The organism is Paraliobacillus salinarum, assembly GCF_014083865.1.
Lineage (GTDB): Bacteria > Bacillota > Bacilli > Bacillales > Amphibacillaceae > Paraliobacillus > Paraliobacillus salinarum.
The window spans coordinates 1-54,871 of sequence record NZ_JACEFA010000016.1 but is presented as its reverse complement, the minus strand read 5'-3'; the positions used below and the strand labels follow the sequence as shown (position 1 = coordinate 54,871).

The window sequence follows — 54,871 nt, the reverse complement described above, 5'->3', positions numbered from 1 at the left end:
CAAGATGAGACTTCCCATCTTTTAGAGTAAGATCCCTCAGAGACGATGAGGTAGATAGGTTCGAGGTGGAAGCGTGGTGACACGTGCAGCTGACGAATACTAATCGATCGAGGACTTAACTATATTTAAAAATATGAATACTTGTCTGTCTTATCTAGTTTTGAAGGTGCATTTCTTAAGTGAGATGGATGTTCGACTAAGACCGTCACGTCCTGTGACAACGTCGAACTGACCCACATCATGTGGGCCCTAGTTTTGAAGGTACATCCTTCAAAACAAATGTCTAGTGACAATAGCGAAGAGGTCACACCTGTTCCCATGCCGAACACAGTAGTTAAGCTCTTCAGCGCCGATGGTAGTTGGGGCCTTGCCCCTGTGAGAGTAGGACGTCGCTAGGCAATTATAGTAGGTATTTAAATACCTACATTATCGCGGGGTGGAGCAGTCTGGTAGCTCGTCGGGCTCATAACCCGAAGGTCGTAGGTTCAAATCCTGCCCCCGCAACCAAAATGGTCCGGTAGTTCAGTTGGTTAGAATGCCTGCCTGTCACGCAGGAGGTCGCGGGTTCGAGTCCCGTCCGGACCGCCACTTTTTAATATAATATACGTTACATAAAAGCCTTAGGATATTCCTAAGGCTTTATTTAATGTTTGGAAATACTATATACTTAATACCTGTAGAAGATATTGGGCTTCATATTAAATGTAAATGGGTTAAAAAGTTATATTAAATGAACATTTGCTCAAATAAATCTTGTACTTATACCTGTTAAACATTTTTGAAAAAGACGTTTTTTTTGCTATGATAGAATGAGAATAAACAAATGGGGATTATAATAATGGATGAATTTAAATTTATAAATTCAATAAAACAAAAACACTATAAGCAATCATCAATGAAAAAGGGAATTGGTGATGATGCTGCAGTATTTCGTCAACCATACTTAGACACAGTTACTGCTGTCGATACATTTGTTGAAAATATACATTTTTCAAGAGAAACCATGTCACCCTTTCATGTAGGTTATCGTTTGTTAGCAGCAAATATAAGTGATATGGCTGCAATGGGAGCATTACCGGCCTATTATATGATTTCCATCGTTGTGCCAGCTCATTGGTCAGAAGAAGAATTACAAGACATATATAAAGGAATGCAGAAGATAGCTTCATCCTACAACATGGATCTTATTGGTGGCGATACCGTTTCAGGTAAAGAGTTAGTTATTTCCGTAACGATTATTGGCTTCGTTGAACAAAATAAAGCAAGATATCGTAGTGCAATGCAAGAAAACGATATTTTGTTTGTGACTGGTACATTAGGTGATGCAAGTGCAGGCTTAAAGCTATTATTAGATCAAAATAAAGAAATAACAAAAGATAATGACTATTTAATTAATCGACATCGTATGCCCGCACCTCGTGTAGCTTTTGCGCGTGAGTTACAATCATTAAACCGTGTTGCATTAAATGATGTGAGTGATGGGATATCTAGTGAAGCAAATGAGTTAGCAGAAGCTTCAAATTTAACCGTTTATATTGATTTTGATCAATTGCCGATGCATAAAGCATTACAACAGTTCCATCCAGAGCATAGAGAAGAATTTATGTTAGCTGGTGGAGAAGATTTTGAACTAATCGGATCCGTATCCATAGATGATTGGGAGAAAGTAAAAGAAGCAGCAGAGAAAACAGATACAAAAGTAAAACAAATTGGTTATGTTACATCTAAACGAGCTACAAATGGTACGGTATTTCTAACTAAAGATAAAAAGGTCGTTCGATTATATAAAAATGGCTATACGCATAGGAGTTAAAATATGATGAAGCAATTTGAAATTATAACACATACAACAGAAGAAACCATGAGAATAGCTGAGAAGTTGGCCGTTTTACTACATCCTGGTGATGTTATAACATTACAAGGTGATTTAGGTGCTGGGAAAACGACATTTACAAAAGGCTTGGGTATCGGCTTAGGTGTGACAAGAACCATTAATAGCCCTACATTTACGATCGTTAAAGAATATATGGGTGAACTCCCTCTATATCATATGGATGTCTATCGATTAGAGGAGAGCGAGGAAGACATCGGATTTGATGAATATTTTAACGGAGATGGCATTAGTGTAGTAGAATGGCCACAATTTATCACAGCATTTTTACCTGAAAAACGTTTAGATATTTCGTTAAAAACAATTGAAGATGATAAACGACAGATGATCCTAGCTCCAAAGGGACATGATTTTGAGAAGATATGTGAGGAGTTAATACGATGAGTATATTGGCTATTGATACGTCTAACGAAACATTAGGTGTAGCAATTTTTGATGAGCATACAAATAGTACATTAATAGAGTATAAAGAAAATGGTAAAGCGAAGCATTCGAAAAGGTTGATGCCTGCGATTGATCATTTGATGAAGACAGTTGGTTTACTCCCACAAGATCTAACTAAAATAGTAGTGGCAAAAGGCCCGGGTTCATATACAGGTGTAAGAATTGGTCTATCGACAGCTAAAATGATGGGGTGGACATTAAATATTCCAGTAATAGGCGTGTCTAGCTTAGAGGCATTAGCTTTTAACGGTTCTAACCAATCATTGAAAATATGTCCATTTTTTGATGCGCGCAGAGGTTTAGTTTATACGGGGTTGTATGAAACAGATCAAACAGGTCAAATGAAATTAGTTAAAGAGGAACAAAATGTCCTTTTTGCTGATTGGTTGAGCCAATTAAAAGAAGAAGCGGAACCGATTATGTTTTTAAGTCCAGATCTTGATATACATAAGGAAATGATTAAAGAAGTGCTTAAGGAGCATGCGATTTTGCCGTTTGAACATTTTCACAAGCCTAGTCCTGCTCTATTAGCAATGATAGGAAAAGATCGTTCCGTAGAAAATATTCATCAACTCACACCTAATTATTTGCGCCTTGTTGAAGCAGAGGCGAATTGGTTAGCGAAGCAAAAGGAACAAAACAATGAGTGAAGTATCCGTACGTAAAATGACAGTCGATGATATTAAACAAGTAAGGATTGTTGAAGAAGCATGCTTTGCTACTCCATGGACTGAGGACATTTATCAAAAAGAGTTAATACAAAATTCTTATGCGCATTATTATGTAATTGAAAAAGGAAAACAAATTGTTGGTTTTTGTGGGATATGGATTGTTGTTGATGAAGCACAAATAACGAACATTGCCATTTTACCTACTTATCGAGGGTGTGGTTATGGCAGTTATTTATTTCAATATGTTATTAATCAGGCAATGTTAGCTGGATCTGTTCGTTTATCTTTAGAAGTGAGAGTTTCAAATTTAGTTGCACAGAAATTATATCGGAAGTTTGGTTTAAAGCCAGCTGGCATAAGAAAAAATTATTACACCGATAATAATGAAGATGCAATGGTAATGTGGGTGAATTTAAATGAGTAAAGATCAATTTATTTTAGCGATAGAAACAAGCTGTGATGAAACTGCAGCGGCGATACTTAAGAATGGTCAAGAAGTAATCGCAAATGTTGTAGCTTCACAAATAGAAAGTCACAAACGGTTTGGTGGAGTGGTGCCAGAAATTGCTTCTCGTCATCATGTAGAACAAATCACGATGGTGTTAGAGGAAACCTTGAAAAAAGCAAATATGGATGTAAGTGAGATGAACGCTATTGCAGTTACGGAAGGGCCTGGACTTGTTGGCGCCTTACTAGTAGGTGTCAATGCTGCTAAAGCACTTGCATATGCAAATCAGATACCATTAGTTGGTGTACATCATATTGCTGGACATATTTATGCTAACCGAATAGAAAAAGAATTTACATTTCCATTATTAGCACTCGTCGTATCAGGTGGGCATACAGAATTAGTCTTGATGCAAGAGCATGGCTCGTTTGAAATCATTGGAGAAACGAGGGATGATGCCGCTGGGGAAGCATATGATAAAGTTGCTAGAACGTTAGGTTTACCATATCCAGGTGGACCAGAAATAGATAAGCTCGCTCAAGTTGGCGAAGAAACGATTGATTTTCCTCGTGCATGGTTAGAGACAGGCTCGTTTGATTTTAGTTTTAGTGGATTAAAATCAGCAGTAATTAATCATTTACACAATAGCAAACAACGTGGTGAAGAGCAGAACAATGCTAATATTGCTGCTAGTTTTCAAGCTAGTGTAGTTGATGTGTTGACCGAAAAAACATATCAAGCAGCAAAAGAATACGGTGTGAAACAAGTTGTGCTTGCTGGTGGAGTAGCAGCAAATAAAGGACTACGTCAAAGATTAACACAAAAATTTAGTGATGCTAATATCTCATTATCTATACCTCCATTATGGTTATGTACAGATAATGCTGCGATGATTGCTGCGGCAGGATCGATTGCTTATGAGCAAGGACATCGTGCAGCATGGGATTTAAACGCCAATCCAAGTTTAGACTTAGAACGTTATGGCAGTCGAGCAAAATAAACAAGCAGTCCCCAGTTGTGTAGAATACTAGGGGACTGTTTATTTATAAAAGATATTTCAAACATATCCACAACCTTCAAGTGGGTTTGTGGATATGTTTGATAAAATGCTTATATAAAAGTATTTATTCTGTGCACGAAAACTGTGGATAACATCGGTTTTCGTTGTGGATACTGTGCATAAGTGGCGAAAAAGTTGTGAATAAAGCATTTGTTATGTGCATAACTTTGCTTGACCAAAACTTAAATACTTATCCACAATTGTGTGTGTTGCTATTAATTTTTTCGCAAAATTATCCTTCTTGCAGTGTTTCCCATTCAGACATGAGCTGCTCAATTTGCTCATTTACTTGATCATTTTCTGTTGTTAGCTCCAATGCCTTTTCATGATCTTGAAATATCTCTGGCTTACAAAGTAACGCTTCATTTGCTTCAATTACTACTTCTAATTCCTCAATTTTACTTTCAATTTCCTGTATCCTACGTTCCATTTTTCGCTGTTCCTGCTTTCGGGCTTTATCTTGATGGAAATTGGACTTCATCACTTGCTTGTCTTCTGTTTCGTTTTCTTGAGCTTGTAACTGCTCTAACTCTAATGTTTCTTGTTTTTTTTCTAAGTAATAATCATAATTCCCAAGAAAAGTCGTTGCGCCTTCAGGTTGCATTTCAAGCACAACGGATGCAATTTCATTAATAAAATACCGATCATGTGAAACAAAAATAATAGTACCAGGGAAGTCGATTAAAGCTGCTTCTAGCACTTCTTTACTATCTAAATCTAAATGGTTTGTCGGTTCATCAAGAATTAATAGATTTGCTTTTTGCATCATTAATTTAGCTAATGCAAGCCTAGCCTTTTCACCGCCACTTAAAGCAGATACATTTTTAAGTACATCGTCTCCAGAAAATAAAAAGTTACCAAGTGTCGTGCGAATATCTTTTTCATCGATCATTGGATAATCGTCCCATAATTCCATTAAAACAGATTTTTTTGTATTCAGTTTCGTTTGCTCTTGGTCATAGTAACCAATATCTACTTTTGACCCGATTTGAATTTCACCCTTGGAAGGATGAAGTTCACCAGTAATTGTTTTTAGTAAAGTCGTTTTCCCAACACCGTTTGGTCCAACTAAAGCAATACGATCACCACGTGAAACTTGGAAGGATAGATCAGCGAAGATGTTATCGTACGAATCATCATAATGAAAAGCTAGGTCATTTATCTTGATTACATCGTTTCCACTGCGTTGGTTAACTGCGAAGCTAAAAGAAGCAGATCCTTCATCTCCTTTTGGCCTATCAATGCGTTCCATTTTCTCTAATTGCTTGCGCCTACTTTGCGCACGTTTAGTTGTAGATGCACGTGCTAAATTACGCTGAACAAAATCTTCCATACGTTTTATTTCTGTTTGTTGCTTATCAAAAGCCTTCATTTCACGTTCATAGTCAGCCGCTTTTTGATCTAAATATTTCGTATAATTACCATAATACTTTTTGGACTGCTGACGAGAAATTTCATAAATGGTATTAACGGTTTTATCAAGAAAATACCTGTCGTGTGACACAATTACGACAGCGCCGTGATAGTTATTTAAATAACCTTCTAACCAAGTTAATGTTTCAATATCTAAATGGTTTGTTGGTTCATCTAGAATTAAAACATCAGGCTTTGAAAGTAATAATTTTCCTAAGGCCAAACGTGTTTTTTGACCACCACTTAATTCATTTATTGATGTAGCTAGATCAAATTCATTAAAATTTAAACCATTCAAAACGGCTTTAATGTCAGCTTCGTATTGATAGCCACCGTTCTTTTTAAAATTCTCTTGTAATTGATCGTAACTATGAAGGAGCTGTTGATAACTTGCATGATCCTCCATTAATGTTGGATCACCCATTTTCTGCTCCATTGCTCTAAGCTTCTCTTCTGTTTTAATTAATTCACTAAAAACAGATAACATTTCATTCCAAATGGTTTCGTTCGTTTCTAACCCTGTATTTTGAGCTAAGTAGCCAAGCGTCACATCTTTAGGCTTATGTATTTCTCCTTCATCATAGGAAAGGACTCCGGCCATAATTTTTAACAATGTTGACTTACCGGCACCATTTCTTCCGACGATGGCAATACGATCGTTTGATTTTATTTCTAATTTTATGTTTGATAGAATCAGTTCTGCACCATAACGTTTTGCTAACTGATTGATTTGCATTAATATCATTGCAGTTCACCCCATTACTACATAGTTTATCGTAATTTTTGATGAACAAGCAAGCAAATGGTTAGGTATATTAAGAAAAAGAGATTATACTATAAATAGTACGTGTAGTTATTCACGACAGAGAGTTGTTTTTTTGTTAAAATATAGATATATATATAGTTCTACTAATGAATAAATCGGGAATCAAACGATAGGGGTAATATGAATAGAAGGGGAATGGAACATGGCAGAACATAGTAAGATACCACAAGCAACAGCTAAAAGGTTGCCACTTTATTACCGTTTTTTAAATAATTTACATTTGCAAGGGAAATCACGAGTATCTTCGAAAGAACTTAGTGAAGCAGTAAAAGTAGATTCAGCTACGATTCGTAGGGATTTCTCTTATTTTGGTGCGTTAGGGAAGAAGGGTTACGGGTATAATGTAGAACATTTACTCGATTTCTTCAGAAAGACGTTAGATCAAGATGAAATAACCAGCGTTGTATTGATTGGCGTTGGTAATTTAGGAACTGCGTTCTTGAATTATAACTTTAAGAAAAACAACAATACTAAAATAGAAATGGCATTTGATACGAGTTCAGAAAAGGTCAATAAAGAAATGGGTGGTATACCTATCTATCACATTGACGACTTAGCTAAGCATCTGGGTGACATAAAAACAGCGATTTTAACTGTTCCAGGTTTAGAAGCACAATCGATAACTGAGAAATTAGTTGAAGCGGGTGTCGGAGGAATTCTAAACTTTACACCAGCTCGACTTACAGTTCCTGAGGATGTACGTGTACATCACATCGATTTAGCAGTTGAGCTACAATCATTAATCTATTTCATGAAACACTATTCTCCAGAAGCAGAAGAATAGAAAGAAGGTAGTGGCATATTAACATGTCACTACCTTTTTCGATATGTTCGTTTTTATGGATTATTATTTTTTCGTTTCACATGTATGTGTAATGCTACAAGACGAATCGCTATGGCGAAGTTGAATGTAGCAAATGTCGCAAGTAAAACAGTGAAAAAGTTCCACAACGTACCTTCTGCTGATTCGATACCAAAGAAAGTAAAGGACGAACCAATAATAAAGTACATAACAGCTAACGCTAAAGGTGAATTCCTCATTCGAAGATTAGCCTCCAAACACGATTAATTGAATTTTCTCATACTGTTCAAGCATGCGATTTAATTCTTCAGGGCTAAGGCTCAGTTGTGCAAGAACTACGACGGCATTCATCGTACAATGCGCAATAATAGGTACAATAATACGCTTGGATTGTACATACACAAACGCAAACACAAACCCAATCGTTAGATAAATTAATGTATTTTTAAAATCGGCATGTACCACAGCAAATATTAGACCAGATGCTAAAGCGCCGACGAAAAAATTAGACCGTTTATAAATCTCGCCAAAGATAATTTTTCGAAATACAATTTCCTCTAAGATTGGTCCGATAACAGCTACAACAAGAATAAAGATTGGTGCAGCACGAGCAATCGCTACAATGTTAGCGGTGTTCTCAGAACCAGGCTCAATACCAAGTACAAAGGTTTGAATCAGATTCATTATTCCTTGCCCTAACATAGCCATGGCAATACCAATAATGGACCAGATTACAACCATACCAGGACTTGCTGCATCAGGGTGCTTGCGTAGATCCTTTTCTGGCTTTAATAGAAACATAATAATCAGTAAAGCAACAACGAAGCTGAATATGGTCCAACTTATGCTGATGGTTGAATAATATGCCTCACTAATATTTGAAGCTTTTATAATAATAGCTACCGGAATAGAAGATAGCTGCATTAATATGTAGGTTAATAATGTGTACACATATCTTTTTCCCAACGATAAACGACTCCTCTTTTTAAAAATTTGTCCAACAAATGTATTTTAACATATTATATGAATAGAATTGAATTAGTACGATTATGACAATTGTGTAGAAAAAGCTAAAAAAGATTTTATTAAAAAATACATCACAATACTTGCAAAATAAAAAGTAATTTATTATTATAATAATTGTGTTAGCACTCTTCATGGTTGAGTGCTAAAATAAAAGAAAATATATTGAATTTAATGAAGGAGGGTTTTTTGATGCTTAAGCCATTAGGTGATCGTGTCATTATTGAACTCGTAGAACAAGAAGAAAAAACTGCAAGCGGAATTGTATTACCGGATTCTGCGAAAGAAAAACCACAAGAAGGAAAAGTTGTTGCAGTAGGTTCTGGTCGCGTGACAGATAACGGGGAAAAAATCGCTCCAGAAGTAGCTGAAGGAAATAAAATAATTTTCTCTAAATTTGCAGGAACAGAAGTAAAATATGATGGAAAAGAATACTTAATTCTTCGTGAAAATGATATTTTAGCTGTTATTGGCTAAATGAAGAATAAAAACAATATACTTAATTACGATTTTAGGAGGGCTTTTTAATATGGCTAAAGAAATTAAGTTTAGTGAAGACGCTCGTCGCGCCATGCTACGTGGTGTGGATACATTAGCAAATGCAGTAAAAGTAACATTAGGACCAAAAGGACGTAATGTTGTCTTAGGTAAAAAATACGGTTCACCACTAATTACAAATGATGGTGTAACGATTGCAAAAGAAATTGAATTAGAAGATGAATTTGAAAACATGGGTGCACAATTAGTATCTGAAGTAGCATCACAAACAAATGATGTTGCTGGTGACGGTACAACAACTGCAACTGTTTTAGCACAAGCGATGATTCAAGAAGGATTGAAAAACGTTGCATCAGGAGCAAATCCTGTAGGCGTTCGCCGTGGAATCGAAAAAGCGGTTGAATTAGCAACAGAAGAATTGCGCAAAATCTCTAAGCCAATTGAAGGAAGAGAATCCATTGCACAGGTTGCTTCTATCTCATCTGGTAACGATGAAGTTGGTCAATTGATCGCTGAAGCAATGGAACGTGTAGGGAATGACGGTGTAATTACAATTGAAGAATCTAAAGGCTTTAACACGGAGCTTGAAGTAGTAGAAGGTATGCAATTTGATCGTGGATATTCTTCTCCATATATGGTTACAGACCAAGATAAAATGGAAGCAGTATTAGAAGATCCATATATCCTTATTACAGATAAGAAAATCAATAATATCCAAGAAGTACTTCCTGTATTAGAGCAAGTAGTACAACAAGGTAAACCACTTCTTTTAATTGCTGAAGATGTAGAAGGCGAAGCGCTAGCTACATTAGTAGTGAACAAACTTCGTGGAACATTTAATGCAGTAGCAGTAAAAGCTCCTGGCTTTGGTGATCGTCGTAAAGCAATGCTTGAAGATATTGCGACATTAACTGGTGCAGAAGTAATTACAGAAGACTTAGGTCTAGATTTGAAAAACACTACAATCGAACAACTAGGTCGCGCGACTAAAGTTGTTGTTACAAAAGAAAATACAACAGTTGTTGAAGGTGCTGGAAATCCAGATCAAATTTCTGCACGTGTTGCACAAATCCGCGCACAAGCAGAAGAAACCACTTCTGAATTCGATAAAGAAAAATTACAAGAGCGCTTAGCAAAACTTTCTGGTGGAGTAGCAGTAGTTAAAGTTGGTGCAGCTACAGAAACAGAATTGAAAGAGCGTAAATTACGTATTGAAGATGCACTAAACTCTACTCGTGCAGCAGTAGAAGAAGGTATTGTATCTGGTGGTGGAACAGCACTACTAAACGTTTACAAGCAAGTTAAAGCACTTGACCTTGAAGGTGATGAAGCAACTGGTGCAAGCATCGTATTACGTGCACTAGAAGAGCCAGTTCGTCAAATCGTTGAAAATGCTGGACTTGAAGGTTCAGTTATTGTTGAAAAACTAAAAGGTGAAGAAATTGGTATTGGATATAACGCAGCTAGTGGTGAGTGGGTAAACATGATTGACGCTGGTATCGTTGACCCAACAAAAGTAACTCGTTCTGCACTTCAAAACGCAGCATCTGTTGCAGCAATGTTCTTGACTACTGAAGCAGTAGTAGCAGACATTCCTGAAGAAGGTGGTGCCCCTGCAATGCCTGACATGGGCGGCATGGGTGGAATGGGCGGCATGATGTAATATCAACAAGATGTTGGTCACATGGATATTGTGACAGGATGTCATGGTTTTAGTTCGTAACCCGCTTGGAACACTTGTTACAACAATGTTTTACAATTAAAATAGAAGTTCATAAAAAATTTAGGATGTTATCGAGAAGATTTTTATATTCTCTGGTAACATCCTTTTTATTTTACTTATGTATAAGTTTTTACAAAGGTCTGATTTGTTGATATGAAAATAAGCAAAGTGAAACTATATTCTTTAGTTTTTATGAACTAAAAGAATAGAAAATTATAAGTCAACGACAATTCACATATAAAATTACATTAGAGTTAAATTAAATATTCTTCATTAAATAGTAGAATTATGATAAGGGTGTGAAATATTTCTGATTTGAAAACGAATAATATTACATCTCCACGATTAAGTGTTAGCGTTTACAATTAAAATATAAAGAGGTGATTCAAGTGTTGAGCTCAAGACAAAAAAAGATCATCAGTTACCTTTTACAAGATAAAAATTTTATAACAATCAAAAAACTTTCTGATTTTTTTCACCTCAGTGAAAGGAGCATTCAATATGACATAGAGAATATTGAATTTTTTGCAGAAAAGCAAGGAGCAAAAGTAATAAGGAATAAGAGATCTGGTGTAAAGCTCATTTCAAGTTCAGTATTGGAAGCACAATTATTTGATGAACAAGAATTAGAAATGGTCTTGTCTCCACAAGAGAGACAAGAAAAAATCTTGATCACTTTGCTTGAAACTTTGAAACCAGTTAGCTCAAATCAACTTTCAAAAATTTTATTTGTCACACGGCGAACTGTTGTTGAGGATATGAAAGAAGTTCAGATATTAGTGGAGAAATATGCTTTATCATTACGATATGTAAAGAACAAAGGTTTTTGTGTTGATGGGGACGAACGAAAAATCAGAGAATTATATGTAGAAGTCCTTATTAAACATTATCAATCACAGACTTTCTTTTCAAAATTAGATATTTTAAAAACTAGTGAAATTGCCTTAATACAACGATCAATCGATCTAGTACTAGAAAATGAAAATTATAGTGTAATGCAAACAGCGAGGGATGGTTTAGTTTTTCACATTGCTATCACTATTCATCGAGTTCGAAATCAATTTCAAATTAGTATGCAAGAGCAAGAACTAGCTAAATTACGCAATAAAAAGGAATTTAATATTGCAAAGCATATTCAAGCAACAGTTGAAAAACATTTTGAACTGAAATTCCCAGAATCAGAAATTGGCTATATAACACTTCACTTGCTGGGAGCAAAACAGCCGGAGTTGGAATTAGAACAAAGGGAAAAGCATTCATTTATAGAGACGTTGAATACTTTCATTAGAAATGTAAGTGGATTCATAGGTGTTGATTTAACATCAGATGAGGTTTTGTTAAGTGGCTTAATAGTTCATCTGAAACCAGCATTATATAGAATGTATTATCAAATGCGAAATGATAATCCTTTGAAAGAAGAAATTGAGCATCGCTATCCAAACATTATTAATGCTGTAAATGCTAATTTGTCCACTTTGGAAGATGAATTTCAAGTAAAGTTTGATGAAAATGAAATTGCATATCTTTCTTTGCATATTGGATCAGCAATGGAACGTAACTTGGAAAAAACTCGTTACAGGCTTAGGGCGGTTATTATGTGTGCGAGTGGGGTAGGGACATCTCAATTATTAAAAAGTAAAATCCAAAACTTTTACCCGGAACTCAGTATTTGTGACACACTACCTGTCTCTGATATAGATGGGGATTACTTTAAACAGCAAAAAATCGATTTAGTAATTACGACATTACCTACTTCAACTCTCCCCATTCCAGTAGTCAAGGTATCTCCTTTTTTAACCAAGGATGATAGAGGCAGGCTAAATAATCAGCTTAATATAGAACGAGAAAAGGCGATAGAATCTGGGTTGTCTAATAGACCTTCAATAAATGAATTGCTTGCATCGGATTGTGTGGAATGGAATGTTGAAGCAACGGATTGGAAGGAAGCTATATATATAGCTGGAGAATTATTGATTAAAAAAGGGATGATAACAAAAGATTATCCAAAAGCAATTGTTAAACAACTCGAAAAAAATGGGCCTTATATGGTAATTGATAAGGGGGTAGTCATGCCGCACGCAAAGCCTTCAGATGGAGTGCAACATACTGGATTCAGTATTATTAAACTGAAGTATCCTATTCCTTTTGGGCATGAGAGATATGACCCTGTTTCATTTATTATTTGTCTCGCAACAACAGATTCATATATTCACTCAAATGCACTTCGTCAACTATCAATGATGCTACAAGATAAAACTAAAATGGAACAAATAAAAGCGGGTAATAAACAAAATTTCTTAAGATTTATAAATCAATTAAGTCAACTATGAGGGCTAATGAGGTGAAAAATAATGCTAAAAGATTTATTAACAACAAAGACTGTCGAGGTGAGAACTGACTGTGATTCATGGCAGGAGGCAGTAGAAAGGGGGGGAGAATTACTAGAAAATATAAATGCCATTAGTCACCATTATACGGAAGCGATGAAACAGTCAATTGTAGAGAATGGTCCATATGTCGTGATAGCTCCACACATAGCTTTATTACATGCAAGACCCGAGGATGGCGTAAATGAAGTTTGTATGAGTCTGCAGATTATAAACACAGGAGTGCATTTTGGTTATGAAAAAAGAGATCCTGTAAAACTAGTTTTTGCTTTTGGTGCTATCGATTCTCAATCACATTTAAAAGCATTACAACAACTAATGGAGTTATTTAACAATGAAAATCTTTTAGAGAAACTGAAAAACTCAGAAACTAATTCTGAAGCAGTAAAACTATTAAATAAATATTTATAAGAAAGGGTTGATAACATGATGGCATTAGAATATATCAAAGAGATTGAAAAAAATATTGAACGAATTAAAGATACGCAAATGGATTCAATTCAAGCTGCCTCTCAACTAATTAAAGAAGCGGTAAAGTCAAAAAAATTATTACACGTATTCGGTTGCGGTCATTCTCAAATGTATGCGGAGGAAGTGTTTTACAGAGCAGGTGGATTGGTCCCTGTTAATGCTATATTAGAACCTGCTTTGTCACTTCGCCCCGAGGCACCTAAAAGTACTTGGTTTGAAAGACTAAGTGGTTATGCAAAAGTTATTTTAGATAATGAAGATACTAAAAAAGGTGATGTGATTGTAATTGCATCTACTTCTGGAAGAAATGCTGTACCAATTGAAATGGCACTAGAAGCGAAGAAAAGAGGTATACACGTTATAGCTTTGACTTCAGGAGAATTTACAAATGATGTAACATCCAGACATGAATCAGGCAAAAAATTGATAGATATAGCAGATGTTGTCTTAGACAATTGTGGAGTAAGTGGAGATGCTGTATTAGAAATTGAAGGGTTTGCTACGAAATTCGGACCAACTTCTTCTGTTATAGGCTTTATGATTTTACAAAGTGTAATAGCACAAGCAATCAGTGACTTAATTCATAATGGGGATGACCCAAGTATATGGGTAAGTTCTAATTTGGATAAAGGTGATGATATCAATAAAGAACATATTAAACAATACAAAGAGAAAATTAAATGTCTATAAATCATAGGAGGTAAAAACCGTGAAAATTTATACAGTATGTGGAATGGGATTTGGCACAAGTTTAATGGTAAAAATGACAATTGATGATATTTTGGCAGATGAAGGAATAAAAGCAAATGTTGAAGCGATTGACATGGGTTCAGCAAAAGGAATAGAAGCAGATTTGTTTATCACTTCAAAAGATATGCTAGGTTCTTTTCCAGAAGTGGACCAACCGGTTATATATTTGGAGAATATGACAGATAAAAATGAGATTAAACAAAAATTAAATAGTTTCTTTAATGAACAAGATAATGATTAAAAAAATAACTTTATAAAGGGTGACTTATATGTTGGAATTCATAATTCAGTTAATCACCAGTCCTGCAATCTTGCTTGGACTGGTAGCGCTGATTGGTCTTTTGGCTCAGAAGAAGGGTTTGCAAGATACCATAAAAGGTACATTTAAGACAATATTAGGTATCTTAATTCTATCTGCTGGGGCAGGAATTATCTCTAGTCATATTGATCCTTTTAGTAAAATGTTTAAACACGCCTTCAATTTAACTGGGGTAGTTCCTATAGATGAAGCTGTAATTGGGGCATTAACAGATAGCATACCTGAGATTGCAAGAAATGGTGCATTAATTTTAGCCTTTGGATTTTTAGTAAACGTTCTCATAGCTAGAATTTCTCCTTTTAAATATATTTTTTTAACGGGACATATGCTGTGGATTATGTCAGGCGCATTAGCTTGGGCATTTTATGACTTGGGGTATTCCTCTACTCAAGCAGTTCTTTGGGGTTCGTTAATTCAAGGGGTCACACTTGTATTATTCCCAGCATTAGCACAACCAATTATGCGGAAAGTTACAGGAAATAATGAAATAGCTTATGGTCATCTTACAACATCGGGAGTTGTACTTTCAGCATATATTGGGAAAATCTTTGGAAATAAAGCAGTTGATGCTGAAAAAACTAAGATGCCTAAAGGACTTGAATTTTTTAAGGATACTGCTATATCTGTATCGACAGTTATGTTAGTGCTATATTTAGTAACAACAATTGCGGCAGGACCAGATTATGTAAAAACACTTAGTAATGAACAAAACTGGCTTGTATTTTCAATACTTGAAGCTTTTGGATTTGCAGCAGGTGTATTAGTGTTACTACAAGGAGTTAGAATGTTTTTAGGTGAAATTATTCCTGCCTTCCGAGGTATTGCAATAAAATTGGTCCCTGGATCAAAACCGGCACTTGATGTTCCTGTTATTTTTGGTTTTGCACCTACAGCTTTGATGATTGGTTTCGTATGCTCTATTATCGGAATGGTAGTAGGAATGTTTGTTTCAAATGTATTTGGAACAGTAATTCCATTACCATCAATCATTGGAGGGTTCTTCACTGGTGGTGCAGCAGGTATCTTTGGGAATGCCTTAGGAGGTCGAAGAGGTGCTATTATTTCTGGCTTTGTATACGGGTTGATCATGACAATACCAGTTGCGTTATTTTACCCGCTATTTAACTTACAAGAGTACGGTATTTCAGGGATAGCATTTCTTGTTCCGGACGGAATAATTGTATTGAGCTTAATCAAATTATTCACCGCATTTGATATAGTCCCTATTGTTGTTATTGCACTAATTGCAATAACCCTATCTTACAATATGTTTAAAAAGAAAAAAAATAGCAACACACATAAAACTCAAGCAAATAATCTAAATCAATAAAGTACTTTACTTGTCCTATCTTCATCTAAAATACTATAAAAGAATGTTTTGTTTAAATGGAGATTCATTATACGTAGAGGGAGGCACAACGATATGCACAAAAAGATTTTGGCTCCTATAATGGTGTTTATCAGTGTTCTAATTATATTTAGTCAAAATGAAGACACAATTGTTTTAGCTAGTGTACTCGAAGATAATAATGTTCCAAATGAGAACCAAAATGTTAATAGTTATTGGGAATTAAAATACGAAGAGGACTTTAGTGATGAACTTGATATTGATAATGAACCTTGGGTACGTGATTCTTATGAAGAAGATAGTCCATGGAGAGTAAATGGTGAGCTGGATGACAATGGAGATTTTTTTCATATTAAAGGTGGTAACAACTTTAAACGACATTTAGATAGCTTTTGGTTAATGAGAAAACGATCTGCCTTAGGGGAAAATGATTGGTTAACCGTAGAATTAGCTGCAAGAGACTATAATAAAGATGGTCATCCTGAGAATCCAGTATCATTTGATAATTTCACTTTTGAAAATGGAAAAACAGGAGCTAAACTTGATGAACCTGACTACAGTGGCGGCGGAATTATTCGTTCTACTGATCCACTTCCACCGGAATATAGAATTGAATATAAATTAAAAACCATAGATTTTGGTGGTATGCGAAACGGTTCTTTTGAATATGATGGAAAAACAAATGGTTACAATCCTAAAGGAGTCAAAACCAATTTCCCATGGAAAGCATCGGGTAGTTTTGAAGGTGTATCTGATCCAAGTAATCCGAATTTTAGTAATGTAAAGAGAGAAAATGGCTTTTATTTTCTATCTATTGTAGATTACGATAACCCAGCACCACATAATAATATTTTTATTCATACACATCGTAAAGTTAATATGGATGCTTACAATGTTAATGGTCTATGGTCTGATGCCTATTCCGTTTGTAATCCAGATAATGGTGCTCTGTATAATTACAATTCAGATTTGAGTACACGAAATGCTATTAATGTTCTATTTATGAACGGGAAAAAGTATAAAGATCATGCGATGCCTTATAATGAATTTTTAATAGAAACTGAATGTGGCTCCTATGAAGGAGATATCGTGTCAGCTGCTGAAATTCAACCTGAATTAATGCCAGAAGAAGATTATACATTTGCCATAGAACGAAATAAAACTGGCTACACAATGGAGATATCAGGTAATTTCCTTCATGCTGGAGAGAAGACACTACGCTACTCTCGTGATTTTATTGAAAACGGTCAACCGATTTATCATTATAATAATACACCAGAACAATATGACGGTCAGTTTGACAAAATATGGAGTGATGGGGAATATACAATTGAACATACATGGCCAAAGGGATCAGCATATCCCGATTACTTTATAATCGGTGATCCTCATTTAACACATTATGAAGGATCAGCAACTATTTCAGACATTAAATTATATGTTCCTGAGAAACTCGATACAAACTATATAAAAACTCGTCTTTGGCAGCTATATGATGCAGGTGAATTTGCCAATGAAAAAGTTTTATCGAAATTAAATGTTCATCTAAATCATGCACACCACTTTGAAACAAAAAATGAACCAGAAAAGATGGTGAAGCACATGAAAAAATTCAGAAAAGTGCTGATCTCTCAAAAAAATAATGATTTTATCACAATAAAAGCCTTTGATATATTAAATGAAGATGCGAATAATATAATAGAATATCATTAGTAACTCATCTTTTAAGTTAGAATGAGTAGTAGGTCTATTAAAATTAGATATAACAAAACCAGGGCATAGATTGAGATAATCTCAGTCTATGCCTTTTAAAATCAAATTTCATCTTGACAAACGATTGAAAGCGCTTTATTATGTGTGTAACCGGTTACATATTACAGGAAGGAGAATTCTGTGCCAACGATAAAGGATGTTGCGAAATTAGCAGAGGTTTCTGTAGCTACAGTTTCACGTGTGATGAATAATAATGGATATGTAAATCAGAATACGCGACAAAGAGTAGAAGAAGCGATCAAGCAATTAAACTATCGGCCGAATGATGTTGCACGTAGCTTGTTTAAGGGGAAATCAAAGATGATTGCGTTGTTTGTCCCTGACATCATGAACCCGTTCTTTCCGCAATTAGCAAGAGCGGTTGAGGATACGGCCAATAAATATGGGTACTTGTTTGTCCTTTGTAATACAGATAACGATAATGAAAAAGAAATTGCATATTTAAATGCTTTGTTACAAAAAACGATCGATGGTATTATTCTTGTTTCGAATACGATTCAAGTAGACCAAATCAATGATATAAATGTTCCTATTATTGCATTAGATAGAAAAATTAATTCAAATATAATATCTGTCACTGTTAATAATCGAGAAGGAGCAAGTCAGGCTGTGCGTTATTTGAAGGAGACAGGCTGTAAGCGAATTGCGCATATCGCAGGTCCGAAAGATGTAAGTAGTGCCAAGCAACGATTAGAAGGTTATCTAGATGAGGTTCAGTCTGAAGAGTGGTTTACGACAGACTATATTCGGTACGGAAACTATACAGTGAAAGAAGCTTATCAAGCGACAGAAGAACTCCTTTCTCAACACCCTGAGATTGATGGAATCTTTGCAGCTAACGACTTGATGGGAGTATCTGTATTAAAGGCAGCTAAAAATTTAGGGTTTGACATACCGAATCAATTATCTGTCATTGGCTATGATGGTATGGAATTAAGTGATATTACGTCCCCTACATTAACTACAATGGCTCAACCAATTTATGATATAGGAAAAAGAGCAGTTGAAATATTGATAGAAAAGATTGAAAATTCAGATAAAGAAGTAGAGTCAGAACAGTATCAAGTTCAATTGAGTGTGAAAGAATCAACACATGAAAGGAGAGAGGTTGATGAATAAGCAACCCCACATCTGTGTTGTTGGAAGTATTAATATGGATCTAGTTACGAAGATAGATCGAATGCCTGATCAAGGAGAAACGGTATTAGGTGGTAAATTCGAGACACACCCTGGTGGAAAGGGGGCGAACCAAGCAGTAGCCGCGGCTAGGCTTGGTTCGAAAGTGACGATGATTGGTGCAGTAGGTAACGATTCATTTGGTGAAAAAATGCTTACACACCTAGAAGAAGAAAAGGTGCTGAAAGAAGCCATTCATGTAGATGCGAATAAGTCTACTGGAATTGCATCAATTATCGTCTCAGAAAATGATAATCGCATCATCGTTTCGTCTGGAGCGAATGAAGCGGTAACTCCCGAATTAGTAGAACATTTAAAAGAAGAAATTTTAGCTAGTGACATGGTTCTCTTACAATTTGAAATACCGATGGAGACGATTGTATATGTAGTGAATTTTGCTTATGACAATCAAATTCCTGTCATTCTAAATCCTGCACCTTATCAAGATATTCCAGAAGAAACTCTAGCTAAAGTAACATATATAACACCAAATGAAATCGAATATGATGCGCTGAAAAGTTTGGATTCATTTGAAGCGATAAAGAACAAAATGATTATTACAAAAGGAAAGCAAGGGATTGAATTTATAGATGAATCTGGTGAAAAAAATCTATGCCAGCCTATGACGTAAAAGTAAAAGACACAACAGGTGCAGGAGATACGTTTAATGGCGCACTTGCAACAGCGCTGGCTAGTAATGAAGCGATTGATCAAGCAATTAATTTTGCTAACGCAGCTGCTGCTTTATCAGTAGAGAAGTTTGGTGCACAGAGCGGTATGCCATCAAAGCAAGAGGTTGATGCGTTTATATCACACCTAAAGCATTAAAAGATATCAAAACATCAAAGGATAGTGAAACTAAGGAGGGAAACTAATGATATCAATACTATGGGGATTATTAGGTTGTGGAATTTTAATTGGGGGAACTTATTTATTTTCGGAAAACAAAAAGGCACTTAATTTTAGAACAATTGCGATTGGTTTTATCCTACAAGTTGTTTTAGGTTTTGTCGTTTTTAAATGGAGTGTTGGCATAACGGTAATTGAAGTAATATCAGATGGCGTTGATGTAGTGATGACAGCTGGTAAAGAGGGCTTATCATTCGTATTTGGTGAATTAGCCAATCCGGATGGTGCAGTAGGTTCTATATTTGTTATTAACGTATTAACCATCATGGTATTTTTAACAGCGTTGATTGCAATTTTATATCATTTCAAGATTATGCAATTTTTTGTACGAGTTGTAGGTGGATTCATTTCTAAGTTTATGAAAACAGGGTATGTTGAATCGACAAACGCAGTAACGAATATGTTCCTCGGTATGACACAATCTGCAATCTCTGTGAAGCCTTATATTAATCAAATTTCACGCTCACAAATATTTGCAATTATGGTAGGTGGATTAGCATCTGTGTCTGGTGCCGTTTTATTTGGATTAGTCGCATTAGGTATTCGAGCGGATTATCTTCTTTCAGCAGCAATTATGTCTGCTCCAGCAGGATTAATGATGGCAAAGCTACTTATTCCTGAAACGGAAAAACTAAGTACCTCAGAATGGCAAAATGTTGATCTATCAAATACGAATGAAGATGGTAGTAAGTCTACGTTCATGGACGCTATTATCGATGGTTCACGTGATGGTGTACATTTGACTGTAAATGCTGCGATGGTATTGATTTCTATTATCGGGTTAGTTGCTTTAGTCGATGCGATCTTAGGTGGAGTTGGTTCATTAGTTGGACTTGATAGTTTGTCATTAACTTCTATCTTTAGCTATGTTTTTGCTCCAGTTGCTTTTATTATTGGTATACCTATGGATGAAGCATTAATGGCTGGTGGATTATTAGGTGAGAAGTTATTCTTAAATGAATTTGTAGCTTTTACTTCTTTATCAGACATGATGGGGAGCTTTTCAGACAAGTCGGCTGCGATCTTATCGTTTGCTTTAGCAGGCTTTGCTAACCTAGGATCTATCGGGATTATTTTGGGAATCATGGTAGGGATCGCTCCGAAAAGAAAGCACGAAATTCAGGCAATGGCATTCAAATCATTAATTATTGCAACAATTGCTAACCTATTAAACGGAGCAATTGTAGGAATGTTCTTCTTTTAAAAAAATTATAGGATAGGATGGGATGAATGATGACAAAAGTAATTTTAGACGTGGACACAGGAATTGATGATGCGCTAGCTATTATTTATGGAATTGAAAGTAAGAAGGTTGATTTAGTAGGTATCACTACGGTGAATGGTAATGTGCCGCTTCATATGGTCAATAAAAACACGCGTAAGGTACTTCAACTGATTGGCAGAACAGATATTCAAGTATATCCAGGTGCAGATCGTCCTTTATTGCGTGAGCCTGAACATGAATATCGCGTCCACGGTACGGATGGAATAGGGAATGCACTTGATGATGTGCATTTAGAAGAAGCGGAAGATAATATGTTCGCTCCAGATTTCATTATTGAACAAGCTAAAAAATATAAAGGTGATCTAACTGTCATTTTGGTTGGTCCTGTTACAAACCTTGCTTTAGCATTAAGAAAAGAACCTAAGATTGCTGAATGGATTAAAGAAGTAATTATTATGGGTGGACTAGTATCAGAAGCAGGAAAAGGGAACAAATTGCCGAATTCCGAGTTTAATATTTTTGCTGATGCAGAATCTGCTGCCATTGTATTTCACTCTGGTCTAGAAGTAACGCTTGTTAGTTTAGATGTGACAATGAAAACCTTTATGAATTTGGAGCATATTGAAAAATTAAAAGGAACAAAATATTATGATTTCGTTTTAAATAGTACAGAAGTATTTAGAGGTTTTAGTCAGAAACGTTATAAGAAAAACGGTTGTGCCTTGCATGATCCTTTAACGGTAGGCTACTTTATTGATCCTTCCTATATTAAAACAGAAAAATATTTTGTTGACGTAGAAACGGTAAGCCCATTAGGGTACGGACAAACGATCTGTGACTTCCGAAACATCTGGGAAAAAGAGCCGAATGTGAATATTTGTGTCGATGTAGACGCTGAACGCTTTGTAAATGATTTCATTGAAACATTAAAACAAGCAAAATAGTGGTAGATAAAGGTTAAGTAGAATGACTTCTGCTTAACCTTTTCTATTATCTAATAAGCAACCCAAAAGTTTAAAGTATAATAAAAAAATTTATAAACAAATTCACTAAGTGGTATAGACAACTATACATTGTTTTGGTAAAATAAAAAATAAGTTGAAAACGCTTATACTTTTGAATGACTTGAATGCGTTTTCGTTATTTCTTTAGCAGGGGGTGGGTTGAGATTAAGTAAAACAAACTTAAATTAATTACCTTGTTTTAATGGTTCTGAGTTGAGAAAATCATTAGTTACTAGAAATTCTAAAACTTGATCAAACGTTCTAATACTGTGCATACTTTTTTAAAAAAAGTCTAAATTAAAAATTGAAATAAAATTCACACCTGAATTTTGCCAACGTTTTCACGAGATTTTATCTAGGAGGGTTACATCATATGTTGAAGGAACTATTGCCGAAAGAAAATTTAGCAAATCATAACAAAGTAGATAGTTGGGAAGAGGCTATCAGGCTTGCTAGTCAGCCCTTATTAAAGCAAGGAGCGATAGAAGAGCAGTACATTACCAATATGATTGATAGTGTAAATGTAAATGGCCCTTATATCGTCTTAAATGATTATTTTGCGTTACCACATGCAAAAGCAGGAGAAGCTGTGAACAAACAAGGGATGGCATTATTAACGCTTGATCACCCTGTTGATTTGAAAGGTAACCCTGTTAAATTATTTTTAGTATTAGCTGCAATAGACTCTACATCTCATTTAAAAGCATTATCAGAAATATCCGAGCTTTTGATGGATGATGAGAAGTATAAAGTTTTTATCAATGGGAATGTAGATGATATTTATAAATTAATAAATGGAGAGGTGAATTAAAATGAAAATTTTAGCTGTTTGTGGTTTTGGTGTTGGGTCATCAATGGTATTGAAGATGAGTATTGATAAGGCTTGTAAAGAACGAAATGTGTCTTGCGAGGTTGAAAACACAGATATAAGCTCGGCGAAAGGTGCAAATGCGGATGCGGTTTTCACAAGTCATGAACTTGCTCAAGAATTAGAAAGCAGTATGAATTGCCCTGTTTTTGCAATAAAGAAATATATGGACAAGGAAGAGGTTGGTAATGCGTTAGATCAACTTCTGCAAAACGGAGGGAAATAGAAATGTTAACTTTTATTACTGAAAATATATTACGTAATCCTCCTGTTTTATTAGGGTTGATTGCGGCATTAGGTTTAATTGTTCAAAGAAAAAATATTGCCGAGGTTATTAAAGGCGCTTTTATTGCGGCTTTCGGTATGCTTATTTTGGATACAGGTGTAGGAATGATTGCTGGAACTATAGCACCGATCAATACTGCATTTCAACAAGCAATAACAGGTGCTGAATCCGTTCCAGATGCTTTGAATGCTGAAACGTTTACATCAAGCTATGGCGGAGATGTCGGCTTAGCTATGTTCATTGGATTAATCTTTCACTTGCTAATTGCTAGATTCACAAAGATTAAGACAATTTTCTTAACTGGTCATATGTTATGGTGGTTTCCGTTTATATTTGTAGCGGCAGGGGTCGAAGCTGGATTAACTGGTGTAAAACTAGTAGTCTTTGGAGCACTATTCTCTGCTTTATATTGGTCAATTATGCCTTGGATTATGAGAAAATATGTATGGGCAGTTACAGAAGACGATTCCTTTTTAATTGGACACCCAACAGGAATATTAAGTATTATTTCTGGTGAGGTTGCTAAAAGAGTTGGGAATAAAGAAAATTCAACAGAGAACTTAAATGTACCAAAAGGTTTGTCATTTTTTAGAGAAATATCAGTTACAGGTGCTATCGTACTATTTACGATGTATATAGTAGTGGCTATTGTAATTCCAGAAATCTTAGTTGAAGGTCAAAGTTCAATATTTTTAGGTATTAATCAAGGTTTAACTTTTGGTGCCGGACTATTAATTATGTTATATGGTGTACGTTTGCTAATTAACCAAATTATCCCTGCTTTCCAAGGGATATCTGAAAAACTAATTCCAGGATCTAAACCAGCATTAGATGTTCCGATTCTATTTAACTATAAGCCAAATGCAGTAATTATCGGCTTTTTGATCGCGATGGTTACTTCGACTATTTTAATCATTATAGCCAACTCGTTTAATGTTTTTGGTATAATAATTATTCCTTTAGTTGTGACAGCATTTTTCGAAATGGGTGGTGCAGCCGTCGTTGGAGAAGGTCAAGGTGGAATGCGAGGAGCCATAATAGGTACAATAGTTTCCTCATTTGTGATGGTTTTACTAGTAGGCGTTGCAGCGGTCGTATACAGTGGAACAATCCAAAACTGGATGTTAATCTTTGGTGGTAATGATTTATCACTATTCGGTGTTATTGCTAAATGGATTGCCGATTTATTCTCGGGAGTGTTTGGATAATGTATCAATACTTTAACGAAATTAGAGAGATATTAGAAGTTGTAGAAAAAAAGGAAAAGAAAAACATTGATAAATCAATTGATATCTTTACTGATGCAATTGAGAACAAGAGATCGTTGTTTGCATTTGGTGCAAGCCATGCAGGTATCCTAACACAAGAACTATATTATCGAGCTGGTGGATTAATTAATATGAATCCAATATTCGGTAAAGAGTTGATGCTTGATACCGAACCAATCACGCATACAAGTAAAATGGAAAGACTTGAAGGCTATGGTACGACTTTAGCTGAGAAGACACCGTTTGAGAAGGATGATGTTTTAATTCTGCATTCGGTTTCTGGACGTAATCCTTCTACAATTGAACTTGCTTTAGCAGCGAAGGAAAGAGGCGTTATAACGATTGGGATAACGAACCTTGAATATTCTAAAAGTGTTACTTCCAGACATTTTTCAGGAAAGAACCTTTATGAGATTGTCGATGTAGTTATTGACAATCACGGGCATATTGGTGATGCAGTATGTGAGGTGATTGGTGTGGAACAACGTGTTTCCCCTTCCTCAACTGTTGTTGGTGCCACTATTGTAAACACAATCGTTTCTGAAGTGGTTAATAGGCTAGTAGAAAAAGGTATAAAATATCCACCTATTTTTTATAGTGCTAATTTAGATGGTGGAGACGATTTGAATCAAAAATTATATGAGCAATACAAAGACACGATCCACTATAAATTTTAGAAAAACAGTACGGATTAAATAATTTAATGATACAATGAAAAACTATGTCCTAGAGGTATGCTATATGCTCTAGGACATAGTTTTTTATAATCATGTGTGCAATACAAGTAAAACAGCTAATTGCTGCTCGTGTAACAAAAGCATATGTTAAGATTCTTCCTGCTTTTCGAAGACTAAATCATGTGTTGTTATTTGACCATAGCCTCCACTACTTGCAGGAATTGCCCCTACGAATCTCCAACCTTCTTTGCTATATTTATCAATGATTTCCCTATGGTCACTTTTCGAAAAAATCCCACCAACGATTGATTCTTCATATTTATAAATGTACATCATGGTACCTCCCTTTAATTAATTATTTTAATATACGAATGAAGCTGGATATTGTTTTCATCTTTACGTTAATTATACATAATATATGGATGATAATTCCATAGGTTATAATAAAAAGTAGATGATGCTATTCTGTAAATTGAGTGAATCGTTTAGGTGTTAAATTAATAGAGCATTTATTTATGAACATATAGATATTCTATTACTTCGCCAGAAAAAGATCGGTTTCTATACAATCTTAAGAAAATCTTAAGATTTATCATAATGAAATATTAAGATTTTCTTTGTAAGATAGTGTTAACGAAATAATGGCAGAGAGAAAGAAGGGAAAAGGTTGCAAAATTATAATGTATTAGTTGTTGATGATGAAAAGGAGATTCGCGATGCCATTGAAATATATTTAAAAAACGAAAGTGTAAAAGTATTTAAGGCGAAAGACGGGATTGAGGCACTAGAGATTATTCATGAAAATGAGATTCATTTAATTTTGTTAGATGTGATGATGCCAAGGTTAGATGGTATTGCTGCAACACATAAAATTAGAGAAAAGAAAAATATTCCTATCATTATGCTAAGTGCAAAAAGTGAAGATACAGATAAGATTTTAGGGCTTCAAGTTGGCGCGGATGATTACATAACAAAACCATTTAATCCAATGGAGCTTGTTGCACGAGTGAAATCACAATTAAGAAGGTATGTCACTTTTGGCACCTTCAATGGTGGAAAAAAAGTGATTGACTTGAATGGATTAGTTATCGATCAAGATGCGAAGCAAGTGACCATCCATGGAGAACTCGTAAAACTTACACCGATAGAATATAAAATAGTCGAGTTGCTAATGACGAATGCTGGTCGCGTATTTTCTATTGATGAAATATATGAAAGAGTTTGGAATGAACCTGGTTATAACGCAGAAAACACAGTTGCTGTGCATATAAGAAAAATTCGTGAAAAAATCGAAATAGATGCAAAAAATCCTAGATATTTAAAGGTGGTGTGGGGAATTGGATACAAAATGGAAAAATAGAATTATTATATTTAGTTGGACAATTTTATTAACACTAGGTATTAGTGGCGCTTTTTCATTAGTTAATACCGGTGGAAAATATTTTCAAACAGACTATTTTCAAACATCAGAATTTCAAAATCAATTAGATGAATTTGCAGGCTATTTAAATGTCTTTGAATTAAATAATATTTCCTTTGAAGAAGCTAAAAAATCAATAGAAGTCACACAGGAAGAGATTGAAGAACACCGGACCCGATATGGGGCTTTAACAGATCAAGTTGAAAATATTAAAAATCAATATGAAAGTAGTATTCAAGGTGCGCTAGATGCAGATAATCAAGAAGCTGCCGATGCGTTCAGAACGGAAAGAGATGCATTAATTGATGATATAATTAAAAATTTTAAAGATGACGAACATGTTAAAAAGAAGATAATAAAAGAAAAGGAACAGCACCTGGAAGACTATTATCAAGAGCTAGCTAGTTATCGTTCAAATTACGAAGCCTACATGGACTCCTTTGTTTATAATTTGAAAAACAAAGAGACAGGAGAAGTAAAAACAAATGTAAACACAACATCCGATCAATCAGAAGCCCCCTCATTTGAGGAAAAAAATCTATTATATGTAAGCAACTTTAATATTTCTTCCGATTATTTCTGGAATTCTCATTATCCATTTGAAGCAATTACGTCTATGCTTGATGAAATGCCCAAACACAACTTTAAAGGGAAAATAGGAGTTTCCTCAGATTTATCAGCATCTGATCCAATTATGAGTGCATATGATAATTATCAACAAAAGCAAATGTTATTTTGGCTATATGTATTTGTATCATTAGCTTCTCTTGTTTTTTGTGCCATCTATTATAAAAGATCAACACGTATCACCATTGAGTTCAACCAATGGAAGCCATATTACCGAAAGATACCAATTGATGTTCGTGTTGGTTTGTTGGTGATATCTGTATTTTTCACTTTATTCGCTATGAATACAATTGACTATCAAATCTTTTATATGTTTGATGGTGTCACTTCTTATGCATTCGACATTGTTACATGGCTATTCATCGCATCCGGTTTATTATTGCTAACAATTGTGCAGTTTAAGTATTTGTTAGAGGATATGAAGGATGTGGCTTATGTCAAAGAGGAATGGAAAAATACTTATATTCGAAAAATTTATTATAGCTTAAAAGACGTGTTTGATGGTTTAAAAACTAGGAAACAGTTTTTCATAATTATAACGATATACGTTACAGGTGTAGGCATTGGTTTCGGTATAATGGCTGCTGAGTTATTTATTGCTTATATTATCTTTCTGTTGGTTATCGGGTTTCCAATGTTTCTTTATTTAGCTAAGAAAATTGGATACTTCAATAAAATCGTAAATAAAACAAATGAGATTGCTGCGGGTAAGCTAGGGAGTGATCTGAAAGTAAAAGGTAATTCAGCGTTGGCACAGCTTGCAAAAAATATCAATGTGTTAAAGCGTGGTGTAAAAACATCACAAAATGAACAGGCCAAAAGCGAACGACTAAAAACAGAGCTAATTACCAATGTCAGTCATGATTTACGTACACCACTCACTTCAATTATTAACTATACGGAATTGCTAAAATCAGATGATGTTTCTATAGAGGAACAGCGTGCATATGTCGAAGTAATTGATCGCAAGTCCAAACGTCTGAAACTATTAATCGATGATTTATTTGAAGTTTCCAAAATGGCAAGTGGCAATATGGAAATTACAAAAGAAAAGGTAGATCTTGTTCAGTTATTACAACAAGCTTTAGGAGAATATAATGAAATGATTGAGACATCTAGCTTGCAATTTAGAATAACGAATGATGAAAAACCAATTTACGCATATGTCGATGGTCAAAAAATGTGGCGTGTGTTTGAGAATTTAATTAATAATATTCTGAAATATGCAATGGACAATACGCGTGTATATATTACAGCATCAACAGTTGAAGGAAATGCAGTCCTTACATTTAAAAATATATCGAAATTTGAGCTGAATGATAACGGAGAAGAGCTTTTTGAAAGGTTTAAACGAGCTGACACATCTCGAAACACGGAAGGTTCAGGCTTAGGACTTGCAATTGCAAAATCTATTGTTGATCTACATGATGGTCGTTTAGATATTGATACAGACGGTGATTTATTTAAAGCAACCATTGTATTACAAAAAGCATAATATAGAAAAATAGTAATAGGTTTCAAGTTTATAGGTAACAATTACGATAGGGAAAGCAGGATGGTTATGAATCTGATCATAGATTTTAATACAGTGTATCATAGTCATTTTACACGGCTAAAGCATATAGCCCTCGCCATAACAAAAGATTATTATTTAGCTGAAGATGTTGTACAAGAAGTGTTTATTAAAGCGTGGAACAATTTGGAACAATTAAATGAAGAGAAAAAAATTGGTGCCTGGCTGTCAGTTATTACAACACGCACAGCAATAGATGTTATTCGTAAAGAAAGAAGTAGAAATGGAATTGCGACAGATCAAGAGGTGTTAGCCTGTATTTCAAATGAAGAACAGCACAATGTGGAAGAAGAGGTTTCATTTCAGCTCTTGCAAAAAGACATTAATGAAGCTTTGAGTGCACTTCAGAGTGACTATCAGCATGTGATGACATTGAAAATCGAAAAAGGATTAAAGGAAAAAGAAATTGCAGATGTACTTGATATTAGTATGAGTACAGTAAAAAATAGAGTGCATCGCGCCCGAAAAAAATTAAAAATTACTCTTGTTGATCGAATAAGCAGTTAATCTCGAAAAAGGCAGTAGAAGAAATTTTCCACTGCCTTTTTCGTATGCAAAAAGCATGATATTGATTCATTTGCCAAGTAGCATAAAAAAGAATATGAACTTGAAAACATGAAAATAGTTATGAACTTTGTCGGTAAAATGTTAAACTATTGATTAATTAAATACTTGTTCAACCGTGCAGCTAAATGAATGCACATGTTTCATTAGAAAAGGAGGTCTGTTTTTTGAAAAAATTCTTTCAGCGCTTACTTGTATTCATCGTAATATACCTAGCACTTACTTTGTTATCAGGTTTGCTTTTTCCTAATTTAGGTGAAGTAATGGAAAAAGTAGTGTTCGGTATTGTTGTTGTTATTGGTTTGGCACTTACTGATGTCATTATGAAAAAATGGAAAGGTAAAAGTGAAGACTTTTAAATGAATGAAAAGTACATATTTGATCCAACGATCAAAACGATAAAAACGATCAAAACTAAAGTAAGTATTTTTTTGGAAATATGCCATCCGTTCAAACGGATGGTTTTGCAATAAATAGCGAAGTTGATCTCATACATTTTTTTGGAAAGGGTTGCATAGTTCTTGAATACAAAATTACTAGACTTACTACATGAACAATTTGATAGTGAAGAAAAAATAGTTACCGAGATTATTAATCTGGAAGCCATTTTGAATTTACCAAAGGGAACAGAACATTTTGTTAGTGATTTGCATGGAGAATATCAAGCCTTTCAACATGTGTTAAGAAATGGTTCTGGAAGAGTAAAAGAAAAGTTGAACGAGCTGTTTAAAGGTCAATTGACAGAGCAAGAGATTAGCGAATTTGCAACTTTAGTATATTATCCAGAAGAGAAGTTGCGGTTGATAAAGAGTAGATTCGATAATGAAGAATCCCTTCATGATTGGTATAAAGAAGTAATTGAAAGACTATTAAAGCTAATTTCCTTTGCGTCTTCAAAATATACACGCTCTAAGTTACGAAAAGCTTTACCAAAGCAATTTGTTTATATTACAGAAGAATTGTTATATAAAACTGATGATACAGCGAATAAAAAGCAATATTACAATCAAATTTTCAAACAAATAATTGATCTAAATCAAGCGGACAAGCTCATTATCGGCTTAGCTTATTCTGTACAGCGTTTAGTCGTTGATCACCTCCATGTTGTCGGGGATATTTATGATCGTGGACCAGAGCCTGATAAAATTATGGATACGTTAATTAATTATCATTCTGTTGATATCCAATGGGGGAACCATGATGTGCTATGGTTAGGTGCTTACTCCGGTTCAAAGGTTTGCCTAGCTAACATTATTAGAATATGTGCACGATATGATAATTTAGAAATAATTGAAGACGCATATGGCATTAACCTTAGACCATTATTAAATTTAGCAGAGAAATATTATCAAGATAACACGGCCTTCAGACCAAAACTACAAGCAGATGAAAAAATCTCGCAGTCTGAGAAATTACAAATTACTAAAATTCATCAGGCGATTGCAATGATTCAATTTAAGCTAGAGATGCCAATCATTAAAAGAAGACCACATTTTAATATGTCTGAACGTCTTTTACTTGAAAAGGTTGATTATGAAAAAAATGAAGTAACAATAAATGGTGAAACGTATTCATTAGAAAATAGCTGTTTTGCTACCGTCAATCCGGAAAATCCAGAGCAATTATTAGAAGAGGAACAAGAAGTAATTGATCGATTATTATTTTCTGTCCAGCATTCTGAGAAATTGGCAAGGCATATGAAATTTTTGATGAAAAAAGGTAGCCTTTATTTGAAGTATAATGGGAACCTATTAATCCACGGTTGTATTCCGCTAGATAAAGATGGAAATATGGAGAAAATGTTAGTGGAAAATAAAACATACGGCGGTCGAGATCTACTCGATATATTCGAAACCTATTTACGTCACGCTTTCTCAAATCCAGATCAAACAGATGATTTTGCAACAGACATGGTCTGGTATTTATGGACCGGTGAGTATTCTTCTCTTTTCGGAAAACGAGAAATGACAACCTTTGAAAGGTATTTCATTCAAGATAAAAAGACACATAAAGAAAGAAAAAATCCGTATTATTATTTACGCGAGAATGAACAGGTTTGTCGTAATATTTTAACGGAGTTTGGATTAGACCCAGACAAAGGTCATATTATAAATGGCCACACACCAGTAAAAGAAATAGAGGGCGAGGATCCAATTAAAGCGAATGGGAAAATGATCGTTATTGATGGTGGATTTTCCAAAGCTTATCAATCGACAACCGGTATTGCTGGTTACACCTTATTATTTAATTCCTATGGTATGCAACTTGTCGCACATGAACATTTTAATTCAAAAGAAGAGGTGCTGCGTGACGGTACAGATGTATTGTATGTGAAAAGACTGGTAGATAAAGAATTAGAACGAAAAAAAGTATTAGAAACAAATGTTGGTGAAGAGTTATTACAGCAAGTATCACTACTAACGATGTTACTAAAGGATCGATCTGCGAAATGAGGTTTCCCTTTAAAAGAGTGGTGCAGCCGAAAAATGGCTATGTCGCCACTCTTTTCCTTTTGTGTGAAACATAAGTGAACGAATAATAGGGAGGCAGGATATTAATAAAAATTTGTCGAACCATAGGGAAATTGAACAAAAATGTGTAAGTAAAGAAATCATAAAATAAAGGAGTGTATTTCATGTTTAAAATGGAGCAATACATGGAAGAAAATAATTCGTTTATTACATTGAACAATGAAAAATTGCGCAGCTGGTTAACCATTTGTCTGACACAAGGAGGAATGGTGACAGAATTAGGTGTGAATGGAGAAGAAATACTCTACTTAAATAAAGCCACATTATTTGATGAAAGCAGGCCGATCCGAGGTGGAATTCCTGTGTTGTTTCCTACTTCAGGTAAGCTAAGCAATGATTCATACATATGGAATGAGCAGGAATATCACATGCCAGTACATGGTTTTGCTCGTGATCATACATGGACGATAGTGTCTACTGCGTTGGAGGAAGAAACAGCATCTATTACTTTACGTTTAGAGAGTTCTGAAGAGATGCTAAAGCTCTATCCATTTCAGTTTGAATTATTATTTACATATACCGTAGATGCTGATGGATTAACGATTGACCAGTCTTATCAAAATAACACCAGTGAACCAATGCCCATTTATCCAGGCTTTCACCCATATTTCCAAACGGATTTTGACATCATAGAGATTGATGCACAAGTGTCTACTTACTTAGATTTACATGATAATCAAGAAAAAGCATGGAATGGATCAATTAACAAGCAAAACTTAAAGCCTTCCATTGTTTTTACTAATAAAAAAGGTGGCACTGTTTCTGTTCAAACAAGAAATGATCAGCGAGTGATAATGGAATATGGCCCTGAATTTAAATACACCGTTTTTTGGACAGAAGAGGGCGGAGATTTTGTGTGTATGGAACCGTGGGTAGCCTTACCTAATGCGATAAATGAGAAAAAAGGGTTGGTTTACGTGCAACCAAACAGTAGTATAGATACGTTTGCGACGTTTAAAGTGAAGTAGTGATGGAAGTGTTAAGACAACTTTCTGATTAGGCAGAAAAAAACATCTCGGATGACACACACGAATGGAGTAATGTGTCCTCCTTGAAAATGTGAAAATAGGATAGTATAATGAAATGAAACTAAAAAAACTAATATTGTTTATATAGTTTTCTTTTTTAGGAGGGTGATACATGAAGGACCGTATTTTGCAGGCATTTATGGAAGAAGCGAAGGATAAACATTTGAAATTTACAATGGACGATCTAGCTAATCGTCTAGGTATAAGTAAGCGGACACTCTATCAACATTTTTCTTCAAAAAAAGAAATGCTGGATGAGATTATTGATACTAGTTTAAAAGAAATTGATGAGAAGACAGAAACGATTGTACAAGATGATCAACTATCTCTGACTGAGAAAATAAGAGGAGTTATTACTGTCGTTCCGAAGTATAATGATTTTTTTGATTGGAAGCTATTAGAGCAGATGAAAAAAACGTACCCTGAACAATGGAAAAGCGTACATGTTGCTTTAAACGAGTGGGAAGCATTAAGGGGTTTAATTGATCAAGGAATTAAAGAAGGTATCATTGCTGATCAAAATGTCTCTTTACTTATTAAAATAATTATTGATGCGGCAAACGCCACGTTAGATAGACAGTTCTTTTTAGAGAATAGCATCTCAGTTGATGAGGCACTAGACACAATTGTAGATATGCTATTGTTTGGTATTGTTAAAAAGTAATTATTTTTTTTGGTTTCGGAAACTAAAAAAAACATATTAGTTTTATTGTTTTATATTTGTTGAAGGTTAGGTGAAATTATGAGCCTCCATATATGTGAGGTAACTGCTGATAATTGGTTACACGTTTCTCGTTTATCAGTTAGTAATTATCAAGAAAAGTTTATTGAAAGTAATTTATTTTCTTTAGCTCAATCGAAGTTTGAACCACAATGGAAATCGATGGGACTATATGATGAAGACGTATTGGTTGGTTATGCAATGTATGGTTGGGATAAGAAAAACAAACAAGTATGGCTTGATCGTTTTATGATTGATCAAAAGTTTCAAGGGAAAGGATACGCAACACGTTTTCTTCCTCTATTAATACAATTAATCAAGGACAACTATGATTGCAAAAAGTTATATTTGAGTGTGTATCCAGAAAACGAACAAGCAATACAGTTATATGAAAAGTTTGGTTTTCGTCTAAATGGAGAAAAGGACGAGGATGGCTTTGTTCATGGCCTCGTAATGGAAGCTGAATTAACAAGGAGAAGTAAAGTATGAGCGCAAGAGAATCAACACTGCACCAATTAGAGACACAACCGATTGGACGTATTTTACTACGTTATCTGCTACCATCAATGATTGGCATGCTTTTAATGGCATTCAACTTTGTGATTGATGGTATTCTTGTAGGGAACCGTTTAGGAGCGAATGCTTTAGCTGGAGTCGGTATATCAGCACCTGTATACACTATCTTTTTAGCGATGTCTCTCTGGATAGGCATAGGTGCCGCCACCAAGTATTCCATGGCGATGGGTGCAAAGAAACCAGAAGAAGCTCGTGTGATTTTCACGCATGCGATCGTTTCTATTTTTTCAATTACATTAATTATCGGTTTAATCGCCTTTACATTCCGTGATTCACTAGCTTATTTGTTAGGCGCCAATCAAGATACTATTCCTTACGTATCAGATTATCTTTTTGTTATTCTATTGTTTGGATTTGTATTTACAGTAGAGAACGCATTTAGTGTGTTTGTACGTAATGATGGAAGTCCGACGTTAGCAATGGCTTCACTTGTTGTCGGTGCGCTACTGAATATTATCATTAACTACATCTTTCTATATATATTTGATTTTGGTGTAATGGGAGCTGCTGCAGCAACAATTATTGCAGCTTTTGTGGCAATCCTAATTTTGTCTACACACTTTTTTAAGAAAAAAAGCAACTTGAAGCTTGTTCGTTTTAAATTTAATAAGAAGCTACTTTGGGGTATTCTTATCATTGGATTTCCAAGTTTCTTGTCTGAAATAGGAATATCGTTCTTTACTATTTCTCATAACATTGCTTTTGAGCGAGTTGCTGGAACAAGTGGTGTGGCCGCATTCTCTATTCTTAACTATACACACAGTGTCATGCTGATGATGTTTTTAGGAATGGGTTCCGCCATTCAACCGCTGATTAGTTATTTTCATGGAGCGAAGAATGAGAGTAGAAAACGAGAGACAATGCGAAAATCAATGGTTATTGCTGTTGTAGCAGGAGTTCTCTTTTTAGTGATTGGCCAGCTATTTGCAGGACAAATTGTTTCGATCTTTGGTCAATTCCCAGATGAGGTTACTGCACTTGCGATACAAGGGATTAAGCTATTCTTCATTGCGTATCTGTTTACCGGAATCAATTTTGTTATGATGACCTATTATCAATCTGTTGGTAATGTTCGTATGGCAACTTGGATCACAGCTTCTCGTGAAATCTTAATTATGCTTATTTTCCTACTTATTCTACCACCGATGTTAGGTGTAAATGGCATTTGGCTTTCCATTCCAGCATCTGAATTTGTCGTATTAATAAGCATTCTTATTTATCAGAGAAAATATAGATGAAATTAGAAAGAAAGACCTAGATATATAACAGGTCTTTCTTTCTTAATTTTATATAAACTATTTTCTATACGTATCGACTAAAAATTGATAAAACATTGATTCAGTAGGCAAAAGATTTCTCTCGGTTGGATAAATAACCCCGACTGTTCTTGTTAAAGAAGAATCAGATATCGGAATGACTACAGTAGACTGTGGTGTATTATCGACTAATGTCATCTCTGGCATTAAAGCAATTCCGAGCCCAGCTGACACAAGTCCTTTCAAGGCATCAATATCCTTTCCTTCAAAAGCGATATTTGGTGAAAACCCAACTTGATTACAAGCCTGAATAACTTGATCACGAAATACTAATCCTTCAGGAAGTACTAAGAATGGATCATCTTTTAGCGCTTCTAATTTTATCGCTTTTTCTTTAGCAAAAGGATGACTAAGCGGTAACAACGCCACAATATTTTCAGAGAATAACGTCGTGCCAGCTACCTTATGTTTAAGTGCTTGATCAGGCATTGGTGCAATCATCGCTAAATTAAAATCACCCCGTTCAACGCCATCAATTAGATCATCATACAACTCATTTGTCATATGGAACTTCGCTTCAGGATATTTTTTTCGAAAAGCGTAAATATTAGAAGGTAATGTATAAGCGGCCATACTAGTCGGATAACCAATACGAACTGTTCCTTTCTCAGGCTTCAAATATTCATTTACTTCACGTTTTGCTTCATCCATAAGATGAACAATTTGATCCATTCGTTCAAAAAAAATCCTGCCAATAGGTGTTAACCGTACATTTCTACCATCACGAACGAATAAATCCACACCGAGTTCGTTTTCTAGGTTAACAATTTGTCTACTCACAGAAGATTGGGCAACATGTAAATGAATGGCGGCTTGGGTCATATGCTCTCGCTTTGCAACTTCTAAAAAATATTGAATCTGACGGGTTTCCATTTCAATTCCCTCCGTTTTTTGTGTGGAAATTTTTTATGACTAAATTTGAAAATAAATAGAATGAATTTGGTCGTGAAACACTGCTTGTCGACCACAATTAATATAAAACTTATGAAATTTGGTCAAAACTATAAATCAGCGTATACTCTTTTTTGAAAAACCAATGCACTAAACGCATTAATATAATCTAATATTAATATTGTAGCTATTAGTTAAAAGAATGTAAAATAGTAATGTAGAAACGAAATAAAACGGATATATAAAATTTTAGCAGGGAGAGGTTCGGATGACGCAAGTGGATAAAGAGCAAGTACAAGTAGCAAAGGATTATGTAGAGAAATTATTTAACAAAGTTGTAGAAAAAAATCCGGGAGAAGAGGAGTTTCATCAAGCTGTAAAAGAAGTGTTAGATTCATTGGTGCCAGCAATTGCGAAGAATCCAACATATATGAAACAGGCAATTTTAGATCGTATGGTTGAACCTGAAAGATTACTGACATTTAGAGTTCCTTGGGTAGATGATAAAGGAAATATTCAAGTTAACCGAGGTTTTCGCGTACAGTTTAACAGTGCAATTGGTCCATATAAAGGTGGATTAAGGTTCCACCCTTCAGTTAATGCTAGTATTATTAAATTCTTAGGTTTCGAACAAATGTTTAAAAATTCATTAACTGGTCAACCAATCGGAGCTGGTAAAGGTGGATCGGATTTTGATCCAAAAGGTAAATCTGATTTAGAAATCATGCGTTTTTGTCAAAGCTTTATGACAGAGCTAAGCCGTCATATTGGACCAAACACAGATGTGCCAGCAGGCGATATTGGTGTAGGCGCAAGGGAGATTGGCTATCTGTTTGGCCAATACAAAAAACTACGCGGTGCTTATGAAGCGGGTGTGTTAACTGGTAAAGCAGTTGGTTACGGTGGTAGTCTTGGGCGTAAAGAGGCTACTGGTTATGGAACGGTATATTTTGTTGATGAAATGTTAAAGGCTCAAGGATTAAGCTTCAATGGAAGTACTGTCGTTGTTTCTGGTTCTGGAAATGTATCTATCTATGCAATGGAAAAAGCAATGGAGCTTGGTGCAAAAGTAGTTGCATGTAGTGATTCAAGTGGTTATATCCATGATCCAAATGGTATTAACTTAGATACAGTCAAGCAATTGAAAGAGGTAGAGAGCAAGCGAATCTATGAATATGTAGATATCCATCCTGAAGCTACGTTTGTCGATGAATTTTCAAAAATTTGGTCGATTCCATGTGATATTGCGCTACCATGTGCAACACAAAATGAGTTGAACAAAGAAGCGGCAGATACATTAATTGCAAATGGTGTAAAAGCAGTTGGAGAAGGTGCAAACATGCCTTCAACATATGATGCAGTAAATGCATTTTTAGCAAATAATGTGTTGTTCGCTCCCGCTAAAGCAGCTAATGCTGGTGGAGTAGCTGTTTCTGCACTAGAAATGGCACAAAATAGCCAAAGACTATCTTGGACTGTGGAAGAAGTAGATGGAAAATTAAAAGAGATTATGAAAGACATCTACCAAGCAAGTGTTCAAGCATCAGAAGAATACGGTACGCCGGGTAATTTAGTTGCCGGAGCTAACATTGCTGGATTTACCAAAGTGGCCGATGCAATGGTTGCGCAAGGAGTTATTTAAGAATATAATTTTCAGCGAAAAAAGCATTAGGTCGAGACCTAGTGCTTTTTTTATGTAAATCTACAGTGCTAAATTTTATTTCTGCTGATGAGGCGCTCTGTTCTATTAATGCTTTAAATAGAGGGGGAATTGTATTTCGATCATATGAGGCGGTAAAATAGGTGTGGGTGATCGAATTAATGTCTAATTCGAACAAAAGGACTGAAAACTAAGTAGTTAGTGATCGAATTAATGTCTAATTCGAACAAAAGTATTGAAAACTAAGTGGTTAGTGTTCAAATCAAAGGTTAATTCGAACAAAAGGACTGAAAACTAAGTGGTTAGTGTTCGAATCAAAGGTTAATTCGAACAAAATGATCAGAAAACCAGCGACGAGTGACCGAATCAATGATTAATTCTAATAATCAAGTCCCCAAAAAAACATGCCACCATATTTGACAGCTCCCCCCACGTTTCATGATAATCTATTAGAAGGTAGTTTAACGATATTTTAAAAGGTTGGTTGACATATGCAAAAACAAATTCTGAATAATGACTGGTCTAACTATTTAGCGGATGAATTTGAAAAGGATTATTATCAAGAACTAAGATCTTTTTTAAAAAAGGAATACCAAACAGAAACGATTTACCCAGAAATGAATGATATTTATAATGCATTGCATTACACCTCATTCAAAAAAGTGAAAGTAGTAATACTTGGGCAAGATCCATACCATGGCCCAAATCAAGCACATGGTCTAAGTTTTTCTGTGAAGCCCGAAGTAAACGTGCCGCCTTCATTAAGAAATATTTATAAAGAACTACATGATGATCTTGGTTGTGCGATTCCTAATCACGGGAATTTAGTAAGGTGGGCAGAGCAAGGGGTCTTATTATTGAACAATGTATTGACTGTTCGAGCTGGTCAGGCTCATTCACATCGAGGGATGGGGTGGGAGCAATTTACCGATCGAGTGATTGAAGTGTTGAATCAAAAAGAGACGCCTATTGTGTATATTTTATGGGGAGCCGCAGCGCAAAAGAAAAGAAAGATTATTGATACAGCGAAACATTTTATTGTTCAATCGACACATCCAAGCCCGCTATCAGCATATCGAGGCTTTTTTGGTAGCAAGCCCTTCTCCAAAACAAATGAACTATTGAAACAAAATGATATAGAAGAAATCGATTGGGAAATACGGAGTATCTAATAATAAGATTCCATTCTATAAAAAATAGCGGTTGATATCTAGGTATCAACCGCTAAAATATACTAATTTGCTTGTAATGCTTTCATCGCATCTTTTACAGTCATGTATGTCCGCATTAATTGGAGTTTTCCACCAATTTCTGCTGCTTTGATCGCAAGCTCTGGACGTATTCCTGTTAGAACGAGCTGGGTACCAATTAACTCAGTTAAATCATGCAATTTTAATATTGCAGCAGCAACATATGTATCTACCTCATATAAACCAGATAAGTCTAGAATTAAATAGTCATCTTTTGAGACACTTAGATAGTTTGAGATCGCAGTACTTAGCTTCTCCATTCGTTCATAATGGATATGACCGATTAAAGGTAGTACAGCGATAGAGTCAGCAACAGGAACAATAGGAGTAGATAATTGTTCCATCTCAGCTAAAGCTTTAGTTAATAGTCTTTCATTCTCTTTATCAGCGGTTACATCTTTTTGGACGCCGACGAAATAAAGCTTTTGTTCCTCTTCAATCCACATAGGATCGATCGCAAGTTCATTCCAAAAGCCAGTCCCATCTTTTTTGTAGTTGTATAACTGAACAGTAATAGACGTTTCGTTTTGGATTGCCTTTCGAATCCTATCAACTGCTGGTTGGTCGGTTTCATCCCCTTGTAGAAATCTGCAATTCTTCCCGATGATCTCATCAGAAGTGTAACCTGTCATATGAGTAAAGCCCTTGTTGACAAATATAATTGGATGATCTTCTAATGAGGGATCAGTAATAATTAATCCTACTTTCGTGTGGTCCAACGCTTGCTTAAATAAATTTTGTTTTTTATCTATTTGATTCATTCATTAACCTCCAACAGATCTTACTTTTCTACTATCCATTTAAAAAATAAACACCTATAAAAATGGGCTAATATTTTTCTAGGTAAATTATCTCATCTCCAACATATAAAATCAAACACTTGTTATGTAAAAAAGTAATGGTGTGATATCATCAGCAAATGAGCTCAAGTTACACGATCGTTCAACTAAAACGTGTAAGTTATTTTATTTAACTTTCGTTGTTTATAGGGCTTTTTTTGAAAAAAGGGTTCGTAGGTTATATTATTATGGTACACTAACTATTAGTTTTGTTATTACTGGCTTAAGGAGCTTTTGTATGCGATTATTCTCTAAACAGTTTAGACTGTCAAAACAGATTTCAACTGTACAAATGATTGTATTATTTTATGTGACAGCCGTGATAGTATCAACGCTCATTTTAAGTATGCCATTTTTCAGAGCAGAAGGTGCATCTATTTCCTTCATTGATACGATGTTTACCGCAATTAGTGCAATTAGTGTGACAGGGCTAACTGTTGTTTCTACTGCTGATGCCTTTAACACAGGAGGGCATATTGCTTTAGCATTCATCTTACAATTTGGTGGAATTGGAATCATGACGCTAGGCACATTTTTATATATTTTATTTGGTAAGAAAATTGGTTTGCGAGGAAGACAACTAATTCGTATTGATCAAAATAGGACAACGCTATCAGGATTAGTAAAACTGATGTTAAAAATCTTGCAAATCGTTTTGATTATAGAGCTTTTCGGAACAATTATCTTATCTACATACTTTCTTGGGTATTATGCCAGTTGGCAGGTCGCATTAGAGCAAGGTTTCTTTGCCGCGGTTAGTGCCACAACAAATGCTGGATTTGATATTACAGGAAATTCTTTAATCCCGTTTGCTGATGATTATTTTGTGCAGTTTATTAATATGGTGTTGCTCATTCTTGGTGCAATTGGTTTTCCAGTATTAATTGAAGTTCAAGAGCTGTTAAGTGGCAAGCACCAAGGCATCCATGAAAAGCACGCATTCTCATTATTTACTAAATTAACAACGATCACATTCTTTTCGTTAATTGTGATTGGTGCTGTATTTATCTTTTTATTTGAACAAAACTTATTTTTCGCTGATAAAACGTGGCATGAATCATTGTTCTATAGCTTATTCCAATCGGTTACTACACGAAATGGGGGGCTCGCGACAATGGATATGAATGAGTTCTCGGATCCAACCCTCTTGTTAATGAGTGGGCTCATGTTTATCGGGGCTTCGCCTAGTAGTGTTGGAGGTGGGATCCGAACAACAACATTTGCCATTATGTTGTTAGCTATTTTGAATTATGCAAAAGGAAATACAAGCATTAAGGTCTTTAGCAGACAGCTTTCCCAAGAAGATGTTATGCGATCTTTTATTGTTATTACAACAGCTTCTATGCTTTGTATTACGGCAACAATCTTGTTAACTGTTACAGAAGATTTTTCACCATTAGCACTTCTGTTTGAGGTTACGTCTGCATTTGGAACAACCGGTCTGTCAATGGGGATCACACCGGAATTAAGTACGATCGGAAAACTAATTATTATGTTCTTAATGTTCGTTGGACGTATTGGTATATTCTCATTCTTATTTATTATAAGAGGAAAAGAGAAGAAAGATATTTATCGCTATCCAACGGAAAAAATTATTATCGGATAATGAATGTTAACCATAGAGCATCGGCAGATATAGCGCTTGAAAATAGCGTTTTGTCTATCGATGTTTTTTATTTAAATAGTAAAAATGACTACAATCGAGCTGCTTCTGAATAAAATGTGATTGTTTACCCTTTGTGATGACCACAAAAGTACAATTTTAAATGAAATGTAGTAAAAAAATCTTTGAATTGACCAAAATTCTATTGAGTTTAGAGAAAAGTGGTTAAAAGAGTGGGTGATTCGACCAAAAAAACGCTAAATCATCTGAAAAGTGGGCAAAAGAGGCGTTAATTTGACGCGACAATCTCTGAATCATATGAGAAGAAGTCAAAAGTCCGTAAGTTATACGCTTTATAGATCAAAACTTCCCCTCCCGAACAATAAGTGCACGATATATGAGTAGCATTACATCGTATCTCAACAGCATTAAAGCATTATAATAAAATCTCAACTGTTTTGCTTGTATTCGCTTGCGTTATCCATATGGTCATGTAGTATAGTTAACATAATGAAACAACATCAAAATTTTGACTATATTATTCTAAATTGGAAGGGGAACAAGAATCCGTGTCGAAACTATCGAACTATCATCCAACAATAGAAACTGTATTGAACAATATAAAACGTGTCATTATTGGAAAAGAGGAAGTCAGTGTACTAAGTTTAGTGGCATTACTATCTGAAGGACATGTACTGTTAGAAGATGTGCCTGGCGTTGGGAAAACAATGCTAGTAAGAGCCCTATCTAAATCACTGGACTGTGATTTTAACCGAATTCAATTCACCCCAGATTTACTGCCTTCCGATGTTACCGGTGTCTCTATTTATAACCCAAAAGAAATGAACTTCGAATTTAGAAATGGTCCGATTATGGGCGATATTATCCTAGCTGATGAAATTAATCGAACATCACCTAAAACACAGTCCGCTCTATTAGAAGCAATGGAAGAGGGCAACGTCACGGTAGATGGACAAACGATTGATTTGAAAAAACCGTTCTTTGTAATGGCTACACAAAATCCAATTGAATATGAGGGAACCTATCCTTTGCCTGAAGCGCAATTAGATCGCTTTCTACTCAAATTAAACATGGGCTATCCAACAGAAGAGGAAGAATTACAAATGCTTCAGTCTGTATCGCAGAAGCATCCGATTGAAACGATTGAAGCGGTAATGGATAAAAAAGAATTGTTATCGCTACAAATAGAAGTTTCTGATGTATTTATTGATGAAATGGTTCAAAAATATATTATTAATCTAATAACTGCAACGCGTAGCCACCCATTGATTGATTTAGGGGTTAGTCCACGTGGTTCGATTGCGTTAATGAAAGCTGCTAAAGCCTATGCATTCATCCATAATCGTGACTATGTTCTACCAGATGATGTGAAATACCTTGCGTCTTATGTATTGGGACATCGTATGCTTCTCTCACAAGGGGCGAAGTTTGAGGGAGTAGGATCAAATCGAGTGATTCAAGAAATACTAGAACAAGTAGATGTGCCAATAAGGAAGGCGCAATATCAATGAATTCGTTCCATTTAATAAGTAGACTACTGCAATTAGTTGTTTTATTTGGCATCCTTTTTTCTTACGCCATGTTTCAAGGTGGATTTGTTAGTTGGTTTCTTCTGTATGCCTTTATCCCGTTATTTTTATATTTTATTCTCTTTATGCTTTATCCTATTTCCAAATGGAACATCACTCGAACGCTATCACATACTGTACAACATGCTGGGGGAAAGATAGAAGTTACAATTGAAATATCACGTAGAATAGGGTTTCCGTTGCCGTTTATTATTATAGAAGATTGCTTTGAACCGTCACTGAAACACGACTACTATTCCAAGGAAATCTATCAATTTCTAAATCAACCAAATGAGATTCAATGTACTAGGGTGAAAAAGAAGATTCATTTCCCTTTATTTAAACGAAAAATTTCTTACACCTATGTATTAGAAGAATTACCACGGGGGTTTCATCAATTACAAACAACTAGAATAAAAACAAGCGATTTTTTTGGACTAGTTCATAAACAACACCTGTTTCCTGTGAAAAGCTCGTTCATTGTCTATCCGCAAACACGTAAGCTAGTGATGAAACAATCGAGGAATAAGCTAGAAGAAGGAGCTACTTCTACGGTTAAAGCACATACGCCTCTTTCCTATGCTGTAAATGGGGTGCGAGAATATATGCCGGGAGATAAATTTTCTTGGATTGATTGGAAGACGACTGCACGAAAACAAGAAATGATTACAAGAGAATTTGAACAAGAAAAAAATGTAGAGCAGCTTTTGATATTGGACGCTACCTCTTATCAAGGTATCAATCCAATTGCATTTGAAGCGAATGTGGAATTAGTTTCATCATTTTTGGAATGGTATCATGGCAAAAATACGAACCTTAGTTTATTAAGCATTGGAAAACAAACGAATTACTTCTCTTTTATTGAATCGAGTAATAAGCAAGCAATTTCACAGCACCTTGCTACAGTTCAACCAGAAGAAGGATCGATTTTTTCGGAACAATTAAGAAAAAATCTAAACACCCTTCCTGCATACTTCAATGTGCATGTCTTCGTTTCGACGTTGACAGAAGAACGGATGGAGACCATCGGACAGTTAGCTAAAAAAATGAATCATGCTATTGTTTATTTAACAAAAGGCTCCGCGTTATTGACAGAGGAAGATCGAACATATATCGAGCAATGCAAATATTTAGGAGTGACAATCCATGTAATAACAGAGCAGCAATGGATGCAATCGTCTATAGAGGTGGGTGTTTCATGACCAGTCTTCATCAAAAAGATACAAAAGTTTTTCATGCTTTACTTTATCTAGGTGGCTTTCTTTTGTTTATGGAATGGCTGCGTCCGTTAGCCATTATTTCGGATACTGGAAATGTAGAAATATTTATTTTATTTGCAGGTTTTTGTTTTTTATTATCATTAATAAGATTAACGAGATGGATTGCCATTCCATTAAAATTCGCTGCCGTTTTGATTATATTGGATGGCTTGTTCTTACAAGGAAGAATAGGTTCTCAAGGATGGCTTCACAGTTTTTCGACACAGTTAGATTACAATCTGGGATTAATTCAGAACCAAGTTTGGACAGACTTCACACCATTTTTTAGAACGCTGTTGTTTTTGATAATTCTTTGGTTAATGAGTTTTCTACTTCATTATTGGTTTGTTGTTGCAAGACGTGTATTTCTATTCGTTTTATTTACTTTTATATATATTACAGTATTAGATACATTTACTACTTATCAGGCAGATTCAGCGATCATTCGAACCGTTATCATTTCTCTCTTTGTATTTGCGATAGCTAGTTTTTTAAACCAAATGGATCGAGAGCGGCTGCGTCCAGCATTCGGTAAATGGTTTGCCTCTAGTTTGATTCCCATCGTCATTTTATCATCTATCTTCATTGCGGTTGGTTTTACTGCACCAAAGTTTAATCCGATTTGGCCGGATCCAGTACCTTATCTTACAAGCACAGCCGAGAATGCTGGAATGATTGAAGGAAGCGATAAAACAGTTCAAAAAGTCGGCTACGGGATAGATGATTCTAAGCTTGGGGGATCTTTTATTCAAGATGACACACCTGTATTTATGGCAGAATCTGAACGCAGGCATTATTATCGAATTGAATCCAAAAATCAATATACAGGAAAAGGATGGGAACGTTCAACGAATCTCGAATTTGAAGAGCAATCCAATGGTTCCATTGATCTTGACCTATTTTCATCAGAAGTGAAGACAGAAAGGTTAGAAGCATCGATTACATTTACCGAACAAGCAAACTTTAACAAACTCGTCTATCCATATGGATTGGACGCCATTACTGGACAAGAGCAATTAGAGCTTTTATTAGAGAAAGAGACGGGAACGATAGAAATAGAAGGTAAGCAAACTGCATCGCTATTAGGAGAGTACCAAGTTGCATATCGCTATCCGTCTTTTTCACTGGAACAATTAAGCCAGGATAACTTTATCGATCCAATGGATATAAAAGCACAGTATTTACAACTTCCTGCTAATCTACCAGATAGAGTTGTTGCATTAGCCGAAGAAATAACAAAAGATGCTACCAATCGTTATGATCGATCAAAAGCAATCGAGGATTATTTTGATAATGGGAATTATACGTATCAAACAACAGATGTTGCGATACCTGAGGGTGACGAAGATTATGTGGATCAATTTTTATTTGATACACAGGTAGGGTACTGTGATAATTTTTCAACTTCTATGGTTGTCATGCTACGAGCGTTAGATATTCCGGCACGTTGGGCAAAAGGTTTTACAGGAGGTCAATTAACTGATCAATCCCAAGCGTTTGAAAAAGAAAAAAACACCTATGAAATAACAAATGGAAACGCACATTCATGGGTTGAAGTTTATTTTCCAACGGTAGGATGGGTTCCGTTCGAGCCAACGATAGGCTTTACTGGCGGTGCAGATGTGTATCAAGAAAATGAAGGTGAAGCATCAGAGACGGAAACAGATGAAGAAGTGGATGAAGAAGAACAGCAGCAAGAAAATCAACAGCAACAAGAAGAAGAGCAAGAAGATACGAACGCAGATGTAGGTGCAAATAATAATTCGAATTTCAACGTTCCGTGGTATGTATGGCTGATCATCGTCAGCATTATAGTTGTACTTGGTGTGATGTTGTATGTGTATCGCTATCGCTGGTTAAATCGTTTGATGCTATATCGTTATCCAACATTTGATAATGTCCAAGCGTTTGAGCGTGCGTATCATTATTTATTGCGTGTACTACATCATCAAGGAATCAAGCAACATTCGGGTGAAACATTGAGAGAATATGCTGTTAGAGTCGATCAACAATTTAATTTAAACAAAATGAGCGAGTTAACAGCGATGTATGAAAAGATTTTATATCGTAATGAACTGTCACTTGATCAAGACAAATATGCTCATCAACTGTGGAAAGATATGTTAACACTATTGCTCTGATGAGTGGTGGTTTTTGTTTAAATTGTATTAGCAAGCTTTTGCTGTTTAAAAAAACAACAGAATTAATTTATAGAAGTAAAGGCAGTAAGGTCAACATTTGATCATAATTTTTTAAAAAAATGCAAAAACATTTTGAAAATTCATTGACTTATTCTCAACGTTGCTATATGGTAAATATACATACCAAAAGAAAACGCATACAAATTAATGATTAACAGGGTGTTACTGCAAAGGGCATAACCTGGATGGGATACAAGTTGAAGATATACTTGTGTTCATCCAGGTTTTTTGTATTTATAACGTACTTAGGAATGATTAAAAATGAATACGCATTAATGCTTGAGAACTTCATTGATAAAATAAGAAGACTGGTCCTATTTTCTTTGCTTAGATTCGCTTGTTTTGTGCGATTCCACCATCATGTATGAATTCATCATATGTGTCATATAGATTGATAAAAGTGTCTGGCATGTATAGGTATTTAACAGAGAGGGGGAGGAACTGTGAAATTAAAGAAAGTATTAAATAATAACGTCATATTAGCGAAAACAGATGATCATCAAGAAGTAGTTGTTTTTGGTAATGGAATTGCATTCAACCTAAAACCAGGGAATCTGATTGATGAGACAAAAATTAATAAAATATTCATATTGAAAACTAGAGATATCTCAATTAAGCTTGCAAACTTATTAAAAGAAGTTCCTATCGAATATGTTGAAATCGCACAGGAGATAATTATCTATGCAAGTAAAAAACTTAATGTCTCGATCAGTGATTATATGATTTTAACGCTAACCGACCATATCTACTTTGCTGTTAAACGCTATAAAAACAAAGAACAAATACGTAATGTATTGTTATGGGAAGTGAAACGGTTTTATAAAACAGAATTTGAAATAGGCTTAAAAGCGTTAGAAATCGTTGAAGAAAAAACAGGGATGAAATTTGATGAAGATGAGGCTGGCTTTATTGCTTTGCATTTAGTAAATACACTAGTTGAAGGTAATGAAAATGATAAGGCAATTAATATTACAAACATTGTTCAAGATATTTTAGGTATAATCAAATATCATTTTAAAATAGAATTTGATGAGGATTCTTTAAATTATGGACGTCTTGTGACGCATTTAAAGTTTTTTGCTCAACGTATTTTAGTAAAAGATCGTATTTATGATGAAGAAGATGATTTATTTAACCAGGTAAACTATAAATATCCAGAAGCGTTTGAATGTGTAAAGAAAATTGAGAGATATGTTCTAAATGGTTATGGGACGAAAATTACACATGCTGAGATGGTTTATCTGGTGCTGCACATATCGCGTATGACGAATCGTAATAAATACTAATTTAATAATTAACAGGGTGTTACTTAAAAAGGCATAACCTGAAATGATGTGATCGCTAATGAATAATTAGCGATGCGAATATTTCATTCAGGTTATGCTTTTTTATATATAAGAAAACAAGCACAGCTAAGATAACAGTAGACTGCTTAGTTTTCTGAAAAAATAAAATTAGGAGGTAAAACAAGATGGCAGATCAAAAGCAATTAGCTAAGCAAATAATTGATGGTGTTGGAGGCAAAGGAAATGTAAGTAGCCTTTATCACTGTATGACACGTCTTCGTTTTAAACTAAAGAATGGAAGCAAATTTGATAAAAATAAAATTGAACAATTGGGAGGGGTTATTTCGGCGTTAGAAAGTAATGGGCAATACCAAATAGTCATTGGAAATAATGTGAAATCAGTTCATGATGCAATAATAGACTTATATGATATACAAAGTGCATCTTCATCCAATGAAGTTAATGACGATAAAACGAAAAATCCAGTTGCTAAACTTTTTAATATTATGTCTGGTATCATCACACCGATTGTACCGACATTAGCTGGATCGGGTATGTTGAAAGCACTACTAGTTATTTTAACAACATACTTTGGGATGTCAGAAGAGGGTAGTACGTACTTGATTTTAAGTGCTGCAGCAAATGCTGTATTTTATTTCTTTCCACTTGCATTAGCAGTATCTGCAGCGAAAGTTTATGGTGTAAATACGTTTGTTTCGATAGCGATTATGGGAGCATTAATGGAGCCGAAATTTACAGGATTAATGACTGAAGTTGGGGATATTGTTGATTTTGCTGGACTTCCAATTGTATTGATGGGATATAGTGGGCAAATTATTCCTGCAATCTTAGCAATTTGGTTATATTCATATTTGGAAAGAATATTGAACAAATTAATTCCACAAGTAATTCAAATGTTTGCTGTACCCATGCTTGCTTTATTAATTATGGTACCATTAACAGCTGGCTTAATTGGTCCATTTGGCGTTTATGCTGGTAACGGAATTGCTTTTGGTATTGAATTCATGAGTAACACAAGCGGTATGTTGACTGGTGCAGTAATCGGTGCAGGCTGGACATTCCTTGTTATGTTTGGTGTCCATTGGGGAGTTGTTCCGGCCATGTTACAAAACTTAAGTACTACTGGTTATGATACGATACGTCCTCCGGTTGCTAATGCAACGTTTGCACAAGCAGGAGTAGCATTTGGTGTTTTTTTGAAAGCAAAGGATAAGAATTTAAAGTCATTAGCTATTTCTTCAATGATGCCAGCTATTTTAGCGGGTATTACAGAACCAATTGTTTATGGGCTATCAGTTAGATATAAACGACCAATGATTGCAGCAGTTATAGGTGGTACTGTTGGCGGTGGATTTGCAGGGGCAATGAATACAACTGTTATGGCTTATGTATTTCCAGCATTAACTACTCTACCTGCCTTTATGACAGACACATTTGCTTACTATATAATCAGTATCACAATTGCCTTCGTATTAACAACTATTTTAACATATGTGCTTGGTTTTGATGAAGGATTGCCTGAAAAAAGTGAAGAAAAAGCAAAGTCTTTTTCTAATCTAGAAGGTGGAAGATCGACTGTTGTTTCACCAATTATTGGCGAGGTAGTTCCATTGAATAAGGTTAATGATTCAGCATTTTCTACAGGAGCAATGGGTAAAGGTATAGCTATCACTCCAACTGAAGGAAAAGTATACTCTCCGGTGTCTGGAAAGGTAACGACACTATTCCATACGAAGCATGCTATCGGTTTAACTTCTAACGAACAAGTGGAGGTACTTATCCATATTGGTTTAAATACAGTCAAATTAGACGGCAAACATTTTACCACACATGTAAAACAAGATGATTATGTGGAACAAGGACAGTTGTTATTGGAGTTTGATATAAAAGCGATTGAAACAGAGGGTTATGAAGTAACTACACCAATTATTATAACAAATTCTAGTGATTACACCGATGTGATTGAAACAGATAAAAGATTTGTAACCAAAGAAGATGTGTTGTTAACAACTGTTTCCTTATAAATACAAGTGATTTTACAGTGATTTAAAAAGTAAATGGCCTCCCTTGAAATTTATTTCTTCAAGGGAGTACCTATTTTGTTCTAAAAGGACAATTGTGGTAAAGGAATGTCTCATAGAATGAAAAAGAAAAGTTTTTATTGGATAAGCGAGTTATTAAGTCTAATGGTAAATCAATTTACGTATAAGAGGAGGAGATAACATAGTGGAACATAAACAGAGAGTGCCATTTAAAAAAGATTTTTTGTGGGGAGCTGCTTCAGCTGCATATCAAGTAGAAGGTGCATGGAACGAGGATGGCAAAGGTCCGTCTGTATGGGATATCTTTGTGCGTAAAGAAGGAACTACTTATAAAGGAACAAACGGTGATGTGGCAGTGGATCACTATCACCGATATAAAGAAGACGTTCAGTTAATGGCAGAACAAGGCTTAAAAACTTATCGATTCTCTATTGCGTGGAGTCGTATTTATCCAAGTGGAAACGGAAAGCTGAATGAAAAAGGACTAGTGTTTTATGATCGTTTAATTGATGAATTACTTGCGAATAATATTGAACCGATGATCACTCTTTATCACTGGGATATTCCACAAGCACTCATGGATCAATATGGTGGTTGGGAATCGAGACAAATTATTGAAGATTTTAATGACTATGCAATTACTCTTTATAAACGATACGGGGATCGAGTGAAATATTGGATTTCGCTCAATGAGCAAAACTATTTTGTGAGTTACGGTTATGAAACCGCACTTCATCCGCCAGGTGTTAAAGATCGAAAGCGATTTTATGAAGTAAATCATATTGCAAATCTTGCGAATGCAAAAGTAATTAAATCGTTTAGGAAATATGTACCAAACGGAAAAATTGGACCGAGCTTTGCTTATAAGCCATACTATCCACTCAACTCTCATCCGGATAATATTCTTGCTTTTGAAAATGCGGAGGATCTACAAAATTATTTTTGGATGGATATTTACGCATGGGGTAAGTATCCAGTCACAGCATGGAAACACCTTGAGGAAAATGGTATAGCGCCAACGATTGAGGACGGCGATTTTGAATTATTAGCTTCCGCAAAGCCGGATTTTATGGGGGTAAACTATTATAGAACACAAACGGTAGAATACAATCCCATTGAAGGTGGTGTTGGTGTTGGTTTGAAAAACACGACTGGTAAAAAAGGATCTACGAAAGATTCTGGTGTACCAGGAATGTTTAAAACAACAGAAAATCCACATGTAGAATCGACTAACTGGGATTGGGATATCGATCCACAAGGCTTGCGAGTCGGCCTTCGAAGAATGGCAACTCGTTTTGGACTACCCCTTCTTATTACGGAAAATGGTTTGGGAGAATTTGACGAGCTCGAAGAAAACGAGATCGTTAATGATGATTACCGCATTAATTATATAAAATCCCATTTAGAAGCAATTCAAGACGCGACGGCAGATGGAGTAGAAGTTTTGGGCTACTGCGCGTGGTCGTTCACTGATTTACTAAGCTGGTTAAATGGTTATCAGAAGCGATACGGTTTCGTTTATGTCAATCGTAATGAGGAGAGCAAAAAAGATCTACGAAGAATAAAAAAGAAAAGTTATTATTGGTACAAACAGGTAGTTAAATCAAATGGTGAATCATTGTGAAATGCCTTTAAACTACGCTTTCCATCAGAGGAGCACAAATTTCTAATGAGTAACAATAACTTGTTAGAAAAGCGCCCTATAAAAATAACAGCTTAAATGAGACAGAACAGCGTAGAATGGGTTAAATCTTTGACTTCAAAAATATCAATTAGCATAATGCTAGTTGATATTTTCATTTTGTGAGAAAAGAACATTAAGCGTATGCGTAATCTGTTTCCAACTTGAAGGAATGAAAACTCTTTGTATTGATTTTTAAAATTAAACATTATTAAAAAAGTAAAAACTATATAAATCGAGGTATTTAAAAAGTTCTCAATAGTAATTGTTTAATTTAACACAGATATTTTCTTGACCGATGCAGGTAGCGTTGATAGAATAAGTGAAGTATAATTAGGATCATCTATATTTTTTTCATGAGAAGTATGGATGGTAAGTTAATTCTATCCTTATATTAGTAGATGTGTACAAGTCTTACATGACGTATGATTACTAGATAATGTGGGATAATTATATAAAAAACTACCTCGATATAATCTCGATAATATGGTTCGAGAGTTTCTAACGAGATACCGTGAATTTCTCGACTATGGAGGCAGATTTATCTTTTTAAATCTGTCTTCTGTTTTTAGGGAGACGGATTTTTTCGTTATACGAAGGGGAGTTTATTCTAGATGAAGGAGCTGACAAGCTTTGCAGGTAAACAATGAAATGATTCTTGTATTAGACTTTGGTAGCCAATATAACCAATTAATTACGAGAAGAATAAGGGAATTCGGTGTCTATAGTGAGCTTCACTCTCACCGTCTAACAGTAGAAGAAGTAAAAGCGATGAATCCAAAGGGAATTATCTTATCTGGTGGTCCGCATAGTGTATACGGGGAAAATAGTTTCCGCTGCGACGAAGGAATATTTGATTTAGGCATTCCTGTGTTGGGCATTTGTTATGGTATGCAATTAATGACACATCACTTTGGTGGAAAAGTAGAACGAGCAAATGAACGTGAATATGGAAAAGCAGATATTCATGTCACAGATAAAGCAAGACTCTTTACTGGAACTCCAAACACACAAACGGTTTGGATGAGTCACAGCGATAAGATTATGGAAGCACCAGCAGATTTTGTTGTAGAAGCAACAAGCACATCTACTCCAGTTGCGGCAATGAGTAATGATGATAAGAAATTGTATGGTGTGCAATTCCACCCAGAAGTTCGTAATACGATTTATGGAAATGACCTATTAAAACAATTTGTGTTCGGCGTAAGTGGTTGTCAAGGCGATTGGACAATGGCAAACTTTGTTGAACAAGAAATAGAGAAAATTCAAGAAAAAGTTGGCGATCGCAAAGTATTATGTGCGCTAAGCGGTGGTGTAGATTCATCTGTAGTAGCAGCACTAATTCATAAGGCAATTGGTGACCAATTAACATGTATCTTTGTAGATCACGGTTTACTTCGAAAAAATGAAGGCGAGATGGTTATGGAAACCTTCCGTGACGGCTTCCATATGAACATCATTAAGGTTGATGCTCAAGATCGTTTCTTAAGTAAACTAAAAGGTGTAACAGATCCAGAACAAAAACGTAAAATCATCGGAAATGAGTTTATTTACGTATTTGATGATGAAGCGGAAAAATTAAAAGATATGGACTTCCTAGCACAAGGAACACTTTATACGGATATTGTAGAAAGTGGAACCGAAACAGCAGAAACCATCAAGTCACACCATAATGTTGGTGGCTTGCCAGAGGACATGCAGTTTGAATTGCTAGAGCCATTAGATACATTATTTAAAGATGAAGTACGTGCGCTTGGATTGGAATTAGGTTTACCAGAAGCAATTGTTTGGAGACAACCATTCCCAGGTCCAGGACTAGGTATTCGTGTCTTGGGAGAAGTTACTCCTGAGAAGGTTGAAATTGTACGTGAGTCAGATGCGATTTTACGTGAAGAAATCAAACTAGCTGGATTAGATCGTGATATCTGGCAGTATTTCACTGTATTACCTGACATCCGAAGCGTTGGTGTTATGGGTGATGCAAGAACATATGATCACACAATCGGTATTCGTGCAGTAACATCGATCGATGGAATGACATCAGACTGGGCAAGAATTCCGTGGGATGTATTAGAAAAAATTTCTACACGTATTGTAAATGAAGTCGATCATGTTAACCGTATTGTGTATGACGTGACGAGTAAGCCACCTGCTACGATTGAGTGGGAATAGACCGGTTAATTCTATGTGCGGGTAAATAGGCGTAGATATTGACGCTATGCCTTTTCAGAATACATGACGCATCTAATTTAATAATAAACGTGCAACTATATAACGTTAAAACAATGTTGCGCCTCTTTTACTTTAAACAAGTAAGGGAGGCGTTTTTTGCGTTGAAAATAGTTAAAGCATTAAAGGAATTTGAGTTTGAGCAGAGCGTAATGGGATTATCCAAGAACTATATTGCTTTATGTCAGCACCGTTTGAAAGGATGGAAAACTTATACGATTGATGAACTGTTTATTGATGATGTAACGCAAATAAAACCAAGGCACATAAAGTTATTTATTCGTTACAGGCAAAGTTTAGAACGGGAAAAGAACATCACGCTAAAGGAGTACACTAGAAACGTTCATGAAGTATTAGTTGACTTTCAACCGAGTAAGGACGACAAATACGGTCATGCTCTATTACATGAAGTAGAAATGGTAGCACAACGAGTAAATTATTTTTAAAAATTTTCGATATAAAACCACAAACTGCGTAAACATATGGTGAATCAATGTACTAGTAGAGGGGTTTTGATAGCGGGCATGTTTGAACTGCACCCCAATTGTTAGACACTACCTAACAATTGGAGGTGCAGTTTTTATATGAGCAAATATACAAGTGATATCAAATTAAATGTTATTCAAGGCTATTCCCCAAAAGTAATGTCTCAAAGTGAATATGCAAAACAAATGGCTATTCCCAAAGCACAATTCCAATATTGG

At 35.2% G+C, this 54,871-nt stretch carries 49 protein-coding genes, 2 tRNA genes, 2 rRNA genes and 1 riboswitch; of the genes, 47 read left to right on the top strand and 6 right to left on the bottom strand.

The window, feature by feature from the left end; genetic code table 11:
- The 9 genes from HP569_RS12650 to tsaD all read left to right on the top strand — a co-directional run.
- Positions 1 to 123, top strand: a 23S ribosomal RNA gene (locus HP569_RS12650); the annotation flags it as partial.
- Between the two features lie 159 nt (positions 124 to 282).
- Positions 283 to 398: ribosomal RNA gene (rrf, locus tag HP569_RS12645) — 5S ribosomal RNA — on the top strand.
- Between the two features lie 32 nt (positions 399 to 430).
- Positions 431 to 507, top strand: a tRNA-Met gene (locus HP569_RS12640).
- Positions 508 to 511: 4 nt separating this feature from the next.
- Positions 512 to 588: transfer RNA gene (locus HP569_RS12635), tRNA-Asp, on the top strand.
- Between the two features lie 250 nt (positions 589 to 838).
- On the top strand, positions 839 to 1,813 hold the full coding sequence (gene thiL / locus HP569_RS12630; protein ID WP_182201540.1) for a thiamine-phosphate kinase: 975 nt from the start codon (positions 839 to 841) through the stop codon (positions 1,811 to 1,813).
- A gap of 6 nt (positions 1,814 to 1,819) precedes the next feature.
- A complete protein-coding gene (gene tsaE, locus HP569_RS12625) occupies positions 1,820 to 2,275 on the top strand; it encodes a tRNA (adenosine(37)-N6)-threonylcarbamoyltransferase complex ATPase subunit type 1 TsaE (protein ID WP_182201539.1) in 456 nt (151 codons plus the stop codon).
- Positions 2,272 to 2,985 (top strand): tRNA (adenosine(37)-N6)-threonylcarbamoyltransferase complex dimerization subunit type 1 TsaB, encoded by a 714-nt coding sequence (gene tsaB / locus HP569_RS12620; protein WP_182201538.1) that lies wholly within the window; start codon positions 2,272 to 2,274, stop codon positions 2,983 to 2,985. Before tsaE ends, tsaB begins: the two co-directional genes overlap by 4 nt.
- Positions 2,978 to 3,430 carry a ribosomal protein S18-alanine N-acetyltransferase gene (rimI, locus tag HP569_RS12615; RefSeq protein WP_182201537.1) on the top strand — a complete coding sequence of 151 codons (453 nt, stop codon included), beginning with the start codon at positions 2,978 to 2,980 and terminating at the stop codon, positions 3,428 to 3,430. The genes tsaB and rimI overlap by 8 nt, the downstream gene beginning before the upstream one ends.
- Positions 3,423 to 4,454: a tRNA (adenosine(37)-N6)-threonylcarbamoyltransferase complex transferase subunit TsaD gene (gene tsaD, locus HP569_RS12610; protein ID WP_182201536.1), complete on the top strand. Its 1,032-nt coding sequence runs from the start codon at positions 3,423 to 3,425 to the stop codon at positions 4,452 to 4,454. Before rimI ends, tsaD begins: the two co-directional genes overlap by 8 nt.
- Positions 4,455 to 4,746: 292 nt before the next feature.
- Here the strand turns inward: tsaD and HP569_RS12605 are convergent, their stop codons facing one another.
- Entirely contained in the window at positions 4,747 to 6,672 is a 1,926-nt protein-coding gene (locus HP569_RS12605; RefSeq protein WP_182201535.1) for an ABC transporter ATP-binding protein, read from the bottom strand.
- Between the two features lie 223 nt (positions 6,673 to 6,895).
- Here HP569_RS12605 and HP569_RS12600 point away from each other — a divergent pair, with 223 nt between their 5' ends.
- Positions 6,896 to 7,537, top strand: a complete 642-nt coding sequence (locus HP569_RS12600; protein ID WP_182201534.1) for a redox-sensing transcriptional repressor Rex — start codon at positions 6,896 to 6,898, stop codon at positions 7,535 to 7,537.
- A gap of 53 nt (positions 7,538 to 7,590) precedes the next feature.
- Here HP569_RS12600 and HP569_RS12595 read toward each other — a convergent pair whose 3' ends face one another.
- Together HP569_RS12595 and HP569_RS12590 are read right to left on the bottom strand one after the other, a co-directional pair.
- Complete coding sequence (locus HP569_RS12595; RefSeq protein ID WP_182201533.1) at positions 7,591 to 7,794, bottom strand: YdiK family protein; 204 nt, start codon at positions 7,792 to 7,794, stop codon at positions 7,591 to 7,593.
- A 7-nt stretch (positions 7,795 to 7,801) separates the two neighbouring features.
- A complete protein-coding gene (locus HP569_RS12590; RefSeq protein ID WP_182201532.1) occupies positions 7,802 to 8,521 on the bottom strand; it encodes a CPBP family intramembrane glutamic endopeptidase in 720 nt (239 codons plus the stop codon).
- Positions 8,522 to 8,770: 249 nt separating this feature from the next.
- Here HP569_RS12590 and groES point away from each other — a divergent pair, with 249 nt between their 5' ends.
- From groES to HP569_RS12510, 17 genes are all read left to right on the top strand, one after another.
- Positions 8,771 to 9,055, top strand: a complete 285-nt coding sequence (gene groES, locus HP569_RS12585) for a co-chaperone GroES (RefSeq protein WP_182201531.1) — start codon at positions 8,771 to 8,773, stop codon at positions 9,053 to 9,055.
- A 52-nt stretch (positions 9,056 to 9,107) separates the two neighbouring features.
- The gene (gene groL, locus HP569_RS12580; protein WP_182201530.1) at positions 9,108 to 10,739 is read left to right on the top strand and encodes a chaperonin GroEL; all 1,632 of its coding nucleotides are present in this window, start codon (positions 9,108 to 9,110) and stop codon (positions 10,737 to 10,739) included.
- A gap of 440 nt (positions 10,740 to 11,179) precedes the next feature.
- Complete coding sequence (locus tag HP569_RS12575; protein WP_182201529.1) at positions 11,180 to 13,129, top strand: BglG family transcription antiterminator; 1,950 nt, start codon at positions 11,180 to 11,182, stop codon at positions 13,127 to 13,129.
- Between the two features lie 21 nt (positions 13,130 to 13,150).
- Entirely contained in the window at positions 13,151 to 13,597 is a 447-nt protein-coding gene (locus HP569_RS12570; protein WP_182201528.1) for a PTS sugar transporter subunit IIA, read from the top strand.
- A 15-nt stretch (positions 13,598 to 13,612) separates the two neighbouring features.
- A complete protein-coding gene (locus HP569_RS12565; protein ID WP_182201527.1) occupies positions 13,613 to 14,347 on the top strand; it encodes an SIS domain-containing protein in 735 nt (244 codons plus the stop codon).
- Positions 14,348 to 14,366: 19 nt separating this feature from the next.
- Positions 14,367 to 14,648, top strand: a complete 282-nt coding sequence (locus HP569_RS12560) for a PTS sugar transporter subunit IIB (protein WP_182201526.1) — start codon at positions 14,367 to 14,369, stop codon at positions 14,646 to 14,648.
- 28 nt (positions 14,649 to 14,676) lie between these two features.
- Positions 14,677 to 16,056 (top strand): PTS ascorbate transporter subunit IIC, encoded by a 1,380-nt coding sequence (gene ulaA / locus HP569_RS12555; protein WP_182201525.1) that lies wholly within the window; start codon positions 14,677 to 14,679, stop codon positions 16,054 to 16,056.
- Between the two features lie 93 nt (positions 16,057 to 16,149).
- Positions 16,150 to 17,787 carry an FIMAH domain-containing protein gene (locus HP569_RS12550; RefSeq protein WP_182201524.1) on the top strand — a complete coding sequence of 546 codons (1,638 nt, stop codon included), beginning with the start codon at positions 16,150 to 16,152 and terminating at the stop codon, positions 17,785 to 17,787.
- A gap of 180 nt (positions 17,788 to 17,967) precedes the next feature.
- Positions 17,968 to 18,966, top strand: coding sequence for a LacI family DNA-binding transcriptional regulator (locus HP569_RS12545; RefSeq protein WP_182201523.1), 999 nt, complete (start codon positions 17,968 to 17,970; stop codon positions 18,964 to 18,966).
- Positions 18,959 to 19,654, top strand: a complete 696-nt coding sequence (locus tag HP569_RS12540) for a ribokinase (protein WP_343051128.1) — start codon at positions 18,959 to 18,961, stop codon at positions 19,652 to 19,654. Before HP569_RS12545 ends, HP569_RS12540 begins: the two co-directional genes overlap by 8 nt.
- On the top strand, positions 19,636 to 19,851 hold the full coding sequence (locus HP569_RS14570; RefSeq protein WP_343051127.1) for a PfkB family carbohydrate kinase: 216 nt from the start codon (positions 19,636 to 19,638) through the stop codon (positions 19,849 to 19,851). The genes HP569_RS12540 and HP569_RS14570 overlap by 19 nt, the downstream gene beginning before the upstream one ends.
- Before the next feature lie 46 nt (positions 19,852 to 19,897).
- On the top strand, positions 19,898 to 21,136 hold the full coding sequence (locus HP569_RS12535) for a NupC/NupG family nucleoside CNT transporter (RefSeq protein ID WP_182201522.1): 1,239 nt from the start codon (positions 19,898 to 19,900) through the stop codon (positions 21,134 to 21,136).
- 29 nt (positions 21,137 to 21,165) lie between these two features.
- Positions 21,166 to 22,101: a nucleoside hydrolase gene (locus tag HP569_RS12530; protein WP_182201521.1), complete on the top strand. Its 936-nt coding sequence runs from the start codon at positions 21,166 to 21,168 to the stop codon at positions 22,099 to 22,101.
- 433 nt (positions 22,102 to 22,534) lie between these two features.
- The gene (locus HP569_RS12525; protein WP_182201520.1) at positions 22,535 to 22,972 is read left to right on the top strand and encodes a PTS sugar transporter subunit IIA; all 438 of its coding nucleotides are present in this window, start codon (positions 22,535 to 22,537) and stop codon (positions 22,970 to 22,972) included.
- Position 22,973: 1 nt separating this feature from the next.
- Positions 22,974 to 23,255: a PTS sugar transporter subunit IIB gene (locus HP569_RS12520; protein ID WP_182201519.1), complete on the top strand. Its 282-nt coding sequence runs from the start codon at positions 22,974 to 22,976 to the stop codon at positions 23,253 to 23,255.
- A gap of 2 nt (positions 23,256 to 23,257) precedes the next feature.
- Positions 23,258 to 24,523, top strand: coding sequence for a PTS ascorbate transporter subunit IIC (gene ulaA / locus HP569_RS12515; RefSeq protein WP_182201518.1), 1,266 nt, complete (start codon positions 23,258 to 23,260; stop codon positions 24,521 to 24,523).
- Positions 24,523 to 25,260 carry a sugar isomerase domain-containing protein gene (locus tag HP569_RS12510; RefSeq protein ID WP_182201517.1) on the top strand — a complete coding sequence of 246 codons (738 nt, stop codon included), beginning with the start codon at positions 24,523 to 24,525 and terminating at the stop codon, positions 25,258 to 25,260. Before ulaA (HP569_RS12515) ends, HP569_RS12510 begins: the two co-directional genes overlap by 1 nt.
- Before the next feature lie 147 nt (positions 25,261 to 25,407).
- Here the strand turns inward: HP569_RS12510 and HP569_RS12505 are convergent, their stop codons facing one another.
- Positions 25,408 to 25,593, bottom strand: a complete 186-nt coding sequence (locus HP569_RS12505) for a DUF4177 domain-containing protein (protein WP_182201516.1) — start codon at positions 25,591 to 25,593, stop codon at positions 25,408 to 25,410.
- Between the two features lie 334 nt (positions 25,594 to 25,927).
- On the opposite strand from HP569_RS12505, the gene HP569_RS12500 reads away from it, so the two are divergent.
- From HP569_RS12500 to HP569_RS12460, 9 genes are all read left to right on the top strand, one after another.
- On the top strand, positions 25,928 to 26,620 hold the full coding sequence (locus HP569_RS12500) for a response regulator transcription factor (RefSeq protein WP_182201515.1): 693 nt from the start codon (positions 25,928 to 25,930) through the stop codon (positions 26,618 to 26,620).
- Positions 26,598 to 28,802 (top strand): sensor histidine kinase, encoded by a 2,205-nt coding sequence (locus HP569_RS12495; RefSeq protein ID WP_182201514.1) that lies wholly within the window; start codon positions 26,598 to 26,600, stop codon positions 28,800 to 28,802. Before HP569_RS12500 ends, HP569_RS12495 begins: the two co-directional genes overlap by 23 nt.
- Before the next feature lie 66 nt (positions 28,803 to 28,868).
- A complete protein-coding gene (locus HP569_RS12490) occupies positions 28,869 to 29,387 on the top strand; it encodes an RNA polymerase sigma factor (RefSeq protein WP_182201513.1) in 519 nt (172 codons plus the stop codon).
- Positions 29,388 to 29,611: 224 nt separating this feature from the next.
- Complete coding sequence (locus HP569_RS12485) at positions 29,612 to 29,803, top strand: hypothetical protein (RefSeq protein ID WP_182201512.1); 192 nt, start codon at positions 29,612 to 29,614, stop codon at positions 29,801 to 29,803.
- 162 nt (positions 29,804 to 29,965) lie between these two features.
- Positions 29,966 to 31,897, top strand: coding sequence for a fructose-1,6-bisphosphatase (locus HP569_RS12480; protein WP_182201511.1), 1,932 nt, complete (start codon positions 29,966 to 29,968; stop codon positions 31,895 to 31,897).
- A gap of 182 nt (positions 31,898 to 32,079) precedes the next feature.
- A complete protein-coding gene (locus HP569_RS12475; protein WP_182201510.1) occupies positions 32,080 to 32,943 on the top strand; it encodes an aldose epimerase family protein in 864 nt (287 codons plus the stop codon).
- Positions 32,944 to 33,115: 172 nt separating this feature from the next.
- Positions 33,116 to 33,667 (top strand): TetR/AcrR family transcriptional regulator, encoded by a 552-nt coding sequence (locus HP569_RS12470; RefSeq protein WP_182201509.1) that lies wholly within the window; start codon positions 33,116 to 33,118, stop codon positions 33,665 to 33,667.
- A gap of 78 nt (positions 33,668 to 33,745) precedes the next feature.
- Positions 33,746 to 34,213 (top strand): GNAT family N-acetyltransferase, encoded by a 468-nt coding sequence (locus HP569_RS12465; RefSeq protein WP_182201508.1) that lies wholly within the window; start codon positions 33,746 to 33,748, stop codon positions 34,211 to 34,213.
- Positions 34,210 to 35,538 (top strand): MATE family efflux transporter, encoded by a 1,329-nt coding sequence (locus tag HP569_RS12460; protein ID WP_182201507.1) that lies wholly within the window; start codon positions 34,210 to 34,212, stop codon positions 35,536 to 35,538. The genes HP569_RS12465 and HP569_RS12460 overlap by 4 nt, the downstream gene beginning before the upstream one ends.
- A 57-nt stretch (positions 35,539 to 35,595) precedes the next feature.
- Here HP569_RS12460 and gltC read toward each other — a convergent pair whose 3' ends face one another.
- Positions 35,596 to 36,489, bottom strand: coding sequence for a glutamate biosynthesis transcriptional regulator GltC (gene gltC / locus HP569_RS12455; RefSeq protein ID WP_182201506.1), 894 nt, complete (start codon positions 36,487 to 36,489; stop codon positions 35,596 to 35,598).
- A 286-nt stretch (positions 36,490 to 36,775) separates the two neighbouring features.
- Between gltC and gdhA the strand changes: the two genes are divergently transcribed.
- Together gdhA and HP569_RS12445 are read left to right on the top strand one after the other, a co-directional pair.
- The gene (gdhA, locus tag HP569_RS12450) at positions 36,776 to 38,149 is read left to right on the top strand and encodes an NADP-specific glutamate dehydrogenase (protein WP_182201505.1); all 1,374 of its coding nucleotides are present in this window, start codon (positions 36,776 to 36,778) and stop codon (positions 38,147 to 38,149) included.
- Positions 38,150 to 38,658: 509 nt separating this feature from the next.
- Complete coding sequence (locus HP569_RS12445) at positions 38,659 to 39,339, top strand: uracil-DNA glycosylase (RefSeq protein ID WP_182201504.1); 681 nt, start codon at positions 38,659 to 38,661, stop codon at positions 39,337 to 39,339.
- A 62-nt stretch (positions 39,340 to 39,401) separates the two neighbouring features.
- Here HP569_RS12445 and ytvA read toward each other — a convergent pair whose 3' ends face one another.
- Entirely contained in the window at positions 39,402 to 40,178 is a 777-nt protein-coding gene (gene ytvA, locus HP569_RS12440) for a YtvA family blue-light photoreceptor (RefSeq protein ID WP_182201503.1), read from the bottom strand.
- Between the two features lie 316 nt (positions 40,179 to 40,494).
- On the opposite strand from ytvA, the gene HP569_RS12435 reads away from it, so the two are divergent.
- The 9 genes from HP569_RS12435 to HP569_RS12395 all read left to right on the top strand — a co-directional run bounded on the left by HP569_RS12435 (position 40,495) and on the right by HP569_RS12395 (position 54,613).
- Positions 40,495 to 41,862, top strand: coding sequence for a TrkH family potassium uptake protein (locus HP569_RS12435; protein ID WP_182201502.1), 1,368 nt, complete (start codon positions 40,495 to 40,497; stop codon positions 41,860 to 41,862).
- A gap of 566 nt (positions 41,863 to 42,428) precedes the next feature.
- Positions 42,429 to 43,391 (top strand): AAA family ATPase, encoded by a 963-nt coding sequence (locus tag HP569_RS12430; RefSeq protein ID WP_182201501.1) that lies wholly within the window; start codon positions 42,429 to 42,431, stop codon positions 43,389 to 43,391.
- Complete coding sequence (locus HP569_RS12425; protein ID WP_182201500.1) at positions 43,388 to 44,650, top strand: DUF58 domain-containing protein; 1,263 nt, start codon at positions 43,388 to 43,390, stop codon at positions 44,648 to 44,650. The genes HP569_RS12430 and HP569_RS12425 overlap by 4 nt, the downstream gene beginning before the upstream one ends.
- Positions 44,647 to 46,848 (top strand): transglutaminase domain-containing protein, encoded by a 2,202-nt coding sequence (locus tag HP569_RS12420; protein ID WP_182201499.1) that lies wholly within the window; start codon positions 44,647 to 44,649, stop codon positions 46,846 to 46,848. The genes HP569_RS12425 and HP569_RS12420 overlap by 4 nt, the downstream gene beginning before the upstream one ends.
- A 503-nt stretch (positions 46,849 to 47,351) precedes the next feature.
- Positions 47,352 to 48,194, top strand: coding sequence for a BglG family transcription antiterminator LicT (gene licT / locus HP569_RS12415; protein WP_182201498.1), 843 nt, complete (start codon positions 47,352 to 47,354; stop codon positions 48,192 to 48,194).
- A gap of 185 nt (positions 48,195 to 48,379) precedes the next feature.
- A complete protein-coding gene (locus HP569_RS12410) occupies positions 48,380 to 50,239 on the top strand; it encodes a beta-glucoside-specific PTS transporter subunit IIABC (RefSeq protein ID WP_182201497.1) in 1,860 nt (619 codons plus the stop codon).
- A gap of 202 nt (positions 50,240 to 50,441) precedes the next feature.
- Entirely contained in the window at positions 50,442 to 51,881 is a 1,440-nt protein-coding gene (locus tag HP569_RS12405; RefSeq protein WP_182201496.1) for a glycoside hydrolase family 1 protein, read from the top strand.
- Between the two features lie 505 nt (positions 51,882 to 52,386).
- Positions 52,387 to 52,488, top strand: a riboswitch (purine riboswitch).
- A 101-nt stretch (positions 52,489 to 52,589) separates the two neighbouring features.
- A complete protein-coding gene (gene guaA, locus HP569_RS12400) occupies positions 52,590 to 54,110 on the top strand; it encodes a glutamine-hydrolyzing GMP synthase (protein ID WP_182201541.1) in 1,521 nt (506 codons plus the stop codon).
- A 161-nt stretch (positions 54,111 to 54,271) separates the two neighbouring features.
- The gene (locus HP569_RS12395; RefSeq protein ID WP_182201495.1) at positions 54,272 to 54,613 is read left to right on the top strand and encodes a hypothetical protein; all 342 of its coding nucleotides are present in this window, start codon (positions 54,272 to 54,274) and stop codon (positions 54,611 to 54,613) included.
- Positions 54,614 to 54,871: the final 258 nt, after the last annotated feature.

Coding starts and splice junctions, on each gene's coding strand:
- HP569_RS12505 (WP_182201516.1), bottom strand. CDS start 25,593: ATGTACATTTATAAATATGAAGAATCAATCGTTGGTGGGATTTTTTCG.
- guaA (WP_182201541.1), top strand. CDS start 52,590: ATGATTCTTGTATTAGACTTTGGTAGCCAATATAACCAATTAATTACG.
- HP569_RS12540 (WP_343051128.1), top strand. CDS start 18,959: ATGAATAAGCAACCCCACATCTGTGTTGTTGGAAGTATTAATATGGAT.
- HP569_RS12550 (WP_182201524.1), top strand. CDS start 16,150: ATGCACAAAAAGATTTTGGCTCCTATAATGGTGTTTATCAGTGTTCTA.
- HP569_RS12445 (WP_182201504.1), top strand. CDS start 38,659: ATGCAAAAACAAATTCTGAATAATGACTGGTCTAACTATTTAGCGGAT.
- tsaD (WP_182201536.1), top strand. CDS start 3,423: ATGAGTAAAGATCAATTTATTTTAGCGATAGAAACAAGCTGTGATGAA.
- HP569_RS12535 (WP_182201522.1), top strand. CDS start 19,898: ATGATATCAATACTATGGGGATTATTAGGTTGTGGAATTTTAATTGGG.
- HP569_RS12420 (WP_182201499.1), top strand. CDS start 44,647: ATGACCAGTCTTCATCAAAAAGATACAAAAGTTTTTCATGCTTTACTT.
- tsaB (WP_182201538.1), top strand. CDS start 2,272: ATGAGTATATTGGCTATTGATACGTCTAACGAAACATTAGGTGTAGCA.
- HP569_RS12510 (WP_182201517.1), top strand. CDS start 24,523: ATGTATCAATACTTTAACGAAATTAGAGAGATATTAGAAGTTGTAGAA.
- gdhA (WP_182201505.1), top strand. CDS start 36,776: ATGACGCAAGTGGATAAAGAGCAAGTACAAGTAGCAAAGGATTATGTA.
- groES (WP_182201531.1), top strand. CDS start 8,771: ATGCTTAAGCCATTAGGTGATCGTGTCATTATTGAACTCGTAGAACAA.
- HP569_RS12525 (WP_182201520.1), top strand. CDS start 22,535: ATGTTGAAGGAACTATTGCCGAAAGAAAATTTAGCAAATCATAACAAA.
- ytvA (WP_182201503.1), bottom strand. CDS start 40,178: ATGAATCAAATAGATAAAAAACAAAATTTATTTAAGCAAGCGTTGGAC.
- tsaE (WP_182201539.1), top strand. CDS start 1,820: ATGAAGCAATTTGAAATTATAACACATACAACAGAAGAAACCATGAGA.
- HP569_RS12520 (WP_182201519.1), top strand. CDS start 22,974: ATGAAAATTTTAGCTGTTTGTGGTTTTGGTGTTGGGTCATCAATGGTA.
- HP569_RS12530 (WP_182201521.1), top strand. CDS start 21,166: ATGACAAAAGTAATTTTAGACGTGGACACAGGAATTGATGATGCGCTA.
- HP569_RS12470 (WP_182201509.1), top strand. CDS start 33,116: ATGAAGGACCGTATTTTGCAGGCATTTATGGAAGAAGCGAAGGATAAA.
- HP569_RS12435 (WP_182201502.1), top strand. CDS start 40,495: ATGCGATTATTCTCTAAACAGTTTAGACTGTCAAAACAGATTTCAACT.
- HP569_RS14570 (WP_343051127.1), top strand. CDS start 19,636: ATGCCAGCCTATGACGTAAAAGTAAAAGACACAACAGGTGCAGGAGAT.
- HP569_RS12570 (WP_182201528.1), top strand. CDS start 13,151: ATGCTAAAAGATTTATTAACAACAAAGACTGTCGAGGTGAGAACTGAC.
- HP569_RS12600 (WP_182201534.1), top strand. CDS start 6,896: ATGGCAGAACATAGTAAGATACCACAAGCAACAGCTAAAAGGTTGCCA.
- groL (WP_182201530.1), top strand. CDS start 9,108: ATGGCTAAAGAAATTAAGTTTAGTGAAGACGCTCGTCGCGCCATGCTA.
- HP569_RS12410 (WP_182201497.1), top strand. CDS start 48,380: ATGGCAGATCAAAAGCAATTAGCTAAGCAAATAATTGATGGTGTTGGA.
- HP569_RS12605 (WP_182201535.1), bottom strand. CDS start 6,672: ATGATATTAATGCAAATCAATCAGTTAGCAAAACGTTATGGTGCAGAA.
- HP569_RS12595 (WP_182201533.1), bottom strand. CDS start 7,794: ATGAGGAATTCACCTTTAGCGTTAGCTGTTATGTACTTTATTATTGGT.
- HP569_RS12490 (WP_182201513.1), top strand. CDS start 28,869: ATGAATCTGATCATAGATTTTAATACAGTGTATCATAGTCATTTTACA.
- HP569_RS12565 (WP_182201527.1), top strand. CDS start 13,613: ATGATGGCATTAGAATATATCAAAGAGATTGAAAAAAATATTGAACGA.
- ulaA (WP_182201525.1), top strand. CDS start 14,677: ATGTTGGAATTCATAATTCAGTTAATCACCAGTCCTGCAATCTTGCTT.
- HP569_RS12425 (WP_182201500.1), top strand. CDS start 43,388: ATGAATTCGTTCCATTTAATAAGTAGACTACTGCAATTAGTTGTTTTA.
- rimI (WP_182201537.1), top strand. CDS start 2,978: ATGAGTGAAGTATCCGTACGTAAAATGACAGTCGATGATATTAAACAA.
- ulaA (WP_182201518.1), top strand. CDS start 23,258: ATGTTAACTTTTATTACTGAAAATATATTACGTAATCCTCCTGTTTTA.
- HP569_RS12475 (WP_182201510.1), top strand. CDS start 32,080: ATGTTTAAAATGGAGCAATACATGGAAGAAAATAATTCGTTTATTACA.
- HP569_RS12460 (WP_182201507.1), top strand. CDS start 34,210: ATGAGCGCAAGAGAATCAACACTGCACCAATTAGAGACACAACCGATT.
- gltC (WP_182201506.1), bottom strand. CDS start 36,489: ATGGAAACCCGTCAGATTCAATATTTTTTAGAAGTTGCAAAGCGAGAG.
- HP569_RS12465 (WP_182201508.1), top strand. CDS start 33,746: ATGAGCCTCCATATATGTGAGGTAACTGCTGATAATTGGTTACACGTT.
- thiL (WP_182201540.1), top strand. CDS start 839: ATGGATGAATTTAAATTTATAAATTCAATAAAACAAAAACACTATAAG.